Annotated in this window: 54 protein-coding genes, 1 pseudogene and 1 riboswitch (2 of these 56 cut by a window edge); of the genes and pseudogenes, 30 read left to right on the forward strand and 25 right to left on the reverse strand. The window is 63.0% G+C overall.

Annotation, left to right across the window (positions count from 1 at the left end):
- Positions 1-903 carry the 5' portion of an acyl-CoA dehydrogenase family protein gene (locus QMA15_RS01115; protein ID WP_020908816.1) on the reverse strand. It extends 276 nt beyond the left edge of the window, so the window shows 903 of its 1,179 coding nt (coding positions 1-903); the start codon lies at positions 901-903; its stop codon lies off the left edge, out of view.
- Between the two features lie 187 nt (positions 904-1,090).
- Here QMA15_RS01115 and QMA15_RS01120 point away from each other — a divergent pair, with 187 nt between their 5' ends.
- Positions 1,091-2,812, forward strand: coding sequence for an FUSC family protein (locus QMA15_RS01120; protein WP_029256036.1), 1,722 nt, complete (start codon positions 1,091-1,093; stop codon positions 2,810-2,812).
- On the opposite strand, the gene QMA15_RS01125 is transcribed toward QMA15_RS01120, so the two are convergent.
- Positions 2,788-3,750 (reverse strand): sigma-70 family RNA polymerase sigma factor, encoded by a 963-nt coding sequence (locus tag QMA15_RS01125; protein WP_290283564.1) that lies wholly within the window; start codon positions 3,748-3,750, stop codon positions 2,788-2,790. The genes QMA15_RS01120 and QMA15_RS01125 overlap by 25 nt on opposite strands.
- A 277-nt stretch (positions 3,751-4,027) precedes the next feature.
- On the opposite strand from QMA15_RS01125, the gene QMA15_RS01130 reads away from it, so the two are divergent.
- From QMA15_RS01130 to QMA15_RS01155, 6 genes are read left to right on the forward strand one after another with little or no spacing between them, the layout of a single operon-like run.
- Positions 4,028-5,107 carry an ABC transporter substrate-binding protein gene (locus tag QMA15_RS01130; protein ID WP_019744955.1) on the forward strand — a complete coding sequence of 360 codons (1,080 nt, stop codon included), beginning with the start codon at positions 4,028-4,030 and terminating at the stop codon, positions 5,105-5,107.
- The gene (locus QMA15_RS01135; RefSeq protein ID WP_003940477.1) at positions 5,104-5,925 is read left to right on the forward strand and encodes an ABC transporter ATP-binding protein; all 822 of its coding nucleotides are present in this window, start codon (positions 5,104-5,106) and stop codon (positions 5,923-5,925) included. Before QMA15_RS01130 ends, QMA15_RS01135 begins: the two co-directional genes overlap by 4 nt.
- Positions 5,918-6,790: an ABC transporter permease gene (locus QMA15_RS01140; protein ID WP_042952728.1), complete on the forward strand. Its 873-nt coding sequence runs from the start codon at positions 5,918-5,920 to the stop codon at positions 6,788-6,790. The genes QMA15_RS01135 and QMA15_RS01140 overlap by 8 nt, the downstream gene beginning before the upstream one ends.
- Positions 6,791-6,821: 31 nt before the next feature.
- The gene (locus tag QMA15_RS01145; protein WP_021332204.1) at positions 6,822-8,168 is read left to right on the forward strand and encodes an LLM class flavin-dependent oxidoreductase; all 1,347 of its coding nucleotides are present in this window, start codon (positions 6,822-6,824) and stop codon (positions 8,166-8,168) included.
- Positions 8,165-9,397, forward strand: a complete 1,233-nt coding sequence (locus QMA15_RS01150) for an MFS transporter (protein ID WP_021332205.1) — start codon at positions 8,165-8,167, stop codon at positions 9,395-9,397. The genes QMA15_RS01145 and QMA15_RS01150 overlap by 4 nt, the downstream gene beginning before the upstream one ends.
- Before the next feature lie 13 nt (positions 9,398-9,410).
- Positions 9,411-10,397, forward strand: coding sequence for an LLM class F420-dependent oxidoreductase (locus QMA15_RS01155; RefSeq protein ID WP_021345292.1), 987 nt, complete (start codon positions 9,411-9,413; stop codon positions 10,395-10,397).
- Positions 10,398-10,406: 9 nt separating this feature from the next.
- Here QMA15_RS01155 and QMA15_RS01160 read toward each other — a convergent pair whose 3' ends face one another.
- The 5 genes from QMA15_RS01160 to QMA15_RS01180 form a co-directional block, all read right to left on the reverse strand.
- Positions 10,407-11,069 (reverse strand): DUF3239 domain-containing protein, encoded by a 663-nt coding sequence (locus tag QMA15_RS01160; RefSeq protein WP_020970500.1) that lies wholly within the window; start codon positions 11,067-11,069, stop codon positions 10,407-10,409.
- Positions 11,070-11,143: 74 nt separating this feature from the next.
- Positions 11,144-13,222, reverse strand: a complete 2,079-nt coding sequence (locus tag QMA15_RS01165) for a hypothetical protein (RefSeq protein WP_060938149.1) — start codon at positions 13,220-13,222, stop codon at positions 11,144-11,146.
- Positions 13,223-13,324: 102 nt separating this feature from the next.
- Positions 13,325-14,983 carry a DNA repair helicase XPB gene (locus QMA15_RS01170; RefSeq protein WP_019744947.1) on the reverse strand — a complete coding sequence of 553 codons (1,659 nt, stop codon included), beginning with the start codon at positions 14,981-14,983 and terminating at the stop codon, positions 13,325-13,327.
- 180 nt (positions 14,984-15,163) lie between these two features.
- Positions 15,164-16,243: an alcohol dehydrogenase catalytic domain-containing protein gene (locus QMA15_RS01175; RefSeq protein ID WP_279163603.1), complete on the reverse strand. Its 1,080-nt coding sequence runs from the start codon at positions 16,241-16,243 to the stop codon at positions 15,164-15,166.
- Positions 16,240-17,433, reverse strand: coding sequence for an LLM class flavin-dependent oxidoreductase (locus QMA15_RS01180; protein ID WP_020908805.1), 1,194 nt, complete (start codon positions 17,431-17,433; stop codon positions 16,240-16,242). The genes QMA15_RS01175 and QMA15_RS01180 overlap by 4 nt, the downstream gene beginning before the upstream one ends.
- A gap of 216 nt (positions 17,434-17,649) precedes the next feature.
- Between QMA15_RS01180 and QMA15_RS01185 the strand changes: the two genes are divergently transcribed.
- Positions 17,650-17,961, forward strand: coding sequence for a hypothetical protein (locus tag QMA15_RS01185; protein ID WP_060938151.1), 312 nt, complete (start codon positions 17,650-17,652; stop codon positions 17,959-17,961).
- Between the two features lie 54 nt (positions 17,962-18,015).
- Complete coding sequence (locus QMA15_RS01190; protein WP_020908803.1) at positions 18,016-18,666, forward strand: TetR/AcrR family transcriptional regulator; 651 nt, start codon at positions 18,016-18,018, stop codon at positions 18,664-18,666.
- 425 nt (positions 18,667-19,091) lie between these two features.
- Here the strand turns inward: QMA15_RS01190 and QMA15_RS01195 are convergent, their stop codons facing one another.
- On the reverse strand, positions 19,092-19,217 hold the full coding sequence (locus tag QMA15_RS01195) for a hypothetical protein (RefSeq protein WP_019744941.1): 126 nt from the start codon (positions 19,215-19,217) through the stop codon (positions 19,092-19,094).
- Between the two features lie 87 nt (positions 19,218-19,304).
- Positions 19,305-21,629: a helicase-associated domain-containing protein gene (locus tag QMA15_RS01200; protein WP_020908802.1), complete on the reverse strand. Its 2,325-nt coding sequence runs from the start codon at positions 21,627-21,629 to the stop codon at positions 19,305-19,307.
- Positions 21,630-21,689: 60 nt separating this feature from the next.
- On the opposite strand from QMA15_RS01200, the gene QMA15_RS01205 reads away from it, so the two are divergent.
- Positions 21,690-21,878 (forward strand): hypothetical protein, encoded by a 189-nt coding sequence (locus tag QMA15_RS01205; protein ID WP_019744939.1) that lies wholly within the window; start codon positions 21,690-21,692, stop codon positions 21,876-21,878.
- 83 nt (positions 21,879-21,961) lie between these two features.
- On the opposite strand, the gene QMA15_RS01210 is transcribed toward QMA15_RS01205, so the two are convergent.
- Positions 21,962-22,525, reverse strand: a complete 564-nt coding sequence (locus tag QMA15_RS01210) for a transglycosylase family protein (protein ID WP_019744938.1) — start codon at positions 22,523-22,525, stop codon at positions 21,962-21,964.
- Between the two features lie 8 nt (positions 22,526-22,533).
- Positions 22,534-22,754: riboswitch (cyclic di-AMP (ydaO/yuaA leader) on the reverse strand.
- Positions 22,755-23,137: 383 nt separating this feature from the next.
- Between QMA15_RS01210 and QMA15_RS01215 the strand changes: the two genes are divergently transcribed.
- The gene (locus QMA15_RS01215; protein ID WP_279163604.1) at positions 23,138-24,535 is read left to right on the forward strand and encodes a YncE family protein; all 1,398 of its coding nucleotides are present in this window, start codon (positions 23,138-23,140) and stop codon (positions 24,533-24,535) included.
- A gap of 95 nt (positions 24,536-24,630) precedes the next feature.
- Here the strand turns inward: QMA15_RS01215 and QMA15_RS01220 are convergent, their stop codons facing one another.
- Together QMA15_RS01220 and QMA15_RS01225 are read right to left on the reverse strand one after the other, a co-directional pair.
- A complete protein-coding gene (locus tag QMA15_RS01220) occupies positions 24,631-25,020 on the reverse strand; it encodes a YccF domain-containing protein (protein WP_003939919.1) in 390 nt (129 codons plus the stop codon).
- Positions 25,021-25,053: 33 nt separating this feature from the next.
- Positions 25,054-25,281 carry a hypothetical protein gene (locus tag QMA15_RS01225; protein ID WP_003940194.1) on the reverse strand — a complete coding sequence of 76 codons (228 nt, stop codon included), beginning with the start codon at positions 25,279-25,281 and terminating at the stop codon, positions 25,054-25,056.
- Positions 25,282-25,496: 215 nt separating this feature from the next.
- Between QMA15_RS01225 and QMA15_RS01230 the strand changes: the two genes are divergently transcribed.
- Positions 25,497-25,910 (forward strand): cold-shock protein, encoded by a 414-nt coding sequence (locus QMA15_RS01230; RefSeq protein ID WP_007733502.1) that lies wholly within the window; start codon positions 25,497-25,499, stop codon positions 25,908-25,910.
- An 88-nt stretch (positions 25,911-25,998) separates the two neighbouring features.
- Here the strand turns inward: QMA15_RS01230 and QMA15_RS01235 are convergent, their stop codons facing one another.
- From QMA15_RS01235 to QMA15_RS01245, 3 genes are all read right to left on the reverse strand, one after another.
- Positions 25,999-26,466, reverse strand: a complete 468-nt coding sequence (locus tag QMA15_RS01235; RefSeq protein ID WP_225989529.1) for a DUF2771 domain-containing protein — start codon at positions 26,464-26,466, stop codon at positions 25,999-26,001.
- A gap of 26 nt (positions 26,467-26,492) precedes the next feature.
- Complete coding sequence (locus QMA15_RS01240) at positions 26,493-28,187, reverse strand: MFS transporter (protein WP_175470259.1); 1,695 nt, start codon at positions 28,185-28,187, stop codon at positions 26,493-26,495.
- Positions 28,188-28,256: 69 nt separating this feature from the next.
- The gene (locus QMA15_RS01245; RefSeq protein ID WP_279163605.1) at positions 28,257-29,087 is read right to left on the reverse strand and encodes a glutaminyl-peptide cyclotransferase; all 831 of its coding nucleotides are present in this window, start codon (positions 29,085-29,087) and stop codon (positions 28,257-28,259) included.
- Positions 29,088-29,125: 38 nt separating this feature from the next.
- Between QMA15_RS01245 and QMA15_RS01250 the strand changes: the two genes are divergently transcribed.
- The 3 genes from QMA15_RS01250 to QMA15_RS01260 all read left to right on the forward strand — a co-directional run bounded on the left by QMA15_RS01250 (position 29,126) and on the right by QMA15_RS01260 (position 33,246).
- Positions 29,126-29,947 carry a DUF3027 domain-containing protein gene (locus tag QMA15_RS01250; protein ID WP_019744932.1) on the forward strand — a complete coding sequence of 274 codons (822 nt, stop codon included), beginning with the start codon at positions 29,126-29,128 and terminating at the stop codon, positions 29,945-29,947.
- A gap of 68 nt (positions 29,948-30,015) precedes the next feature.
- Entirely contained in the window at positions 30,016-32,688 is a 2,673-nt protein-coding gene (locus QMA15_RS01255; RefSeq protein WP_133727950.1) for an ATP-binding protein, read from the forward strand.
- Positions 32,689-32,694: 6 nt separating this feature from the next.
- Positions 32,695-33,246, forward strand: a complete 552-nt coding sequence (locus tag QMA15_RS01260) for a phosphatase PAP2 family protein (protein ID WP_020908797.1) — start codon at positions 32,695-32,697, stop codon at positions 33,244-33,246.
- Here the strand turns inward: QMA15_RS01260 and QMA15_RS01265 are convergent.
- Together QMA15_RS01265 and QMA15_RS01270 are read right to left on the reverse strand one after the other, a co-directional pair.
- Positions 33,236-34,285, reverse strand: coding sequence for an iron-siderophore ABC transporter substrate-binding protein (locus QMA15_RS01265; RefSeq protein WP_279163606.1), 1,050 nt, complete (start codon positions 34,283-34,285; stop codon positions 33,236-33,238). The two genes, QMA15_RS01260 and QMA15_RS01265, sit on opposite strands and share 11 nt — an antisense overlap.
- Positions 34,286-34,375: 90 nt before the next feature.
- Positions 34,376-34,633, reverse strand: coding sequence for a DUF2530 domain-containing protein (locus QMA15_RS01270; protein ID WP_020908795.1), 258 nt, complete (start codon positions 34,631-34,633; stop codon positions 34,376-34,378).
- A 102-nt stretch (positions 34,634-34,735) separates the two neighbouring features.
- On the opposite strand from QMA15_RS01270, the gene QMA15_RS01275 reads away from it, so the two are divergent.
- The 3 genes from QMA15_RS01275 (at position 34,736) to QMA15_RS01285 (ending at position 38,124) form a co-directional block, all read left to right on the forward strand.
- A complete protein-coding gene (locus tag QMA15_RS01275) occupies positions 34,736-36,190 on the forward strand; it encodes an NCS2 family permease (RefSeq protein ID WP_020970489.1) in 1,455 nt (484 codons plus the stop codon).
- A 65-nt stretch (positions 36,191-36,255) separates the two neighbouring features.
- Positions 36,256-36,687, forward strand: a complete 432-nt coding sequence (locus QMA15_RS01280; protein ID WP_019744926.1) for a MarR family transcriptional regulator — start codon at positions 36,256-36,258, stop codon at positions 36,685-36,687.
- Between the two features lie 129 nt (positions 36,688-36,816).
- Positions 36,817-38,124 (forward strand): MFS transporter, encoded by a 1,308-nt coding sequence (locus QMA15_RS01285; protein WP_007733487.1) that lies wholly within the window; start codon positions 36,817-36,819, stop codon positions 38,122-38,124.
- Here the strand turns inward: QMA15_RS01285 and QMA15_RS01290 are convergent.
- Complete coding sequence (locus tag QMA15_RS01290; RefSeq protein WP_019744924.1) at positions 38,108-38,656, reverse strand: hypothetical protein; 549 nt, start codon at positions 38,654-38,656, stop codon at positions 38,108-38,110. The two genes, QMA15_RS01285 and QMA15_RS01290, sit on opposite strands and share 17 nt — an antisense overlap.
- 70 nt (positions 38,657-38,726) lie before the next feature.
- Here QMA15_RS01290 and QMA15_RS01295 point away from each other — a divergent pair, with 70 nt between their 5' ends.
- The 3 genes from QMA15_RS01295 to QMA15_RS01305 are packed head-to-tail and all read left to right on the forward strand — an operon-like array spanning position 38,727 to position 40,430.
- Entirely contained in the window at positions 38,727-39,317 is a 591-nt protein-coding gene (locus tag QMA15_RS01295) for a TetR family transcriptional regulator C-terminal domain-containing protein (protein ID WP_020908792.1), read from the forward strand.
- A 49-nt stretch (positions 39,318-39,366) separates the two neighbouring features.
- Positions 39,367-40,173, forward strand: coding sequence for an RNA methyltransferase (locus QMA15_RS01300; RefSeq protein ID WP_003939731.1), 807 nt, complete (start codon positions 39,367-39,369; stop codon positions 40,171-40,173).
- The gene (locus QMA15_RS01305) at positions 40,170-40,430 is read left to right on the forward strand and encodes a DUF2537 domain-containing protein (RefSeq protein WP_019744921.1); all 261 of its coding nucleotides are present in this window, start codon (positions 40,170-40,172) and stop codon (positions 40,428-40,430) included. Before QMA15_RS01300 ends, QMA15_RS01305 begins: the two co-directional genes overlap by 4 nt.
- Before the next feature lie 20 nt (positions 40,431-40,450).
- Here the strand turns inward: QMA15_RS01305 and QMA15_RS01310 are convergent, their stop codons facing one another.
- The 4 genes from QMA15_RS01310 to QMA15_RS01325 all read right to left on the reverse strand — a co-directional run bounded on the left by QMA15_RS01310 (position 40,451) and on the right by QMA15_RS01325 (position 44,743).
- The gene (locus tag QMA15_RS01310; protein ID WP_279163607.1) at positions 40,451-41,236 is read right to left on the reverse strand and encodes a hypothetical protein; all 786 of its coding nucleotides are present in this window, start codon (positions 41,234-41,236) and stop codon (positions 40,451-40,453) included.
- Positions 41,237-41,289: 53 nt separating this feature from the next.
- On the reverse strand, positions 41,290-42,231 hold the full coding sequence (sepH, locus tag QMA15_RS01315) for a septation protein SepH (protein WP_019744919.1): 942 nt from the start codon (positions 42,229-42,231) through the stop codon (positions 41,290-41,292).
- Between the two features lie 199 nt (positions 42,232-42,430).
- A complete protein-coding gene (gene serC, locus QMA15_RS01320) occupies positions 42,431-43,552 on the reverse strand; it encodes a phosphoserine transaminase (protein ID WP_279163692.1) in 1,122 nt (373 codons plus the stop codon).
- 63 nt (positions 43,553-43,615) lie between these two features.
- A complete protein-coding gene (locus tag QMA15_RS01325; RefSeq protein ID WP_003940025.1) occupies positions 43,616-44,743 on the reverse strand; it encodes a citrate synthase 2 in 1,128 nt (375 codons plus the stop codon).
- Between the two features lie 245 nt (positions 44,744-44,988).
- Between QMA15_RS01325 and pdxH the strand changes: the two genes are divergently transcribed.
- From pdxH to QMA15_RS01350, 5 genes are all read left to right on the forward strand, one after another.
- On the forward strand, positions 44,989-45,702 hold the full coding sequence (gene pdxH / locus QMA15_RS01330) for a pyridoxamine 5'-phosphate oxidase (RefSeq protein ID WP_279163608.1): 714 nt from the start codon (positions 44,989-44,991) through the stop codon (positions 45,700-45,702).
- Positions 45,699-46,964: an MFS transporter gene (locus tag QMA15_RS01335; protein WP_019744915.1), complete on the forward strand. Its 1,266-nt coding sequence runs from the start codon at positions 45,699-45,701 to the stop codon at positions 46,962-46,964. Before pdxH ends, QMA15_RS01335 begins: the two co-directional genes overlap by 4 nt.
- 41 nt (positions 46,965-47,005) lie before the next feature.
- Complete coding sequence (locus tag QMA15_RS01340) at positions 47,006-47,953, forward strand: aldose 1-epimerase family protein (RefSeq protein ID WP_020970482.1); 948 nt, start codon at positions 47,006-47,008, stop codon at positions 47,951-47,953.
- Positions 47,954-48,311: 358 nt separating this feature from the next.
- A complete protein-coding gene (locus QMA15_RS01345; protein ID WP_020908786.1) occupies positions 48,312-49,610 on the forward strand; it encodes a citrate synthase in 1,299 nt (432 codons plus the stop codon).
- A 37-nt stretch (positions 49,611-49,647) separates the two neighbouring features.
- Positions 49,648-50,010 (forward strand): FKBP-type peptidyl-prolyl cis-trans isomerase, encoded by a 363-nt coding sequence (locus tag QMA15_RS01350; RefSeq protein WP_019744913.1) that lies wholly within the window; start codon positions 49,648-49,650, stop codon positions 50,008-50,010.
- A 92-nt stretch (positions 50,011-50,102) separates the two neighbouring features.
- Here the strand turns inward: QMA15_RS01350 and QMA15_RS01355 are convergent, their stop codons facing one another.
- Together QMA15_RS01355 and QMA15_RS01360 are read right to left on the reverse strand one after the other, a co-directional pair.
- On the reverse strand, positions 50,103-50,864 hold the full coding sequence (locus QMA15_RS01355) for an ABC transporter permease (RefSeq protein WP_019744912.1): 762 nt from the start codon (positions 50,862-50,864) through the stop codon (positions 50,103-50,105).
- Positions 50,861-51,814, reverse strand: a complete 954-nt coding sequence (locus QMA15_RS01360; protein WP_070385573.1) for an ATP-binding cassette domain-containing protein — start codon at positions 51,812-51,814, stop codon at positions 50,861-50,863. The genes QMA15_RS01355 and QMA15_RS01360 overlap by 4 nt, the downstream gene beginning before the upstream one ends.
- 93 nt (positions 51,815-51,907) lie before the next feature.
- On the opposite strand from QMA15_RS01360, the gene QMA15_RS01365 reads away from it, so the two are divergent.
- Positions 51,908-52,711 carry a TetR/AcrR family transcriptional regulator gene (locus tag QMA15_RS01365; protein ID WP_019744910.1) on the forward strand — a complete coding sequence of 268 codons (804 nt, stop codon included), beginning with the start codon at positions 51,908-51,910 and terminating at the stop codon, positions 52,709-52,711.
- Here the strand turns inward: QMA15_RS01365 and QMA15_RS01370 are convergent.
- Positions 52,646-53,629 carry a sugar-binding domain-containing protein gene (locus QMA15_RS01370; RefSeq protein WP_007733475.1) on the reverse strand — a complete coding sequence of 328 codons (984 nt, stop codon included), beginning with the start codon at positions 53,627-53,629 and terminating at the stop codon, positions 52,646-52,648. The genes QMA15_RS01365 and QMA15_RS01370 overlap by 66 nt on opposite strands.
- Positions 53,630-53,868: 239 nt before the next feature.
- Here QMA15_RS01370 and QMA15_RS01375 point away from each other — a divergent pair.
- From QMA15_RS01375 to QMA15_RS01385, 3 genes and pseudogenes are all read left to right on the forward strand, one after another.
- Positions 53,869-54,698 (forward strand): annotated as a pseudogene (locus tag QMA15_RS01375) (MIP/aquaporin family protein).
- Between the two features lie 65 nt (positions 54,699-54,763).
- The gene (glpK, locus tag QMA15_RS01380; protein ID WP_020970480.1) at positions 54,764-56,272 is read left to right on the forward strand and encodes a glycerol kinase GlpK; all 1,509 of its coding nucleotides are present in this window, start codon (positions 54,764-54,766) and stop codon (positions 56,270-56,272) included.
- Between the two features lie 48 nt (positions 56,273-56,320).
- Positions 56,321-57,671 carry the 5' portion of a glycerol-3-phosphate dehydrogenase/oxidase gene (locus QMA15_RS01385; RefSeq protein ID WP_290283571.1) on the forward strand. 365 nt of this gene lie beyond the right edge of the window, so the window shows 1,351 of its 1,716 coding nt (coding positions 1-1,351); its start codon is at positions 56,321-56,323; its stop codon lies beyond the right edge, outside the window.

Consider the following 57,671-nt stretch of genomic DNA (forward strand, 5'->3'; position numbering starts at 1 on the left):
GGCAAGTTCGAAGCGGGTGTTCTGCAGGTCGAAGAGCGTTTGCCCGAACATGTTTCGGGATTTGGTGTACTCGACGGTGAGGGCGACGGCACGCTCCATTGCCGCAGTGGCTGCAACTCCGCAGATCAATCGTTCGGGCAGTAGCTGCTGCATCAGCTGGGCAAACCCTGTGCCTTCGCGGTCCCCGAGCAGGTTTGTTGCAGGCACCCGCAAGCGGTCGAAGAACAGCTCGGTGGTGTCCTGGCCCTTCTGTCCGACCTTCTCGAGTATTCGCCCGCGCTCGAAACCCGGTGTGTTGTCATCGACCTCGGCCACGATGAGCGACACTCCACGCGCTCCGAGGCCGGGATCGGTCTTGGCGGCAATGATCACCAGATCACAATTGCGACCGTTGGAGATGAATGTCTTTGCGCCGCTGATCAGGTAGTCGTCACCGTCGCGGACGGCGCGGGTGGTGATGTTCTGCAAGTCGGATCCGGTGCCGGGCTCGGTCATGGCGATTGCGCCCACCCACTCGCCACTCACCAGCTTCGGTAGCCAGCGCAGTTTGTGCTCGTGATCGGCGTAGGCATTGAGGTAGTGCGGCACGATTCCCGAGTGCACGCCGAGTTGGAGTGAATGATCACCCGCCATGACCTGCTCGTGGAACAGCACGGCGTCGTGCGCAAACGTTCCTCCTCCGCCGCCGTACTCGGTGGGGATCGACATGCCGGCGAGCCCGAGCGTCCCGAGTTCCCGATATGCGGATTTGTCGGGAAAACCCTGGGACGCGAAGCGTTTCTGATGCGGTGTGACGTGTTTGGCGAAGAAGTTCCTTGCCAGGTCGGCCACGGCCTCCAATTCGTCGTCCATCCACGGGGACCGGCGTTCGGTGGTTCGGGTTGCGGTAGATCCTTGCGTCATCGTGATTCTCCCGATCGATGAAGTGCGACCCGCGAGCGGATCCGACTCCACCTATCATCCACACTGTTGACAGAGTGTCAATAACGGGGTGGTCGAATCGACCTCCGGACCCGCCTCGAATTCCACGTCGGCCGCCCGCAAGAATGGGACGACACAGACACGAACAGGCCGGCGCGAAGGATGGGCAGTGGACCCCGAAGAAACATCAGCGGGTCACGAGTCCAACCTCCCGGCTCCGCGGCCGGCGCGCAGCGTCCTGTTCGGATTGCCACCGGTGGGAAACCGGTACCCCGGAGCAGTTCGCGTCGCCCTCGCCCTGGCGATTCCGGCGGCCATCGCCACACTGCTCGGATTCGGGTCTGCGTCGCTCCTGGTCGGCCTCGGCGCATTTGCATCGATCTACGGTGAGGGTCGTCCGTACCGGAGCAGGTGGAAGGCAGTCGGTATCGCCGCGACGGCGCTGACGATCCTGTCCTTCATCGGGGCATCAGTGGGTGAGCCCGTCCACCGAGCCATCGCCGAGGGAGCGCCGACGGTGCTGCTCGTCTTTGTCGTGCTGATCATGGCCGTCGTGGTGTCGACCTGCGCCTTCACCGTCGACGCGCTTCGATTGGGTCCACCGGGCGCGTTCTTTCTGTTGCTCACCACCGAGATCAGCTCCGTGATCGCCACTCCCGGCCAGCCGCCGGTCGAGGTCGCGATGTGGACGGCAATCGGTGGGATCAGCGCGGTGGTCGTCTCGATGACGGGAATCCTGTGGGCACCGAGAGCTGTCGAACGCAGCGCTGTACAGGCAGCCGTATCGGCCGTTGCGGAGTACACGGACGCTCAGGCGGCGTACGCCCCACCCGAACTCACGCGAGACAAACGCCACGCTGCAGCACTTCGGCTGCACGACGCGTGGCAGTGCCTTTACCGCGGCGCAATCGTCGGGAAAGACCATCCGTTGACCCGTGAACTCGAACGAGCGCAGATCTCGATGGCCAGAGCGATCTCCGACGACCACGATCCGGAGCTCATGGCGGACCCCGCGTTCGACGTCGACGAGGTCGGGGCTCACCCGCCTCTGCCCGATCCGACGATCCGATATCGGTTCCTCCGCGCCTGCAATCCGTCCAGCCGAGCGTCGGTCACGGCACTTCGGCTGTCCATTGCCTGCATGGCCGCGGGAACCCTCACCGTCCTGCTCGGCATCGATCGCCCAGACTGGGCGGTGATCGCCGCGGCGATGGTCCTTCATCAAGGACCGGATCGAATACTGGGCACCTATCGCGGAATTCACCGCATCGGCGGAACCGTCCTCGGGTTGATTCTGTTGGGTGCCATCTACGCCTGGAGTCCGACCGGTCTGTGGTTGGTGGCGGTACTTGCAGTCCTGATGGCCGGGATCGAGCTGTTCCTGGTGCGGAATTACGGGATAGCCGTCATCTTCATCACCGCCCTCGCGATTCTCCTCGGCGCGGCCGGTGGTGCGCACGGGACCGTCCAACATCTGATCCTCAGCCGCATGCTCGAGACTGCAATCGGCGTCGTCGTGGCGTTGGTGGTCCTGTGGACGGTGGGGCGCGGTGCGCATCGACGCACTCTGATCTGGGTCGACGAACGGGCGAGTAGCGTCCTGTTCAAGCTGCTGACCGAAATCCGCGCGAGGCACTATGCACCACAGGCGAATTGGTCGGAGCTTTCGGAGCTTCGACGGGACCTGGACTTCGAACTGCGAGGTAGCGCGATGGCCGGGATCGACGCCGCCCACAACGAACCCGAGTGGGCGTCGCAGCAGTGGAGGACGCACACCGAATTGCATCATCTGGGATCGGATGTACTGCACCGACTGTGGTTCGGAACGCAGGTGTCCAGATCACACCTCGAGGAATGGGAGTCTCGTTACTTGCGTTCGGGTTCGGTGTGATCGAGCATCGGCACAGCGCTGAACTTGGCTGGATTCGCAATATCGTAGGCTGCGCTCACAACTCCGTCGCGGACCGTGAAGCCGGCAACGCGAGCGGCGAACTGCGGGTACTGGTCATCCCCTGGTGAGCCGGCGAATACACCGCCGAGCCGTCCGTTGACGAGAACCGGTGACATCGAGAACACCGCTGCCGGTCCGTACTTGCGGGCCAATCCCAGGTAGAACCGCGCTACACGATCGCTGCCGCGCACAATGTTGACAGCCGTGCGGGTCGTTCCGCCTGCGTCACCGATCAGGACGGCATCGGGATCGAGTGCATCGATCACGGCGTTCAGATCTCCACTCGCGATAGCCGTCACCAATCGCTCGACGGCGGCAGCATGCTCCTCGCTACTGACCGGGACCGGCGCCGACGCTGCGGCTTTACGGGCCCGCGAGGCCAACTGACGGGCAGTGGCTACTTCGATGTCGAGGATGCGCGCAACCTCGGCGAAGGGCACGTCGAAGCCGTCATGCAGGACGAAGGCAACGCGCTGAGCGGGAGTAAGGGTGTCCAGGACGACGAGGGCCGCAAAACGATTCTGTTCCTGCGTCACGACGTACTCCAGCGGATCGGGTGTCGCTGAGGGTGTGCCCGCGGTGGCGTCGACGGGCGTGACGATCGGCTCCGGAAGCCACTGTCCGACATAGCTTTCTCTTCTGACTGCGGCCGATTTGAGATGATCGAGGCAGATCCGACCGACAACAGTGGTGAGCCATCCGCGCAGCTCCCGGATCTCGAGGTCGCTTCCTTGTCTCGATTGTGCGACTTGCAAGCGTATCCATGCCTCCTGCACCGCATCCTGAGCGTCGCTGAAACTTCCGGTGAGACGGTCGGCCACCGACGTCAGGTGGCCACGGTGTTGCTCGAAGTCCTGCGCAGTCGTCGGCGAAAGCATGCCCTCATGATACGGACCTCACACATTAAATCCGGCATGAATGTAACCGTTGACCCAGGTAGTGGGTGCCGACGTATGGTTTCGGCACTGCTAACGGCTCGATTCTGTCTTCACATTCATTGGAGTCTCACGTGTTTCGGTCTTTCCCGCTCATGTCGCTCAACTGTTGTCGTTGAACTGACATTCCCCACACCTGCCTGTGCCGAGCGCCGCATACGGCGCTCCGGACAGGTGTAGCCGAGAACTGAACCAATCATCTTCTACAGGAAGCAACTTCATGATTCGCCCTCGTTTCGCGCGCTCGGTAGCCGCGGCCGTCGCCTTTGTCACTCTGTCCAGCCTTGCCGTTGCCTGCTCGGGCTCCTCCGACGAAGTCGTCAAGACCGCCGACGGCAAGACCGTCCTGCGGTACGAGGGCAGCACCGGACAGGTCATCTACCCCGAACTGGCCGCTGACCTCGGTTACTTCAACGACGTGGAGCTCAACTGGATCGGCGATACGACCAGCGGCCCTCAGAGCATTCAGAACGCAGCGACTGGTCAAACCGAGTTCGGCGGAGCGTTCAACGGTGCGGTGGTGAAGTTGGCTTCCGCGGGTTCACCGATCACCTCGGTCATCGGGTACTACGGCTCCGACAAGGAGAGCTTCAACGGGTACTACGTACTCGACGACAGTCCGATCAAGTCGGCGAAGGACTTGATCGGCAAGAAGGTCGGGATGAACACCCTTGGTGCGCACCACGAGTTCGTCGTCCGTGAATGGCTTGCGCGGCAGGGACTTACGCCTGACGAGATCAAGCAGGTTGAATTGATCGTCGTTCCGCCGGTCAACACGGAACAGGCGCTGCGGCAGGGACAGATCGATGTCGCCACCCTCGGCTCGGTCTTCCGTGACTCAGCGCTCGAACGCGGTGGTCTTCGCGAGCTGTTCACCGACGAATCGCTGTTCGGCTCGTTCACCTACGGCACGTTGGTGTTCCGTGACGACTACATCGCGCAGAACAAGGAGGCGGTCGCCGATTTCGTACAGGGAACAGCACGGGCCATTCGCTGGACCCAGACGCACCCACGAGAAGAAGTGATCGCGAAGCTGACGTCGATCATCAACAGCCGCGGACGCAACGAGGACACCAAGCTCATCAGCTACTGGAAGAGCCCAGGAGTTGCCGGTCCCGGCGGAACCATCACCGATACCGAGATCAGCACGTGGATCGACTGGCTCACCCGTAACGGTGAACTCGAAGAAGGAAAGTTGAAGCCGTCGGACATCTACACCAACGAATTCAACCCGTACGCCAACGGAACGTATTCACCCGACAGCGGCGCTGACGGACAGGCACTGGAGGCAGCAAAATGAGCACAGAACCGAAACTACGGCTCGAGCACGTCACCAAACAGTTCGACATTCGTGGGACCGACGAAGTTTTCACCGCGGTCGAGGACATCAACATCGACGTGGCGCCGGGGGAGTTCCTGGTCCTCGTCGGGCCGAGTGGTTGCGGCAAGTCGACTCTGCTGGACCTCCTCGGAGGACTCAGTTCACCCACGTCCGGTCGAATCCTTCTGGACGGCAAGCAGATCACGGGCCCAGGCTTGGATCGGGGAATCGTCTTCCAGCAATACGCGCTACTTCCATGGCGAACTGCACGTCACAATATCGAGTTCGGACTCGAGGCGAAGGGCGTGAAGAAGAGCGAGCGACGCGAACTCGCCGAGCATTACCTCGAACTGGTCGGTCTGCAAGGTTTCGCGGATCGCTATCCGCACGAGTTGTCCGGTGGAATGAAGCAGCGAGTCGCGATCGCCCGCAGCTTGGCCTTCGATCCCGAAGTGTTGCTGATGGACGAACCATTTGCTGCGCTGGACGCACAGACGCGAGAGTCGCTGCAGGACGAGCTTCTGCGCATCTGGAAGGCCACCGGCAAGACCATCCTGTTCATCACCCACGGAATCGACGAGGCCATCTACCTCGGGCAACGTGTTGCAGTACTGACTTCGCGCCCGGGGCGCGTCAAGACGATCGTCGACATCGACATCGACCGGTCCGGCGACGACGTGCGATCAGGTGAGGAGTTCCGTGTGTTCCGGCACCGGATCTGGACGCTGCTGCACGGTGAAGTCGAGCGCGCTCGGGCCGGCGAACTCGATCCTGCCAAGGAGGTTGCACATGTCTAGCGCATTGGCGACGCCGGAGGTGGTCGTCGACCCGAAACCGTTGCCCGACAAAACACCTGATATTGCGCAGCGGAGCCAGGCCGGCGGCAAGGCGGCGCGCTACATTGGTTCCACCGCCTGGCGGATTGCCAAGCCGTCGATTGCGATCGCGATCTTCCTCGGGATCTGGGAAGCGGCACCTCGGCTCGGGCTGGTGGACAAGGTCTTCCTCCCGCCCTTCACCGAAGTTGTGTCCGCATTCTTCACTCTCGCCGAGAACGGACAATTGCAAGAGCATGTTTCGGCCAGTCTGACGCGTGCGCTGACCGGATTCTTCGTGGCCATTGCGATCGCGATTCCGTTGGGAATCGCGATCGCCTGGTACCGCCCGGTCTCCGACTTCCTCAACCCGATTCTCGAATTGTTCCGCAACACAGCAGCCTTGGCTCTGCTTCCCGTCTTCGTGCTGATTCTCGGAATCGGTGAGGAATCGAAGATCGCCCTGGTGATCTACGCCTGCACCTTCCCGATTCTGCTCAACACGATCTCCGGTGTGCGAACAGTGGACCCCCTGCTGATCAAGTCCGCTGCCTCGCTGGGGTTCTCCTCGATTCGGCTGTTCCAGAAGGTGGTTCTGCCCGCCGCGGTTCCCACGATCTTCACGGGTATCCGCATGGCCGCCGCGTCGTCGATTCTCGTGCTGATCGCCGCCGAAATGGTCGGGGCCAAAGCCGGTCTCGGGTATCTGATCACCGCTTCCCAACTCAACTTCCAGATCCCGAACATGTATGCGGGCATCGTCGCGATCTCGTTGTTGGGTCTGACAATCAACGCGATTCTGGTCCTGATCGAACGTCGGCTCTCGCGCTGGCGCGTCACCACCTGACCACACTTTCACGGAAAGATTCTGCGAACTCATGTCCGAACGACAATTTCATCTGAACGCCTTCCTGATGGGCGTCGGCCATCATGAGGCGGCGTGGCGCCACCCACGCACAAATGCGGCCAACCTTCTGGACGTCAAGCACTTCCAGGAACTGGGGAGAATCGCCGAGCGTGGCAAGCTGGACTCGGTGTTCTTCGCCGACGGTCTAGCAGTCGGCCCGCGGGTCAAATACAACACTCAGGCGATCTTCGAACCCGTCACCTTGCTGTCGGCGATCGCTGCGGCCACCGAGAAGGTGGGGTTGATTGCAACCGCGTCGACCAGTTACAGCGATCCGTACACTCTTGCAAGGAAGTTCGCTTCCCTCGATCACATCAGTGGCGGACGAGGCGGGTGGAACATCGTGACGTCGGCCGGCGCCGACGAGGCCGCGAACTTCGGCCTCGATGCGGTACCGACGCACAGCGGTCGTTACGAGCGCGCCGAGGAGTTTCTCGACGTGACGCTCGGACTCTGGGACAGCTGGGAAGAGGGGGCAGTTGTCCTGGACGAAGAGACCGGAATCTTCGCCGATCCTGATCGTGTCCATCGCATCGACCATGACGGTCAACGATTCACGGTGGCTGGCCCGCTCAATTCGCCGAGGTCTCCACAGGGACGTCCGCTGCTTGTACAGGCCGGTTCCTCCGAGAGCGGTAAGGATTTCGCGGCGAGGTATGCCGAAGCCGTGTTCACCGCTCAACGAACACTCGAGCAGGGGCAGGATTTCTACAACGATCTCAAAGCGCGGCTGATCAAGTACGGGCGTAGTCCCGACGAGATCAAGGTACTGCCGGGCATCGTGCCCTTCATCGCGGATACGGAAGAAGAAGCGAAGGCTCTGGAGCAGTCGTTCACGGACCTGATCTCTCCGGAGTATTCGCTGCGCCAACTCTCGAACATGGTGGGTGTCGATCTCACCGAGCATTCTCTGGATGCCCCGCTGCCACCGTTGCCGGACATCGATCGCATCCAAGGGAACAAGAGTCGATACCAACTCGTCAAAGATCTTGCAGAGAGCGAAAACCTCACCGTCCGTGAATTGATCGGCAAACTCGGCGGTGGCCGTGGGCATCGGACATTTGCAGGGACACCGGAGCAGGTCGCGGACGAGTTGACCGCATGGTTCGACAAGGGCGCAGCGGACGGCTTCAACATCATGCCGCCCTATCTGCCCGGAGGGCTCGAGGTGTTCGTCGACCGGGTCGTGCCGATTCTGCAGGCGCGTGGGCTCTTCCGAACCGAGTACACCGAATCGACCCTGCGGGGCCACTACGGCCTCGATCGTCCGGCGAACCGGTTCTCGCGGGCCGCTGACGCGGCAGAAGTGAGCGCGTGACGGAAACACTGCCCAAGGAACAGCCGGCGATTGCCGGACTCAAGCCACTGGTCACAACGGTTTTCGTGCCGGCGGCTATCTTCGGGATCGGGCAGGGTGCGGCTGCCCCCATCATGGCCGTCACCGCGCGCGACCTGGGCGCATCGGTCGCCGTCGCCGGCCTGATCGTTGCGCTCGGTGGCTTGGGTGCCGTACTCGGTGACCTCCCTGCCGGCCGGATAGTGTCGCGTTTCGGTGAGCGCAGGTCGATCATCGGCGGAAGTTCTTTGGGTGCAACAGGAGTGGTGATCTGTCTGCTTGCACAGACTCCGTGGATGCTCGGTATCGGCGCACTGTTGACCGGACTGGCGAATGCGGTGTGGGGCCTTGCGCGGCAGAGCTACCTCGCCGAGACCGTGCCACTCGGTCTTCGGGCCCGAGCAATGTCGTCGTTCGCCGCGATGTGGCGGTTGGGTTTCTTCCTGGGACCGCTCATCGGTGCCGGCGTGATTCTCCTGGTGGGAGCGCGCGGAGGATTCCTCGTCCAGTTGGTGGGCGTCGTGCTCGCCGGGGCGCTGATGGCCCGCGTTCCCGACCCGCCACGAAAGGTGCAGGCGGGCAACAGCGATCACGGGCACGTCACCCTCCCGGAGATCCTTCGCCGTCATCGTGCCGCTCTGTCGACGCTCGGGACAGGCTCCCTTCTGATGGGCGCCGCCCGCGCTTCGCGTGAGGCCGTTCTTCCATTGTGGGCATTGCACCTCGGGTTGGATGCAGCCCAGGTGAGTGTGATCTTCGGTATCGGTGCGGCCGTGGACCTGCTGTGCTCGTATCCGGCCGGACACATCATGGACCGATACGGCCGTAGGTTGGTCGCGGTGCCTTCGCTGACGGTGATCGGTGTGTCGTACCTGATGTTGCCGTTTTCGACGGGTGCAGTGGGATTGACCGTGGTCGCTGTCGTGATGGGGATCGGCAACGGACTGGGCAACGGCGTGATCATGACTCTCGGCGCTGATATCGCCCCGCCCGAAGAGCGCGCCGAGTTCCTCGCTGCATGGCGATTGACGCACGACACGGGCATGTTCGGTGGGCCGCTCGCGATCGGTCTTCTCGCCGCGGTGTTCCCGCTCGGGTGGGCATTTGCCGCACTGGGCGCGACTTCGTTCGCCGGCGCGGCGATGATGTTCCGCTTCATTCCGGTCTATTCTCCGCGGGTGTCACCCCGGTCGCGCGTCGGGAAACTGTAGGTAGGCTCGCTACATGCGATTCGGACTGTTCGTACCTCAAGGCTGGCGTCTGGACCTGGTCGGCATCGACCCCGCGAAGCAGTGGGAGGTGATGCGAGACTTCACGCTGCGCGCGGAGGCAGGGCCGTGGGAGTCGGTGTGGGTCTACGACCACTTTCACACCGTTCCCCAACCGACGGAAGAAGCGACTCACGAGGCGTGGACGTTGATGGCCGCACTCGGTGCGTCGACCTCGCGTATCCGACTGGGCCAGATGTGTACCGCCATGAGTTACCGAAACCCGGCGTACCTCGCCAAGGTCGCCGCGACCACCGACCTGATCACGGGTGGACGCGTCGAGATGGGCATCGGCGGCGGTTGGTACGAGCAGGAGTGGCGCGCGTACGGCTACGGTTTCCCCTCTGCCGGTGAGCGTCTGGGCCGCCTCGACGAAGGAATCCAGATCATGCAGCAGGCGTGGTCGACCGGCAGCTCGACGCTCGACGGCAAGTACTACCAGGTCGACGGAGCGCTGTGCCGTCCACTTCCGTTGCAAGAGGGCGGAATTCCCATCTGGGTTGCCGGTGGCGGCGAGAAGGTCACACTCAAGATCGCGGCCAAGTACGCGCAGTACACAAACTTCGACGGCACCCCGGCCGGCTTCGCGCACAAGTCCGAGATCCTGAAGAAGCACTGCGACACCGTCGGTACCGATTTCGACGCCATCGTCCGTTCGGCCAACTACAACGTGGCCATCGGCGCGACGGAATCCGAGGTGGCTCAGCGGTTGGAGACACTGAAGGACAGACTGACGCCGTTGGTCGGCGAAGCTGCCGCCGATGCGTCGCTCGATGCGTTCCGCGGAATGCCTGCCGTAGGTACACCCGAGCAGATCATCGAGAACCTGTCGGCGCTCAAGGCGCAGGGACTCGAGTACGGAATCTTCTACTTCCCCGAGGCCGCGTACGACACGTCGGGAATCGAGATGTTCGAGAAGGAAGTGCTGCCCGCGCTTGCGTAACCGTTAGGGCTAGCGCAGGGAGTCAGGAAGATCGGCCGGGTTGATCAGAACCCGGCGATCGGGGTGGGTGCGAACTTCTTCGGAGTCGGGGATCCGGCTCTGCAGGAAGTTCCACTCGCTCGCACTGACAGCTGCGATCGCGCGTGCCAGCACTGCCGAGTCCTTGGTTCCCCACTCGATCGGCATGGGGCTGACCATCTGCCACGTGTCAGCCTTGCTGCGGGTGGAACGATCCGAACGCAGTGCCACCGACGGAATGCGGTCGCCGACTCGCCACTTCGGATTGAGTCGAACATTGCGGCTGACGAGCGCGTACTTCGGTGCTCCGGCCGCCGGCTTCGCGATGTCGATCAGTGCCGTCAGGGTCGCCGCTCGAGGGTGAACCTCGGTGACGATCGCGGGAACCAGTGGGTTGTCCGCATACAGAGATTCGACGCTTCCCACCTTGCGAGGTGCCCACAAGGCGACCCACAGTGAACTGGCCGCACCGATGGCGAGGACCGCGCCGATGATGATGGACCACACCTCACCCATGCTGATCAGCCAGGCTCCGACCGCGGCGAGGACGATCGCGAAGATCACCGCAGAAATCTGCAGGCGGCGTACGTCGGCCAGTGTGTCGTTGACCGACTTGGCGTGGGCCTTGTCGACGGTGAACTGGAAGTCAGCCACGAAAAAATCCTTCGGGTGGTGCCGGACGATCTAGGACCGGCCCCCGATCTCCCGGGAGCCGTCCACCAGCGTAGCTAGTTTCGCGCGCGCTCCCACATCTGCAGGTAAGCCTCGGCGCCACGGCTCATGTCCTCGATGATCGTGTCACCGTCGGCGCCCGCAGCAATACGCATGTCCGCGATCCAGTCGGGAATCATCCCGTACTGGGCAACACCGTCGGTGTTCACGTCGAAAACCCTGGTGCCGGCGCGCTGCTGGTCCATGACGGTGCCGTCGAAGGCGGTGTACGGATATTGGAGCGGATTTTCGGCGGCGTCACCGCGCGGTGCGGCTTGCGGCCCGAAGCCGTTGGTGTCTGCGCCGTAGCCGAAACCGAAGTAGTAGTTCTCGCTTCGCATTGCCCGTGCGTCGCGCCACTGGTCGATGAACCCACGCTCCTCGGGCTTGTCGTCCGATGCGTCCAGTTGCCCGGCGTACAGGGCGACAAATCCGCCGAGCGCGTAGATCCGCTTGTAGAGGCTCGGGTCGCTCCAGCTGTGACTGGAAACAACACCGGAATAGTTCGCTGCTTCGAGAATGTCGAGGGCTGCTTCGGCGGTCTTGACGCTCATGTGATCGATGTCCACGATCATCCCTCGGTCCATCAAACCTCGGATCGTGTATGCGCCGAGGTCGGTCAGGCCGTGCGAATTGCATTGCGGACCAGAGGGGTACACCGGAAGCGTCACTCCGGGTGGGAGTACCGCGAGAAGATTCTGTGCGCCGTCGACCTTGGTGGGCAGCACATTGTCCTCGGCAACGCCGGTGCATGGTTCCGACTGCCAGAACTCCCCGGTGCCCAGGTAGTTGCCGATATTGACGGCCACTCCGGTGACGCCGCCGTCGAAACGGGCACCGCCGAGGGCGTTGTCGAACTTGTGCGTGACGATCATCTGCCGAACACCGAGGTCGTACAACTCGTCCAGGCCGCGGTCGATGTCGTCCTCGGTGCACTGCGGAATACCGTTGCGCACAGAGCAACCGAAGGGTTCGGACACCTCCACCCCGAGGGTGACGGCCAGCTTTCCGTCGGCGGCCACCTGCCTGGCCTGTTCAGGGGAGCTCACGATGCGGAACCAACCCCGGCCGGGACCGCCGTACTGGGCGTCGATGTAGTCCTGGAGTTCGCGTGTCTGCTGCGCCTGGATCCGGACGGTCTCCATCTCGTCACAGGGATTTCGCTTACTCGGATACAGCTCACACAGCACACGGTTGGCGACAAAGAGATTGGTGAAGATTCGCAGACCACCACGCCAGGCGCGCTCGACCCACTTGTAGTACGTCTGCTCGTGTGTCAGTGAATCGTGCGCCGGCCAGTCGGCGAAACTCGGCCAGCCGGTGGTGTCGTGAGTTTCGAAGGGATTGCCGTACGACAGAACGTTTTCGAGGAGCGCAGGTATCCCGTCGGGTTGATGGTCCGGGCAGTCGACGAGCGCTGCGGTGACGCCCTGAGGGTCGAAAGGTCGGCCGCAGTGCAGGTTTCCGCCCATGAACTCGGAAGCGTTCATGTGCACGTGTGTGTCGATGAATCCGGTGACTTCACCGTTCGGTCCGATTTCTCCTGGAACGCCGTTTGCGCCCACCTCCGCTTCGGGGAAGTCGGCGCAGCCGTCGCGCGGGATCAGCGTGAACGCAGATTCGGGAACGTCACCGGGATCGGACATCGTGAGCATCAAATCGCGCGAGATCAGTTGACGGCCGTTCGAGGTCGCGGTCAGAACGAACGATTCACCGGTGGACATCACGGTCCAGTCGGTGGAGGGAGTTGCTTCGGAAGTGGCGAGTACCGAGTCCGCGCCGTCGTGCGAGAGCATCGACCCGTCCGGGCCGTACAGCATGAAACGACCCAACTGGGCCGCATGTAGCCGGAACGGTTCGGCGTCTGCGGCTTTCGTTACGTCGGTGAGGTACGCCGACCCGTCACGACGGACGAAATCACCAGACTCGGTGCGCAGCGCGAAGCAACCGTTCGCAAGTGCGTACACCGAGTTCTGCGCGGTAGGAGCAGGACTCGGTGCCGCGGCGCTGACGCCGGTCGTGGCGACGACGACGGCGGCAGTCAGCAGCGAGATGGTTCCGGCGAGCCGACCCCGTAGACGTGGAACTGAGCGCATGGTGCTGGTGACCCCCGGCCGATGGACACGACTGTGACAGGGGACACTCTACAGATAACTGGACGTATGTCCATTTGATTCTGCAACGTGTTGCAGAAATGCTCAGCCGATTGCAGGTCCGAGCAGGTCATCGGCGTCGGTGATCCGGTAGGCGTAGCCCTGTTCGGCGAGGAATCGCTGACGATGTGCCGCATATTCCGCATCGAGAGTGTCGCGGGAAACCACCGAATAGAAGTGGGCCTGACCGCCGTCGTGCTTGGGGCGCAACAGTCGTCCGAGCCGCTGAGCTTCTTCCTGCCTCGATCCGAAGGTTCCCGAAACCTGCACGGCGACAGACGCCTCCGGAAGGTCGATCGAGAAGTTCGCGACCTTGCTCACCACCAGCGTCTGGATCTCACCGTTGCGGAACTGATCGAACAGGATCTCACGTTCCTTGTTCTTGGTGGATCCCTTGATCACCGGGGCGTTCAGGGCTTCGCCGAGTTCGTCGAGCTGATCGAGATACGCACCGATAACCAAGGTCGGTGAATCCGGGTGCTTGGCCAGAATCGACTTCACGACAGCAATTTTGGTGTGCGCCGTCGAGCACAGTTTGTAGCGCTCCTCCGGCTCGGCGACGGCATAGGACATGCGCTCGGCGTCCGTCATCGTCACTCGCACCTCGACGCAGTCAGCCGGCGCGATCCAGCCCTGCGCTTCGATGTCCTTCCACGGAGCGTCGTAGCGCTTGGGGCCGATGAGCGAGAAGACGTCGCCTTCGCGGCCGTCCTCACGAACCAGCGTTGCGGTCAGGCCGAGACGGCGGCGCGACTGCAGGTCTGCCGTCATCCGGAAGACGGGCGCGGGCAGCAAGTGGACCTCGTCGTAGATCACCAGTCCCCAGTCTCGGGAGTCGAAAAGTTCGAGGTGCTTGTACTCGCCCTTCGTACGACGCGTGATCACCTGGTAGGTCGCGATCGTGACCGGCCGAATCTCCTTGCGCTCGCCGGAGTATTCGCCGATTTCTTCCTCGGTCAACGACGTGCGGGCGATGAGCTCACGCTTCCACTGACGACCGGCGACGGTATTTGTGACGAGGATGAGTGTGGTGGCTTTGGCCTTTGCCATGGCTGCTGCGCCCACCATCGTCTTGCCGGCGCCACATGGCAGCACGACGACGCCCGAGCCGCCGGCCCAGAACGAATCCGCTGCCATCTGCTGGTAGTCGCGCAGTTCCCAGTGGCCCTCTTCGAAAGCGAGATCGATCGGGTGCGCTTCGCCGTCCACATAGCCGGCGAGGTCCTCGGCCGGCCAGCCCACCTTGAGCAACATCTGCTTGAGGCGGCCGCGTTCGCTCGGGTGGACAATCACGGTGTCGTCGTCGACCTTCTCACCGAGCATCGGTGAGATCTTCTTGTGTCGCATCACCTCGGTGAGGACTGCCCGGTCGAGGCTGACCAGGATGAGGCCGTGCACCGGGCTCTTGACCAGCTGCAAGCGTCCGTACCTGGCCATCGTGTCGACGATGTCGACCAGCAGCGGTTGCGGAACTGCGAATCGTGAGAACGAAACCAGAGCGTCGACAACCTGCTCGGCGTCGTGTCCGGCGGCGCGGGCATTCCACAAGGCCAGGGGAGTGATGCGATACGTGTGGACGTGCTCGGGGGCGCGTTCGAGTTCCGCGAAGGGGGCGATTGCCTGCCTGGCATCGCCGGCGCGCTCGTGGTCGACCTCCAACAGCAGCGTCTTGTCGGATTGGACGATCAACGGTCCGTCGGTCACGGAAGCCTCCTAGTGAAACAAACGCAGCAGCCACAGAGCGTTGCACCGCGTTGTCGGCTGACGCCAACCCTGCCATTGTCCTGGTATCGGAGCGCATACGCCAACAGGCGACGCTCGCACAGCCAGAAGTAGAGGTGCCCGAGTTCGGGCACCCCTACGTCAACAGAGCAGGACCAACCGCTATTCCGGACGACCTGCAGCGGGCAGGACGAGGATCTTCACGTGCTCGTCGGGTGCGCGAAGAGCCGCAAAAGCGTCCGAAACTCCGTCGAGCCCGACACGGCCGGTAATGATCGCTTCGGCGTCGATCTCGCCGGCGGCCAACCGAGCAAGGGTGATGTCGTACGCGTTCTCGTAGGGGCCATGACCGAAGTTGATCGAGATCCTTCGGAACTGCCCGATGACGGGAACGATGGTCTCGTCGCCGAACGGCGCAGCCAGGACCTGAATCCGCGAGTTGAACGGCAGGGTGCGCATCAGTTCGCCGATGACCCCCGCCCGGCCGCTGCATTCGTAGGCGATCAGGATGCCGTTCGCGGCCTGGCCCACGAGCGGGTTGCCTTCGGCGACCATCTGATTCCACAGTTCGATCGGATCCTGTGTGAAGGGGTCGACGACGATGTCCGCGCCCATCTTCTTGGCGAGCTCGCGGCGTTTGGGGGAGGGTTCGGACGCGATGACGATCTGTGCCCCTCTCGCTTTCGCCGCGACGATGGCACCCAGTCCGATCGTGCCGCAACCGACGACGAGCGCTGAATCGGCCGAGGTGAGGCCGGACTGCTGGAGATGCATCTCGCCGACGTGTAGAGGTTCGGCCAGTGTGGCGTGCTCGAGTGACAGATGGTCGGGAACCTTGCGGACCCAGAATGCGTCGACAACGATGTGATCGCCGAACGCACCGTGGTATTCGTTCGAGTAACCGATGATCGTCGGGATCCCGGTAGCCGTGTCGGTGGCCAAGCCGATGCCGGCCACCCGATCACCGATCATGAAATCGTCTACTGCAGAACCGGTCTCGGCGACGATGCCCGCGTATTCGTGACCCAGCACCACGGGTGCGTCTGGATCGAAGGTGGCGAGCGGGTAGCCACCGTCGTGTGCGACCTCGACGAATCGGCACGGGTCCTTCGACATGCTCAGGTCGCTGCCGCAGATTCCGCAGGCGACGACGTCGATGCGGATCTGATGGGGTGCCAACGGCGGCGCGTCGGCCATCTCGGCGACGGCGAATTCTCCCTGTTGGAATCGGACAGCCCTCATGCGCGCACGGCTCCCGTCTCGGCCGGTTGGCCGTAGTAGTCGGTATGGGCTTTGGTGATCGCTCCGACCAGCCCGCCGATCAGGTATTCGCGGTTGTCCTCGGCGAACTGCATGCTCGCCTGACGTCCGACATTCCGCTTCCGGAAGTGCGGGACCACCTCGGAGGCGAACAATTCGTAGCTGCGTTTGGTGTCCTCCCAGCTCGCCATGTCCACGTGAAGGATCAGGAACGTGCCGAACCCTCCTGTCTTCTCGATCAGACGCTCGATCTGAGCAATCGCATCTTCGGGCGTACCGATGATCGCCTGACCGAACTCGCCGAGCGTGTCGTTGCGCCACTGGTCGATGATTCCGGCAGGTGTATCTGCCCAGGCCGGGTTCTGGCCGGTCTGTCGATTCACGTAGGAGGCCATCGATCCGATCCGTCGGCTCACGGCGCGCTCGGCCTCGGCTCGGGTCTCGGCGATGAACATCGGATTGACCACACGCCACGTCGCCCGGTCGGCGTGGTGGCCGTGCTCGGCCGAGACCTTCTCGTACACATCCCAGTTGCGATCCAGTGCGTCGAATCCGCTGGGTGAACTCGCCGCGAGTGAGAGCAGGGAGAGCCCGTTCTTGCCGGCGAGCACCGAACCGTTGGGGGAAATCGTCGACGCTGTCACGGTCTCGATGCCGTCCGCACGGTATGTGGGCAGCTGTGCGCGTGCGTCACGCAACGTGAACCAGTCGGTTTCCATGTTGACGACCTCGCCGCGGAGCAACGCGAGAATGGCCTCGAGCGCTTCGCCCTGGCGACGACGCTGGTCCGACGGGTTGATGCCCATCATGTGTGCATCGAGGGGGATCTTGCCCGGGCCGGTGCCGAAGATGAGCCGTCCGCGGGTCTGCAGATCGAGCTGAGTGATGCGGTCGGCCGTGATCAGCGGGTGGTGATAGGGCAGCGACGTCACGCCTGTGCCGAACTGGATGCGCTCGGTTCGCTCTGCGGCGGCCGCGATGAACATGTCCGGGGCAGGCACGATCTCGGCGCCGGTCGAATGATGCTCACCCATCCACGCTTCTTCGAATCCGAGGTGGTCCAGGTGTGTCATGAGGTCGATGTCGCGTCTGAGTTGCAGGGCGGGATCGGCGTCGAGCGGATGGTACGGGGCGAGGAAGGCTCCGAAGCGGATGGACGATGCGGACCACACGATGACATCTCCTGTCGACAGGGGAGTGATTTGGATCACTCGCTCTGATGGAGATGTCTAACATGGATCAACTGATCCAATAAGTTGAGCCTCCCGCACAGTGGGAGGTTTGTAATCACTTGTAGCTCAACGCTATCTGGCGCAGTAATGTCGTCTAAGGTTGTTTCAAGTCGATCAACTGAACCAGGCATTTTGAGAAGGAGCGGTGAAGAGGTCATGCGACTGGACGTCACAATCACCCCCACCTCCTCGACTGTCGAACTGAACGGGGTCGACGACTTCACCAGTCTCTCGGTCGTCGTAGGCGGCGACGATCAATCCGCGACTCTGAGTCGGGCATTGGAACCGTGGGGGGAACTCGAGGACGATCATGTCTGGCTCGACATTGCTCACCTGGAACAAGCCGTCGCGGCCCAGGTCGGAAACGCGCAGTGGAAGCAGAAGTTCTCCGCGATGGTGGACTACGCGCGCGCCCACGGCTGGGTCGATCGCGACAACAGGGTGCGAGCACACCGTGAATCACTCTGACTCCGCGGTCAGCGCTTCGGAGAAGTTCGGCGAGCCCGTGCGAAGCTCGTTCGTATGACCGACTCCCGGCAGAACCGTCAAGGCGACGTGACACGTCTGCGTTTGCTCAAAACTGCTGAACGGCTTTTCGCGACAGAGGGATTGGATGCAGTTTCGCTGCGCGCGGTCAACGCGGCGGCCGGTCTCGGACCGTCGTCCGTCCACTACCATTTCGGCACCAAGGAGGATCTGGTCGCCGCGGTGCTGTTGGACATGGGAACGTCGGTGCGAGATCAGATCAGCGCGAACGTGGACGCCCTAGCCGCCGACAAGGAGCCGCCGACGGTCGAAGCGTTGGTGCGGGCCGTCACGGCGCCATACAAGACACTGCTTCTTCGCCATCGCACGCGGGGAATGCGATGGATCAGAATCGTCACGCAGATTTCGCAGCCGCAGATGTCACGACCGGGCCATCCAGCCCTCGAGGCGACCGAGATGCACCTTCGTGATCATCTTCTCGACCAGGTCCGTCGTACCTTTCCTGCTACCGATCCCGAAAGGCTCGAGACTCGCTGGGCGGTTGCCTTGATGGGCTTCCTCCAGGCGTTGAGCCGGGCGGACGATTGGAGCGGAAGCAGCAAGCCGCTCGCGCCGGAGCGACTTGCCGACTTCTACGAGGACCAGGTCGTCTTTCTGGTGGGTGGAGTGCGGCAGTTATTGGGATGAGCGCCTAATTGATGCGCCTCCTATTTCTGCGCGACCACTGACTTCCGCATTTCCATTACATGAGTAATAGCTTCGGAAATTCCGGATCTATAACCGATATTCTTTTCGGAATCACCCGGAGTGGAATCAAGCTCCGATTCGAGTCTCGTTTGAATACGGTCCAGGGTGTGGATTGTTCTTTTCACGATGGTTGATTCTCTTTCTGCGGTAAATCCGAAAGAAGTATTCCGGATTGCCGAGCGTGTTCGTCGAGGACACACAGTGATGCCAGGGTCATGCCCGCTGCGTAGCCGCGCGAGCGTGCATCAGTTCCTCGACTACGTGACTTGAACAGGTTGAATGTTTCGTGCAGGTGCACGAGGGTGTCGGTGGAGGCAGGCATTGGTCAGCTTCGCAGTCAGCTCGTCTTCCTCTGGACTGTGCTGTCAGCTCCGCTTCCGCTTACGAATGAACTCGGAAGACTCCGTAGTTTTCGCCCGCTTTTCCGCGCGGCGTTCCTTGATCGACTGAGCGGGTTTCTTCATGTTCTTTCCCGGCGCCTTGTCAGCCATTGTCGCTCCTCATTTTTCGAAGTGGCAATCACAAACTGACCTCGACCATACTTCATTTACAGAAAAAAGCCAGTTGCTTCTTTTCTGCTACTTTTTTCCGGAGTCGACGGGGCTGACGGAAGTAATGCGGTGCAACGTGAAACGGCGTACGGCACCACTTGCCGGGTCGAAGGCGTCCAGCTGTCCGCCACCCACGCTGACGGGGTCGACGATGCGATGAGTCGCTACCCCCTGAGCGTCGACATAGCCGATGTTGACGCTCGAATTGTCCCGGGCCGCTGTGGCCAGTAACGCGATGGTGGCGGCATTGTTCTCCCTCGAACCGTCCGTCCGGACACCACCACGGCCCGGGGCGGAAGCGCGGTCGCCTGCTCGCATCGTCCGTACCAACGACGCCAATTGATCCGCCGACGGGCTTGCGGGCATCCGCGACGCCGGTCGGCTGCGACGGTTCGGTACCCGCGCCCCACGTGGGCGGAGATCGACCAACGTGCCCGAGGAGTCCTCACCTGCCGGCGCGAATCCGGCTGCGCGCAGCTCGGCCAGGACCTCGCGCAGTGGGGCCTGCGAAATCGCGACTGTGGGAGCCAAGGCGCGCAATGCCAGGGGCTCCGCCACCGCCGAAGCGAGGACCTCCGCCAGCAGTGATGCGTCCTCACATCGAATGAACGACGCCGCCACTCCGGCACGCAGTCGCCCGTGTCGACGGGCGACATCGTCGATCAGATACGAAAGTGATTGGGGAACAGGCGTCTTCGATTTCGAGGCGAACATCGCATGCAGTTCGGTGGCCGTCAGACCGGCGTCGAGCGCACGACGCACGCTGTCCTCGCTGATGCGGTACATGGACGCCGATCCTGCCGACTCGATGTCCGCGACCAGGCTCACCTGCTCGAGCAGGTCCGGTACGAGCGGGCCGGGCGCAACCAGAGTCAGATCTGCCTGGACCAGGATGTAGTCGATGGGCTCGGGTAGGGCGGACTGCATTTCGGCTTCGGCGTCCCCGCCGTGCAGCAAAGCTCGTCCAGGTGACGACAACGCGCCGCGGGCCACCAACCCGAGGGCGGCGGCCTCGTCCAGAGTCCGCTCGATTGCGAACGTCCGTAGGCGCCCACTCCATCGCGGGCGTCGCCACGCCAGTAGTCGACTTACCTCGACGGCCGATGCAGTCTGGCCACTGTCGAGTTCGGAGAGCAGCCCCAGAATGGCCTGGCGATCGCGCGGAGCCGCCGGGGCCCGGCCTTCCTCGGACAGCGCCGCGATGGGCTTGTCGGTGGAATCCCTCAGCCCGATCATCCACGGAACTCGCGGTACGTCGACCCAGGCGGACGCCAGCACCTCCCACCGACGCGCTGTGGACGCGTTGAGCCAGCCGTCGACGGCGAGTGTGGGCGTCCAGTATTCGTCCGCGTTGTCCGAGACCGGCGCCGGATCGGGCGTTCCACTGGCGATGAGTCCGGCTGCCGAGAGCAATTCGACGAGCAGGCTCACTCGCGCTTCGTCGAGATCGGCCGTCTTGGCCACGCGTCGTAGTTCTCGAACACCGAGTCCACCGGCTCGCAGTGCTGGGGCTGGTGCTGCGCCCAGAACAGCGATCACGCTCTCGCATTGGCGTACCAACTCGAGTGCCTCGCCGGCCGCTGCGGCGTTCACGTCCGCGGGTTTGAGTTTGTCGCCCCCGATGACGGGTGCAGTCAGCGTCGTCGGATCGAAAACCGGCTCGCCGCGGATGACCTGACGAACCGTCGCCGGAAGCTCGACGGTCTGCTCGTCGAGCCACCGCAGCAGGCCGGCCGCCAGCAGTCGCTGAACCGGGCGCTCAGGCGGTGTTCCGGGGGCGGCGTCGCGGGTGCGACCGATCGGGCTGGAGTTGGCGAGAGTCTCGAGGAGATCCCGCTCGCGGGTGTCCAGAGCGTCGAGGGCTGCCGAGATCTCGGTCTCGGTCATCGCCTCGGCAGGTTCGAGGGCTCGCCCCACACGCCACGGAATCATCCCGATGACTGCCGGGACGACGCTGATGGGATCGACACCCCAGACGAGGGCGGACTCACGCATCTTCGACAGTGACTTGTCGACGGCCTTCTTGGTGACCTTGCCCTTGCCGGTCAGGGCGCGTTCGGCGATTGCACTGTTGAGCTCCGCCCGCGTCATCGGAGTTTCCTCGGCGCCGGCCAGTGCCAACAATTCGAGAAGACCGAAATCGAGGGTGTCGAGTTCGTCCGCCGCTCGGCTGACCGACGCGCGTTGCTGCGCCCGACCACTGAGAACCACCATCGTGCTCGGCGGCGGTACGGCCAGATCGGGGCGCAGACGCAGCAACTCCGTCAACTCGGCGTCACTGCGCGCCGAGAGCCAATCGGTCAGACTTTCGGCTGCGGAACTGCCCGCCGGGGTGCCACGTGTTTCGGTCATCAGGTATCAGATTAGAGACCTGGTCTGTACGGCGTAACGGCGTCCTGTCAAAATGACTTCGTGGCCAACAATTCGAAGCAACACTATGTAGATCCAGGATGGCCGGAAACTGCAGACGGAGATCACGCAGTGACCGAATTGTCATCGACCCGCGCAGGTGGACTTTCACCCTTCGGCGAGGACACCACCTTTCCGGTTCCGGTGGAGTCACTTCCTTACGTACACCCGCACACCGTCATCAACCGATAACAACTCGACATCAAGAAGGCCCGCACCGATTCGGTGCGGGCCTTCTTGATGTTCGAGCGTCCGAGCGGACAGTCTTACCGGTGTTACTTGAGGAACGTCTTCGCGGTGTCGGCGACTGCGAGGATCTGCGGGTCGACCGGGATGCCGTTGGCCTTGGCGAACGCGATTGCCTGATCGATGGCGTCAGCGACCGGGTGTGCAACGGTCTGAGCGACCTGCTGTGCCGGAGCCGGAGCTGCCTGAGGAGCTGTGGTGGCCGGAGCGGAACGCTCGGTGGCGCCGCTGCTCAGTCCGAGGCTGGAGGAGCAGGACGGCCATGCGCCCCAACCCTGGTTTGCGAGAACACGCTCGGCAACAACGATCTGCTGCTCGCGGGTGGCCTGGTTTGCGGTGGCTGCGTACTGTCCGCCGCCGTGTGCGTTCCACGTGCTGGGGGAGAACTGCAGTCCGCCCTGGTAACCGTTGCCGGTGTTGATGGCCCAGTTTCCGCCGGCCTCACACTGGGCGAGACGATCCCAGTCGGAGTCGGGGGCAGCGCTTGCGGTTCCGGTGGCTGCAATTCCTGCTACGCCCATGATGGCGCCGGTGACGGCGACCTTGGCGACAGTGCGACCGGTGGTGGTGGGCTTGCGATGGCGTCCGCTCATGATGGTCGAAATCCTCTCCACACGCGCCTGCGAGGTCAGCTGTCGGGTTCGGGCTGAGAGGTCGCCCGGCCTCGCCTTTCCTGGCTGGAAAGGGTCTGGCTTCACCCCAAGATTCGGTCTTGCGATCGAACCGGTGTCCACTGGAAAACTTTTCTGTTCTCACAGAGGACTTTGGGTCCCCCGTCCTCGTCCCTGGAATGCTCTGTCGGAAGTCCGGTACCCGCGGGACAAGGCTTGGCGCGGCGGGCCGGAGGTGGCCGAGTTTCCCGGCCGAAAACGACGGTAACGGCTCGAGTCTCTCGTGTCACCATTTGATAACGCGGCGTGGCGAAGGACGTACAACGCGTCACACAAAGCGCAGGAGACTCTTCCCAGGTAGGTGGGGGTGCCTGAGTGAATGTCCGGTTGTGTCCGTTCCGTTATCCATCCGTAATGTGAGCAAGGTCACACGTTATGTGGAAATGGAATTCCGGCCGAGTGAGAGGTGTGCCGATTCAGGTCGAAGATGTGTCCTGTGTCTCAACATCGAGATTGAAACTTAGGTTAGGTTTGCCTGACTTGCCCTGAATGGGCAGGGTTCGCAGAGTCTTCCAAAGAAGTAGGGCACCCCTCATGAAACTGCAATACCGTCGGCGTGCGGTCACCGCGTCACTCGCCGTCGCCGCTGCTGCTGTCGGCCTGGCCGTCACTGCTCCCGCTGCACACGCCTCACCCGAGGATCCGACACACGGTGTTGTCGGAAGCTATTTCGCAACCCAGCCCGGCGACATCGTCGTCGACTCGGCAACCCACCGCGGATACATCACGCAGTACGGCGGACCGACCAGCTCGTTGTCCGTCGTCGACACGAACACCGGCAAGTCCGTCGGCACCATCGACGGTGTCGTCGGTTACCCGTCGGCACTTGCCGTGGACTCGGACCTCGGACGCGCATACGTGTCCTCCTCCTACGGCGGCGCGATCTCGATTGTCGACACGAAGACCGGCAAGGTCGAAAAGACGGTCACGCTGAGCGAGAAGAACCCCGACGGCTCGCGGCCGCAGATCAACGATGTCGTCGTCGACCCCACAACACACCGCGCGTACTTCTCGGACTACAAGTCCGGCAACATCCGAGTCGTCGACCCCAACGCCGCCGACGCCGTGTCGAGCATTCTGGTCGACAAGTCGGCAACGCCGACCAAGCTCGCCTTCGACAGTGTCCGCGGCTTCCTCTACATCGCGGACACCAACTTCTTCGACGAGAATTACGGCCGCACGCTGTGGCAGGCGGACGTACGCAAGGGCGGAGCACTCAAGTCGATCGTGCGTGCCGACAACCTCTACCCGGTCGACGTCGATGTCGACACGAACACCGGCAACATCTACATGACCGACACCCGGGCAACCAACCTGTGGGCGATCACCCCGGCCGGCGCGGTTCTGTCGAAGACCACGCTGTCTCCGACCGCGATTCCCAACGGCGTGGTCGTCGACGCTGCTGCAGGCATTGCATATGTCGCGGACGTCATGAACGGACACCTGTGGTCGGTCGATCTGACGACCCGCGCCACCACCGCTCTGACCGATACCAAGGTTCCGGCACTGGAGAAGGTCAAAAACCTCGCGCTCGACACCTCGACCGGCGCCATCGCGTCGACGACCAACGGGGGCAAGGTGACCGTCGTTGCTGCGTACCCGCTACCCGCGACCGTCGAACTGCCTGCCGCTCAGGTCGGTAAGGCGTATTCGCAGAAGCTCACTGCCGCTGATACCCGGGCAGCCTTTGCGCTCACCAACGGCACTCTGCCCGGCGGACTGTCCCTCGCACAGGACGGCACCATCTCGGGAACCCCCACGGCCGTCGGCAGCGTCACCGTCGAGATCACTGCGAAGAGCGTGCTTTCGCGCGCTTCGAGTGTGACCATCGTGGTCTCCGAGGGTCCGGTCGGCCCCGTTGATCCGGGCAACCCGGGAACGGGTACCGGTTCGCTCGGTAACCTCCCCGGACTCGGTAGCCTCGGCCGCTGATCCGACCTGATACGAGAGAACCCGACCACAGCACCTGCTGTGGTCGGGTTCTTCTGTCTCCGGGCCCGCTTACGCGTAATTGACGCGGTCCACGGCTATGCGTAATTGACGCGGTCCACGTCGACGATCTCCTTGCCGAGCGGCATCAGCGAGATCGGAATCATCTTCAGGTTCGCGACCGCGAGCGGAATTCCGATGATCGTGATCGCCATCGCGACGGCGGTGACGATGTGTCCGATCGCCAACCAGATACCGGCGATGATCACCCAGATGACATTGCCGATCATCGAACCGACGCCAGCGGTCGGCTTGTCGACGACGGTCTTACCGAACGGCCACAGTGCGTAGATGCCGATGCGGAATGCCGCGATTCCGAAGGGAATCGTGATGATGAGGATGCAGCAGATGATGCCTGCGGCGAAGTAGCCCAACGCCAGCCAGAAGCCGCCGAACACCAGCCAGATCACGTTCAGGAGGATTCTCATGGTCAGTGACCTTTCGGTTGGAGGCGGGAGTGATCAGCGCACGCGTCGACCGGATCTGAGCGTGTAGACGATGGCCAGAAGGAAGCCGATCGGGCACGCGAGTGCCACCAGGTACAACGCCAGGCCGGGCGGGGTGTCGCTGAAGATGTGGACTGCGAAGATGGCCACGATCGCCAGGAATCCGACGATGAACAGTGCCATCGCCGTACGGAACAGACCGTTTCCGGTGCCGGAAGTGCGCGGGTTCGGTTGAGGGTCCACACCTACGAGGATAGTGCCTGTAAACCTGGGTGCCGACCCGGGTTCGTCACAGGTAGACTGTTAACAGACTGCGCGCCCCGCTGAAGCAAGTGTGGGGCGCGTTCTTTTGCATTCTTCCACCGGAAGCGATGCGAGCAAGGCCATGAGGCTCTTCCGAGAGCCTCCCGAGCACATTGGGGCAGATGCCCCAGTCGAGTGATGAGCAGGTGAACGCGGTGCCGACCGGCAAGGTGAAGTGGTACGACGTCGAAAAGGGTTTCGGCTTTCTGTCGCAGGAAGAGGGCGAGGACGTCTACGTCCGTGCTTCCGCTCTCCCCGAGGGCGTCGAAGGCTTGAAGGCCGGCCAGCGCGTCGAGTTCGGCATGGCTGCGGGCCGCCGCGGTCCGCAGGCGCTGAGCCTGAAGGTGCTGGAGCCGGCGCCGTCGTTGCGGGGCGCTACGGCGACGCGTCGTGAGCCCGTCGAGCGTAAGCACACCCCTGACCAGCTGCACGGCATGGTCGAGGACATGATCACGTTGCTCGAGGCGAAGGTCCAGCCGGATCTGCGCAACGGCAAGTACCCGGACCGCAAGACCGCTCAGCGGATCTCCGAGGTCGTCCGAGCCGTCGCTCGCGAGCTCGATACCTGATCGCTCGATTCGAGCTGCCGTACACGGCTTCGAAACAAAATGCCCTGCACACCAATCGGTGTGCAGGGCATTTTCGTTCTTCCGGGGATCAGGCGGTCTTGATCGACCAGATCAGTAGTCCCTGTTCGCTTCCCTCACCGACGGCGAGGTGGATTTCGACGCCGACGAGTTGCTTGACGGGATCGCTCGAAGATTCGACCGTCACTGCCAGGGCCTCGCCGGGCTCGAAGACTCGGGGTTCGCCGGTCTGGTTGCCGTCGGCATCCTCGTAGACCGCCAGCAGGGCCCACTGCGCATCGGAGACGTCCGTCGACAACGACAGCTGCAGCGGGTAGCCCGCGGGAACGTCGAGTGCGTAGATGTCGCCCACCTGGGCGCACTGGGACAGATCGATGGTGCAGAACCCGGCAGGGTTCGTCTCGATCGTCTTGCCGTGCGCGTATGCAGTGATGACCGGCAGCTTTTCGGGGTCGTCGTTGATGTTCTTGATGATCACGAAAAGAACGGAGACGTAAGCAACTAGTGCCACCACCATCAGGACACTGATCGCTGCCACGATCTTCTTTGTTCTCGAGCGCATCATCACTGCGGAGTACTTCCTTGTCCTCGGTTGGATTTACCGGTGTAAATCACTTCGGTCACTTCTTGTTCGGCCAGATCGGGTCGCTTCCCGCCGAGGCCGGGCAGGAGGCTGTTTCCTCGGTAGCTCAGGAAGGTCTGCAGAAGCCCGATCGTCAGGAACACCGATACAACAGTGAACCCGATCCAGTATTCGGTCGGAAGCAGAACCCCCAATGCGCCGCCGAGTACCCAGCTCAACTGCAGAACCGTCTCGGATCTGCCGAATCCGGACGCGATCGATTCCTCGGGCAGGTCGTGCTGGAGTGACGCGTCGAGTGAGACCTTGGCGAGTGCGCTGGCGGCGGAGGCTACGAGTGTGGCCAGCGCAGCGGTCATCAGGTTGTCCGTCAGCGCTGCGATCACCGCGATGATCCAGACCGACGCAGTGCACCGGAGCACGATCAGTGCGGGCCGGCCGAGCTTGAGGCGCGCACCCGTGGCATTTCCGGCGAAGTTTCCCAGACCGGCCGCTGCGCCGACCAGGCCGAGCATCATGGCTTGCTGGAGCGGCTCGTGATCGGTGCGTGATTTGGCGACGAACGCGATGTAGAGCGTCAGGAAGCCGGTGAGCACGCGAATGGTGCCGTTGCCCCAGAGTCCGATGATCACGGCGCGTCCGAGAGGCTGTCGGACCTTGGCCGGTTTCGCGTTCGGCTGTGGTGGGGCGCTGCCGGCGTGGTGCGCCTCGTCCGGGTGGTAGGTGATGGTCGCGGGAACCTCACCCTCGGTGACTTCGACCCACGACGGGATTCGCATGCTCAGATATGCGCCGAAGACGGTGACGGCGACGGCGAACCACAAGGCTCCGGTGGAACCGAAAGCGAGCGCGAGCGCACCCGCGACGGCGCCGGCGCCGATCGTTCCGCCGATCAACCCGAAGACCGTCAGACGCGAATTGACGCGCACCAGGTCTATTTCCGGTGGTAGGACGCGTGGTGTCACCGCACTCTTGAGTACCGAGAACGATTTACTGAGCACCATCATGCCGAGCGCGGCCGGATAGAGGATCCAACTGTCGAAGTTGAAGACCAGGATCACTGCGAGGAGCGTCCGGATTCCGAACGACGACGCGAGTGCGATGCGGCGGCCGCGCTGCAACCGGTCGAGCATCGGACCGATGAGCGGTGCGATGACCGCGAACGGTGCGATCGTGATCAGGAGATAGAGCGCGACCTTGGTCTTGTCCTCACCCGTCGCCGCCGAGAAGAACAGCGTGTTGGCCAGAGCGACGGAGATCGCGGCGTCGGTGGCGTTGTTCGTCATCACCGCGTAGGTGAGAGCGGTCAGACCGGACTTGTCCGCGCCGTCGGCCTTCGCTGCGCGCTGGAAGGTCGCGATGCCCTTGTTCGTCAGTTCGCGGCTGCGCATCGCTGCGACGCGGGTGACGGTGAGCTTGCGAGGCATCGGGGGAGCCTTGGGGGCGTCCGCACCCGGTGCCTTCGAACCGGACGCGGAATCCGAGTCTCCCCGTGATTCGGGGATCGGGTGCAGCGGCGGCAACGGCGTGCGACGCGCAGCGGGGCGAGCCGAAGGCGGGTAGTTGTCCGGGCGGGCCGCGGGTGGGTAATTGTCGTAACCGGGGTGCACCTGTTGCCCCTCCGGCTCGTCGTGGATTCGCCGAGTTTCGGGGTCGTAGGGTTCGCGCGGTCCGGTCACCACTCAATTCTGTCCTAGTGTCGGCGCGGCTACCACGCACACCCCTGCGAGTCCTGTGTCATGTCGGACTCAGTTAACAAAACGGACTTCGAACATCTGCGGCCAATACTTGCCGGTGAGCAGGAATCGATCGGTACCGGGAATCTGCGCGATGCCGTTGAGAACGTCGACGGTGCTGGTCGATCCATCCGTGACGAGTTCTTCGCGTAGCGCCGATGCGTCGTACACGTTCGTGACGGTGCCGTCCGACGGGTCGATTCGGACGACGGTGTCGGTGGTCCAGACATTGGCGTAGACGGAGCCGTCTTCGGCGCATTCCAATTCGTTCAGCTTGCCGACGGACTCCGAAGATCTGGTGACGTCGACTGTCGAGATCGGCGCAAAGGTTTCGGGATCGCGAAAGGTCAACGTGGCCGAACCGTCGCTGGAGACCAGCCGATCCCCGAGCGAACAGATTCCCCATCCCTCGGTGTCGAGTGGGGACCGCCCACGTTCGGTCAAGGTGTCCTTGTCACGGGCGATGGCGACGCCGTCTTTCCAGGTGAGTTGCCACAGTGTGTCTCCGGCGACCGTGATGCCCTCACCGAACAACGGCGGGTCGAGATCTGCACGCGCAACTTCCGGTCCCGAAGCGGGGGACTGCTCGTCGGAGATCTCGCTCGAGCGCACCCAGGACTGCCCGACGCGTCCGGTGCTTTCGTACAACCGGTTTCCGTCGATCTCGAGGCCCTGCGTGAACGCGTCGGGATCGTGCGCGGACACTCGAACGATCTCGACGGAGCCGGTTTCGGACGTGAGGTTGTCGGGAGCACCGGGGGAATCGGAGCACCCCGCCAGGGCCGACGCGATCACGGCGACCACTGCAAAAGTGCGCACGGAATTGGCGTGTGACCTACTCATCTGCCCAGCATGGCAGCCCAGTGCGTTGCGGACTTGCGGTGGTGCGGCAAACTGGAGGAGTGAGTGTTGCTACTTCTCCAGAGCGTGCAGTGCCGCGCCCAGTACTGGCCGATGCGGTCGAGCTTGCCCGAACGGCAGTCGTCGACCTGCATGAAGGCGGTGTGGGGGCATACCTCGGCGTGACGTCGGAGGACGAATTTGCCGCCACCCATCGATTTGCAGCAGACATTCCCGGATACCGCGGTTGGCAGTGGGCGGTTGTCGTCGCTGCCGGACCGGAGGACACCCGCGCAACTGTCAGTGAGTTGGCGCTGCTGCCGGGTCCCGACGCGTTGGTTGCGCCGGAATGGCTGCCATGGGATCAGCGGATTCGTCCCGGCGATCTCTCCGTCGGTGACCTACTCGCCCCGCCGGCCGAGGATCCTCGGCTCGTTCCCGGCTACGTCGCCACCGGTGACCCGGAAGTCGACGAGGTAGCTCTCGAAATCGGGCTCGGCCGCAAACAGGTCATGAGCCTCGAGGGCCGACTCGATGCCGCGCAGCGTTGGTTCGACGGTGACTTCGGCCCGGAGTCGGAGATGGCCAAGGCTGCCCCGTCGACGTGTGGGCTGTGTGGATTCTTCCTTCCACTCGCAGGTTCGCTGCACGCAGCGTTCGGCGTGTGCGGCAACGAACTCTCCGCAGACGGCCGGGTGGTCAGCGTGTCCTACGGCTGTGGCGCACATTCGGACACCAGCTTGCCGCTCGGTGCGGGCTCGCCGCAGTTCGACGCATTCGACGACGGAGCAGTCGAGCTGATTGCGGTGCCCGCTCGCCCGTCGAGCGTTGTTGCAGTTGAGGATTCGGTATCCACCGAGTAGAAGATCCGTTCGGCACGGACGCACTCCGCGAGGCGACGCTGCGCGCGTGGTCGGAATCTCCGACGCGATTGCGTGAAGACGCGGCTGCGGAATCCGACCTCGCGAAGGCCGGGTACCGCGACCGCCTGCTCACCGAACTGGCGCAGAACGCTGCCGATGCAGCTGCACGCGAGGGCGTCGAGGGCTCTTTGTGGGTGGACGTGGACGGTCGGACGCTGACCGTCGCGAACACCGGCCGTCCGCTGGACGAATCCGGCGTTCACGCACTCACGGCGCTGCGTGCGTCGAACAAGGTCGACGCCGACGAAGGCGTGACGGGACGGTTCGGAGTCGGATTCTCGGCAGTTCTCTCGGTCAGTGACGAGGTGGAACTGCGCTCGTCGACGGGATCGATTCGATTCTCTGCCTCGCAAACTCTGCGCGAGATCGAGTCTCGCGAACTCCCCGTGCCGGAAACCGGTGTCCCCGTACTTCGTTTGGTGTGGCCGTCTGGCGAATTGCCGAGCGACGGTGCCGATTCGGAAGTGGTGCTGACGCTTCGGCCGGACGTCGATGCCGCGGCGCTGCTTTCGCAGATGACACGTGAGGCAGTCGACCTGCTTCTCGAACTCCCGGCTCTCGGATATATTCGTCTGGGCGAGAAGATCTTTCAGCGATCGGAACGAGTGTTGGAATCCGGTCTCGTCGAGATAGCTATCGGAGATCGCACGTGGTGGCAGTACTCGGCGCCGAACGCACGGTGGTTGGTGCCGGTCCGCGACGGGGTCGTCGAGCCGGTCGCAGACGACGTGCTGCGGGCGCCGACCCGATCCGACGAGGAACTGTCGATCCCCGCGATCATCATTGCCGACATTGCAATGCAACCCGATCGGCGACGCCTCATGCCCGCTGCACCGATCGCTCCGCTTGCCGAGGGGTACGCGAAGTTCCTTGCTGCACTACCTCCTCGGCAGCGAACGGCACTCGTCCCGATCCCTGCCTTTGCCCGCAGCGAAACCGATTCGCTTCTGCGCGAAGCGCTTCTGAAGGAGCTGCAGGAAAACGAGTGGCTTCCGGTGGTCGGTGAACCCGACCGCGCGCCGCAGCGAGCATCCGTGGTGCCCGGGCTCAGTGATGACCTTGCCGAGTTGCTCACCGACATCATCGGCGGCCTGGTTGTCCCCGAGCTCTCCGGCCCCAAGCACGAGCGAGCACTCGCGGCGGTGTCGACGCACCGCATCGGGCTCGCGCGCATCGCCGAACTGCTCAGCGGCTTGGAACGTGAACCGAAGTGGTGGAATCGACTCTATTCGGCTCTCGAGCCCTTGGTGATCGACACTCTTGCGGTGGAAGAGCTTGGAACACTGCCGGTTCCGCTCTCCGATGGACGAACGGTGACCGGACCGCGGACCGTCGTCGTCGGCGTCGAACTGGGCGAAGACGCACCGTCTGTGCAGTGGACGAGGTTGGTTCATCCTGTCGCGGCGCACCCGTTGCTGTCTCGATTGGGAGCACAGACCGCGAGTGCCACCGACCTGCTGTCCGATCCGGCACTGCGAGCCTTGATCGAAGATGCTGCGGATCAGGATGATTCGGTAGCGACGGAGTTGGCGCAAGTGGTGCTCGGATTGGCGGCCCACGTGGCGCCAGGGGCGCTGCCGTCGTGGATCGGTGAAGTGCTGCTTCCTGATTCGGAGGGCGAATTGCGTTCCGCCGACCAACTTCTGCTTCCGGGCGCTCCCCTTGCAAGCGTCCTGGTCGAGGATTCTCCTTTCGGCATCGTCGACGCTGATTTTGTTCAGCGGGTGGGGGAGCAGGCGCTACGGGTAGTCGGTGTCGGGTGGGGTTTCACGGTGGTCCGTGAGGAATTGCCGTCCGGCCCCGATCACGATCTCGACGCCGAAGACGCATGGTGGGACACCCTCGACGAGGACCCCGAATACATCGAAGCCGTGCGCGATCTCGATCTCGTGGACGAAGACCGCTGGCCGCAGGCGCTGTCGCTGCTGGTCGAGTCGCCGGCGACGCGGGCGCTGCTCACCGACCGTCGTGGATACACGGCGTGGTGGTTGCGTTCGAATGCCGAACTCGGCGGTGAGGTGCTTGGCTTGCTGCGCGCTCCAGGCGATCGCACCTTCGAGGGATTGCTCGATGCTGCCGAACACCCCGACGCCGGATTCTTCGCCGGATTGTTGGCATCCGATACCGTCGACGATCCGGAACTGGCTCAGCTGCTGCTCGATCGGCTTGCCGACCCACTACGGATGCCGGCCTCCGCCGTCGTCGCGCGGACGCACCGACTGCTGGGTGAGGCAGCGCAGCGACGGGTTCTCGACCTGGAGGAACTGCACCTGCCGCCGTTCGTGCGAGGCCTTTCCGGCGATCTGGTCGATCCCGGCGACGCCCTTGTTCTCGACCGACCGTGGCTGGGAGCGGCACTGCCTGCACAACGAGTGGTGCTCGGTAGCTTCGAGACAGCTGACGCACTGGCAGATCTGCTCGACGTCGCTACGGCGTCCACATCCGTTCACGGACGAGTGAGCAGCACCGGCGTTGTGACGACGTGGGCGAACGAACCACAGGCAGTTCTCGGCTTCGCAGCCCTCGGCCGTGAGGTTCCCGGCGGCGAGGTAGTGATCCATCACGAACTGTCGGTGGAACTGACAGGAGCGGTGGAGGCGACAGTGACCGTGCCGTGGTGGGTGGACTCGGACGGCGTTCATCACGTGATGCGCACGTGGACTCTGCCGCAAGGGATGTGAGGGCAGATGTCTTTTGATCAGTGGGTACTCGACAGTGCAGTGAGCCAGCGGACGGCGTGGCTCGTGGACGTGGTCGACGTCATCACCGACAGCGGCGGAACTCTCGCGTCGTGGCTGATCGCGACGCTGCTCACGATCGTGCTTCTGGTTCGGGGGCTCCGAACGGAAGCTCTGCTGATCGCCGGATCGATGTTGACCGGTCTGCTCGTGATGAGCGGATTGAAGCGCATCTTCACGCGAACCCGTCCACCCCTGCCGGAGCGTTTGATCGAAATCGATTCGTATTCGTTCCCGTCGGGCCACGCGATGATGAGCGCGATACTCGCGACTTCGGTTGCCGCAGTGATTCTTCGGCTTGCTTTGCCGAGGCTCGCGAAGATGGCAATGCTCGCGAGCCTCGGCCTGTACACGATCGCTGTCGGATTCTCCCGCGTCTACCTGGCTGCCCATTGGATGACCGATGTGCTGGCAGGCTGGGCGTTCGGGATGGTGTGGGCCGGAGTGTGGATCTGGGGAACTGCGCAGATCAGGAAGCGCCGGGCGCTGGTTACTTCGTGAGTTCGGCGAGTAGTTGGCTTGTCGCCCACGGCAAGCTCAGTGCGGAACTCGCGGTCAGGGCCGCACCGACCTGCGGGGCCTGATCGTCGTTGACGTAGACGACGCGATTGTTCTTGACCACGTCGAGTTGCTGGAAGCCCGGATTGTTTCGGACCGCCTGGGCGGCATCGGGATTACCGATGACAACGAGACGGTCCACGTCGAGGAGATCTAGTCGCTCGGTGGAGATGGGCGCGTAGAACTCACCGTTCATCAATGCCTCGACCGCGGGAGCAGGTTTGAATCCGAGACTGCCGAGGACCCGTCCGCGGGCGTCCTCGGAGGAGAAGGCGTAGAACTCCGGGGTCGTGTCGACGCTGATGATCACCGCGGTCTGGTCTGCAAATTCCGGGTGAGCGCTTCTGGCGTCGGCGAACTGCTTGTCGATATCGGCGACCAACTTCTCGCCGTCGGCTTCGCGACCCACTGCCTTCGCTGCGGTCTTCGTCGTGATCTGCCACGGAGTTGCGTAGTCGCCGTAGGCCGGATCCTTCGCGACGGTCGGGGCGATCGCGGAAAGTGTGGTGTACAGGTCTTTGTCGATGCTCGAGTAGAGCGCGAGGATCAAGTCGGGCTCGAGCGCAGCGATCTTTTCGACGCTGATCGTGGTTTCGGGATTGCTGCCGACGACGGTCGGTTCGGTTCCGCCCCAAGGGCCGGTGACCCACGGCCACGTGCGGTTGACGTCCGGCTCGCCCGGGTACTGATTGACCATTCCGACGGGCTTGATGCCCAAGGCCAGCAGAGCCTGCTCGTCGTTGTAACCGACGGTGACGATCCGTTGTGGTTCGGAATCGATCGTGGTGCTGCCGAAAGCGTGATCGATCGTGACGGGGAAGGCGCCGCCACCGGAACTCGACGAACTACTTGCTGCGTCGTCGTCCGAACTGCAGGAGACGAGTGCTGTGCCGACCAGGGCGACCAGGGCGACCAGAGCAACGGATGTCAGTCTCGTCCAACGTCCTCGGCTTTTCCAACGATTTCGGTGGGAGATCTTCACGGTTACGTGGTTCCTTTCAGCATTGACAAGCTAAGACCGACACTAGAGTGCAGGGTAGGCTTACCATACTTAAAGGGTGAATCGACCTGCTCAGTCGACCAGACCGGCGCCCTGTTGTGCGCCCTTGTCACCGCGCACAGCTGCGCGTCGTTGAATGGAGAACAGAGCGAGGCCGAGGAAGCCGACTCCGATACCCGCGTAACAGATCGGGAGTGCATCCGACCAACGATCGCCGCTCACCGCGACCACGATCGTGGCGACCACCCACAACGCGGTGCCGATGATCAGTGCCGGCGCGGGTGCGGACAATTTGCCGATCACGCCTGTTGTGTTGCGAGTCTCCGTCACAAAATTAACGCTACCCGTACCCCGGTGGCCTACTCTCCCTAGTGCGACCGGCTTCATGTGCGCCGGCACACGGCGACCTACAGCGATGGGGAAAGAACAAACATGGCGGCACCCGGCAAGATCCTCGACACCTATTTCAAGATCAGCGAACGAGGGTCGACGATCTCGACCGAGGTTCGCGGCGGTGTCGTCACCTTCGTGGCGATGGCCTACATCGTGGTCCTCAACCCCCTGATCCTCGGCAGTTTCTCGGCTGACGACGCTGCAGCGAAGACCGACGTTCTCGGCAACATCCTTCCGGTCAACCAGGTGGCTGCGGTCACCGCTCTGGTTGCCGGCCTGATGAGCATCGTCTTCGGTCTCGTTGCCAACTATCCGTTTGCCATCGCCGCGGGTCTCGGCATCAACAGCCTGCTCGCCGTCACCATCGCACCTCAGGTCACCTGGCCCGAGGCGATGGGCCTGGTGGTCATCGACGGTGTGATCATCGTTCTGTTGGCACTCACCGGTTTCCGAACTGCGGTGTTCAATGCGATTCCCTCGGCATTGAAGTCCGCGATCGCGGCCGGTATCGGCATGTTCATCGCCTTCATCGGACTGGTCGACGCCGGATTCGTCCGCCGCATCCCCGATGCCGCCGGTACGACGGTTCCCGTCGGACTCGGAATCAACGGCTCGATCGCTTCGTGGCCGACCGTGGTGTTCATCTTCGGTGTCCTGCTCATGGGTGTTCTGGTCGTGCGCAAGGTTCGTGGTGGACTGCTGATCGGCATCGTTGTCACGACGATCCTCGCTGCGATCATCGAGGCAGTTGCCGACGTCGGACCCTCGCTCGGAACCAACCCCAAGGGCTGGAACCTCAGCATCCCCGCGATCCCGGAGATGCTCGGTGGTATGCCTGATCTGAGCCTGGTCGGCGACGTCAGCATCTTCGGCGCGTTCACCCGCATCGGTGTTCTGGCCGCCAGCCTGCTTGTCTTCACCCTCGTGCTCGCGAATTTCTTCGACGCCATGGGCACGATGACGGGTCTCGGTAAGGAAGCCGGCCTGACCGACAAGGACGGAAACCTCCCCAACGTCGGTCGCGCGCTTGTCGTCGAAGGCGCGGGCGCGATCGTGGGCGGTGGCGCTTCGGCGTCGTCGAACACCGTGTTCGTGGAATCCGCGTCGGGTATCGCCGAAGGCGCCCGCACGGGCCTGGCAAATGTCGTGACCGGACTGCTCTTCCTCGTCGCGATGTTCCTGACGCCGCTCTACTCCGTCGTGCCGATCGAGGCAGCTGCGCCTGCCCTCGTCGTCGTCGGTGCGCTGATGATCGGACAGGTCCGAGACATCGATTTCACCAAGTTCTCGGTGGCTCTCCCGGCGTTCCTGACCATGATCGTCATGCCGTTCACCTACTCGATCGCCAACGGCATCGGTGTCGGCTTCATTTCATGGGTGGTCCTGCACGCTGCCAGCGGTGGTATCAAGAAGATCCACCCGTTGCTCTGGATCGTGGCGGCACTTTTTGTGGCCTACTTCACTGTCGGACCCATTACCGACGCCCTTACGTGAAATCAGGGTTGACCGGTATTCGATTACGTGAGCTACCGGCCAGCTCTTGACGTATTGTCTGACGCGTGACCACCGAAACTCGTGCGCTGGCCAGCGATCTTTCCCTGGCTGTAGTGCGTCTCACCAGGCATCTGCGCGGCCGCAGAGTCGACGCTCAGGTATCGCTGACGCAACTGTCCGCTTTGGCGAGCCTGGATCAGTACGGCCCGATGACCCCTGGCGTACTCGCAGCACGTGAGAAAGTTCAGCCGCCGTCGATGACGCGCGTTGTTGCTTCTCTCGCCGAGCTCGGTCTGGTCGAGCGCTCGCCGCATCCCACGGACGGTCGTCAGATCATCGTGAATCTCTCCGACGCCGGGCAGGCGTTGCTCGCGGACGAGACCCATGCGCGTGAGGCGTGGATGAACGAGCAGCTGGCCGGGCTGGGTGGCGAAGAACTCGCGACGCTGCGCGGTGCCGTCGGGATCATCACGGAGATGGTCAACAAGACGGAGTAGTTCCGCGAGTTATGCGGTCGCGTAGCTCCGCTACGCAGAGGTCGCGTAGCTCCGCTACATAGAGGTCGTTGCCCAAACGAATTACTCGAGGGGCAAGATGGTGGGGTGCCCCGAGACCCCGATTCCGGCATGTTTGCCGCGCTCCACAACCGCAACTACCGCCTTTGGGCTTCCGGACAGATTGTTTCTCTGGTCGGCACGTGGATGCAACGTATTGCCCAGGACTGGCTGGTACTGACGCTCTCGGACGGCAACGCGTTGGCGGTGGGCATCGTCATGGCCTTGCAGTTCGGTCCGACGCTGTTTCTGTCGGTGTGGGGTGGGGTGCTGGCCGATCGGTACGACAAGCGTCGGATCCTGATCTTCACGCAGTGGGCGAGTGCGGTATGCGCACTGGTGTTGGGTCTGTTGGACGTCGGTGGGCTCGTCGCGTTGTGGCACGTCTTCCTGATCGCCTTTGCCCTCGGCTGTGTCTCGGCGCTCGACGCACCGGTGCGTCAGTCGTTCACTATCGAGATGGTGGGCAAGGAACACCTGTCCAATGCCATCGCGCTCAACTCGATGACGTTCAACACGGCCCGCATCGTCGGTCCGGCCATCTCGGGTGTTTTGATCAACCTGATCGGAACTGGATGGGTGTTCCTGCTCAACGTCGCGACGTTCGGTGGGGTCCTCATCGCGCTGTACCTGATGAACAAGAAGGAGCTGATCCCGTCCGAACCGGCGCCGCGTACCAAGGGGCAGGTGCGCGACGGGTTCCGATATGTGTGGGGTCGCAAGGACCTTCGGGTGATCATGGTGTCCGTCTTCATGGTCTCGACGTTCGGCCTGAACTTCGCGATCAGCCTGGCGGTGATGGCGCGCAACACGTTCGGTCTCGAGGCCGACGGTTACGGACTGCTGTCCACGACGCTTGCTGTGGGAACCCTTGCAGGCGCTGCGTATGCCGCAAGGCGCAAGGAAGCGCCGCGGTTGCGGACGTTCCTCGGTGCCGCAGTGGCTTTCGGCGTGTTCGAGGTCGCGGTGGGATTGATGCCTACCTACGCGTTGGTGGCGCTGATGTTGATTCCCACGGGCGCACTGACGTTGACGTTCACGACGTCCGCGATGAACATCCTGCAGATGTCGGTCCCCTCCGAGATGCGTGGGCGGGTGATGGGCATCTACATGCTCAGTTTCCTCGGTGGCACACCGCTGGGAAGCCCGCTGCTTGGTTGGCTCGCCGACTCCGTGGATCCCCGTGCGCCCCTGATCGTGGGCGGAGTGATCTCGCTCGTCTCGGGCACAGTGGCCGGGGTGTACCTGCTACGTAGCGAAGGGCTGAAACTTCGTCTTGCGAGGCCGGAAGACGGTGGAAGGTTGCCGGTGTTCGTCCTGCGTCCGGTGATCGTGTGCGACGCGACCGAACAGGCAGTCGAGGCTAGCCGCGCGCCGTGACCTTCTCGCGCTTGGGAAACACCGTGTAGCTCAGGGCGATTGCTCCCCAGATTCCCAGCACCACTGTCAGCTTGCTGATCCATCCGTCGAGGGCTCCCGTGCGGGCGGGGTCGTCGACGAGGAAGATGGCCGCGCCGAGAAGTCCGCACGCGATGGCCCAGGCGATCGCGGCTTTGCCGAACTCGCGCCATTCGCGCAGTGCTCGCGCACTCCCGTACTTGGGTGGCGCGACGGGAGCCGGGCCGCCGGCGAATCGGTAGGCGAACCTGGCGTCGGCCCAGGAGATGAGACTGTGCCCGAACGCAACGGAGAAGCCGATGTAGGCCGCAGCGAGCCCGTGGGTGAAGTTCGCCTCGCCGCCGCCCCGAAGATCGAGGGCTGTGGCGACGAGCAGGACGACGTCGACCAGGGGTGCGCAGATGAGCAGTGCGGCACCCAGCGTCTTGCGGCGCAGCAGATAGCGGGCGGCGAGACCGGCGGCGATGAACACCCAGAACATGATTTCGCACGCGATGATCAGATGGACGATCATGACATCAGCTCATTTCTAGTACGACTGTGTTAGTGATCGAAAACTAGCACAACTGTGTTAGCTTTGTGAAGTGGTGAAACGAAGCAGCCCCGATGAGCGACGGGAAGAGATCGCCGAGGCTGTCTGGCGTGTGATCCGTCGCGATGGTGTGGCGAGCGCGAGCGTCCGGGCCGTCGCAGACGAGGCGAAGATGTCGACGGGGTCGCTACGCCACTTCTTCGCGACGCAGTCCGAACTGTTGCTGTTCGCGATGACGCTCGTGACCGTCCGGGTGGAGAAGAGGATTGCCGGCATCGACTTCGATCCCGACATCCGCCGCGCGATCCGCCAGTTCACCGATCAGTTCGTTCCCCTCGACGAAGATCGGCGTGAAGAAATGCAGGTCTGGGAGGCGTTTGCTGCTGCCGCCCAGACCGATTCGACGTTGACCGCAGTGCGTGACGAGACGGACCGGACGCTGTTCGAGCACTATCGAACATTTGTCGAGGCCGTACATGATGCAGGATTCCTGCAGCCGGACGCTTCGGTCGACATCGAGGCGATGAGGTTGCATGCGCTCGCCGACGGGCTCGCGTCGCACGGCGTCGACAATCCCGAGCGAACCAATCCGCAGGTGATCGGCCGGGTGCTCGACGCGCATTTCGCTACGCTGCTGCGCTAGGTCGGGAGTAGTGGTGGGGGGCTCGCGGTGCGTACGGCACGATAGACCCGTGGTTCACGTCATCGACATCTCAGATCCCGCCGACCCCCGGTTGGATGACTTTCGCGATCTCAACTCCTCGGATCGGCGCCCCGACCTGCCGGAGGGCAAGGGACTGGTCATCGCCGAAGGAGTATTCGTCACTCAGCGGCTGCTGACGTCGCGGTTCGAGCCGATCAGTCTTCTCGGCGTTGAACGACGGCTCCTGGAGCTCGCTGACGATCTCGACGGTGTGGACGTGCCGTTCTACCGTACGAGCGCCGAAGTGATGGCCGAGGTCGTCGGATTCCACCTGAACCGTGGCGTCCTCGCTGCAGCAGCGCGCCCGGCACCACTCGCGGTCTCGGACGTGCTGAAGGACGCAAAGACCGTCGTGGTCCTCGAAGGCGTCAACGATCACGAGAACCTCGGCTCGATGTTCCGCAACGCTGCAGGGCTCGGCGTGGACGCCGTTCTGTTCGGGAAGGGTTGTGCTGACCCGCTCTACCGGCGGTCGGTCCGTGTGTCGATGGGGCACGTGCTGCGAGTGCCCTTCGCGCATGTGGCAAAGTGGCCACACGACTTGGATGAGCTGCGTGGCAACGGTTTTCAGCTCATATCCTTGACTCCGAATCCGGAAGCGGTCACTTTGGCCGAAGCGATGACCGGGGAGAAGGTGGCGCTACTGCTGGGCGCCGAGGGGCCAGGTCTGACCGAACATGCGATGCGGGCCACCGACATTCGTGCCAAGATACCGATGGCACCTGGTACCGATTCGCTCAACGTCGCAACCGCAGCGGCTATGGCCTTCTACGAACGTGTCAGGACCGGCCGGTGACTCTGGACCGCACGCCCTGGTTCACCGGAATCGCGGTGTCGGTATTCGCCGCGATGCTCTCGACCAGCGCTGTCGCGGCGTTCTGCGTCGCGCTGGGCAACGTGAACGTGCTCCTGGCAGTTGTCGTCAATATCATTGCGGTAGGCGGACTTGCGCCGACCGTCTGGCGCTGGCGAGCCGTCCCCGTGTGGCGATGGGTGGTCTACGGCGCGGTAGTCGGCGTTCCGCTCGGGTGGATCGCAGCGATAGCCGCGTGACCGTGTGAGGCTGCTCGGCGCTACTTGAACCCGAAGTACCGGGCGAGGCGGCCACGCGGCTTGGTCGCGGGTGCGTCGTGGATCGGCGGCATGTTTTCGGGCATGGGTATCTCTGTCGGCGCCTGCTCGGGTACCGGTACGGGAGCTGGGGGCGCAGGTTTGGGTGCCTCGCCGGGGCGGTGAATCTTGAAGCCCCACAGGAGAATCTGCGTTGTGTCGAGTTCGTGTTCTCGCGGCGCGCCGGTGTATCGGAATCCCAGCCACTCGAGGTTGGCAGACTCCGCGAACTGTTGCGGGTGGAACGGAAGTGACTGCGGATCGGGCAGGATCCCGGGCGGGTAACGCAGGGGATGGTTGCCGGCCCAGAATTCCAGTTCCCACGTCTGCGGGATCCCCAGATTTTCGACGATGTCGATCGGGATGGCACTGAACGAGCGTCGTAGCTCGCCGTTCTCCCACAGTGCAAACGAACCCTGCGCGGTTTCGGGGACGGAGCTGATCAACAGCGTCGAGCCACCCTCGGCCGAAAGGTGCCAGGAATCAGGCAGTTTCGAGGGGACAAATGTGCTGAGTTCGGAGCTGCAGACGACGCTCACTCGGCCGTACGCGCCGACGAAGACGTAGCCGGGGCTCACCGTCGCGGCCATCGACAGCGGCTGAGGACCGAGAGACTCGAACTCCTTGTCCGGGTACAGCGACATGGCGATTTTCAGCGCCTCGGTCTGATCCGGCTGTGGGTACTTGCTCAATTCGGTGCGAGCGTCTGCGCCGCCCAGAAACCAGATCGTCGATACCCGTGCAGCCACCGGCAGCCCTCTCTCCTCAGCCTCGCTCGAAAGAAGAATACTTTCCTTCGGGGTCAGCGACCGCTGCTGCGGACCCCGAGGAGTACGTCGTCCCACGAGGGAAGAGCAGGCCGTCCGCGCTTGTCCTTGGTCTGCGTCTGCTGCGGAGCGGTTTTCGGGGTCACGTCCGGTGCAGGCTCGGGAACCTCTTCGTCGACGACTGTTTCCGGCTCGACAGCAATCGGCTCGGGCGCCACGATTCGTTCCGCCACCACCGTTCGCTCGGAAGCTGCTGTCCGCTCGGAAACTGCTGTCCGCTCGGAAACTGCTGCGGGCTCCGGCTCGATCTCCGCCACCGGTTCGACGTCGAATCGGGACAGTTCAAGCTGCTGCGGCTCGTTCGAAACCACCGGTACCAGGCCGCGGAGCGGGCGACCGAAGTCGGGATCGATCAAGTCGAATGCCGCGTCGTCGAGTGCGACGATCGTTCCGCCGTGCGCGTCGGGCTGGTAGCGCCAGTGTGCGGCGTTGGTGGTGCGGCCGGCCTGCCACTGCAACTGCGCGACCCACTGATTGTCCTCGTCGCGCCAGGCATCCCAGGTGGCCTCGTCGATGCTGTGGCCGCGGGCGCGGAATGCGTGGGTCACGATTTCGGAGAGGGTGGGAACCGTCGGGCCGTTGTCGCGCACCGGGTGTCCGCCCTGCGCCATTTCCGCGGCGCGGGAACGCTCGAGCAGAACGGGGTACGCAAAGCGCTCGACCTTGCTGATGGGGATCTTCGCTTCTTCGGCGACCTGCTCTACGGAAGCACCGGAACGAATGCGCGCCTGAATTTCGCGGGGACGGAGTTGGCTTTCCATTTCGATCTCAATCTGGCCGAGTCGAGCCACGTCTCCGCGGGAAGCAGCACGAAGTTTGTCATCGGCGGGAAGCCGGAATTTCTGGCCGGTTTCAGCATCTGCGCACACCACATGCGATCCATCGGGTTCAAGTCCGATCACTCGAAGCTCTCGCACATTGACCTCCTTATCGCGCCGGCTCGCGACTTTGCGCCGCGCTCAACTGTAATTCATTCGTGACCATGGACTCGGCAGGACACGCAGGGCGAGATGACCTCGGATCCGACCACCGGTGTGGTAGCTCACAAGGCCTGGCGCAAACGACGCTCGGCCCCCGACATCATGTCGGGGGCCGAGCGGTGAAGCAGTATGAAAATCAGCCGAGCTGAGAAACGACCCAGTCGATGCTCTTGGTGAGAGCGGTGACGTCATCGGGGTCGATGGCCGGGAACATGCCGACGCGCAGCTGGTTGCGGCCGAGCTTGCGGTACGGCTCGGTATCGACGATTCCGTTGGCGCGCAGGATCTTTGCCACCTCGGCAGCGTCGACGTCGTCGTTGAAGTCGATGGTGCCGACAACCTGCGAGCGGTGTGCCGGATCAGCGACGAACGGTGTTGCGAACTCGCTGGCCTCGGCCCAGTTGTACAGGCGCGAGGACGAATCCGCGGTGCGAGCGGTGGTCCAGTCGAGGCCGCCGTTGCTGTTCATCCACTCGATCTGGTTGGCGAAGAGCAACAGGGTGGCCAGGGCCGGGGTGTTGTACGTCTGATCCTTGGAGCTGTTGTCCACGGCGATGGGCAGTGAGAGGAAGTCAGGCGTCCAGCGGCCCGAATCCTTGATCTCCGCGACGCGCTCGAGGGCGGCCGGGCTCATCAGCGCGATCCACAGTCCGCCGTCTGCGGCGAAGCACTTCTGCGGAGCGAAGTAGTAGACGTCGGAATCGGCGAAGTTGACCGGAAGTCCACCGGCGCCCGAGGTGGCGTCGATGGCGATCAGTGCGTTCTCCGAACCCGCGGGGCGCGAGACGGGGATCGACACACCGGTGGAGGTCTCGTTGTGCGCCCAGCCGATGAGATCGACGGACGGGTCGGAGACCGGCACCGGTGCGCTGCCCGGATCGGCGGAAACGACGATCGGGTCACCGATGAACGGGTTGGCCTTGGCGACCGAAGCGAACTTGGAGCTGAATTCGCCGTTGGTCAGGTGCAGCGACTTCTCGCGGATGAGGCCGAATGCGGCCGCATCCCAGAACGCAGTGGTTCCGCCGTTGCCGAGGACGACCTCGTAGCCCTCGGGCAGTGAGAACAGATCGGCGAGGCCGGAACGAATGCTGGCCACAACGTTCTTGACCGGCTTCTGGCGATGGCTGGTGCCGAACACCGAAGCGCCCACCTCGACCAGGGACTGCAGCTGCTCGGGGCGAACCTTGGAAGGACCGCAGCCGAAGCGTCCGTCGGCGGGCTTGAGGTCGGCGGGGATGATCGGTGTGGAGGTCATCGCTTCTTTCTGTTCCTTCACTTGTGTTCTGTACTACCGTGATTGGCGAATTCGAGCGGGGTACTACGCGTGGCTGATCTGGTCCCAGCCCTCGACCGACTCCGGAGTACGGGGCGCCGGGCCGGTGTAGATGGCGGCCGGGCGTACCAGCTTACCGAGACGCTTCTGCTCGAGGATGTGTGCACACCAGCCGGCGGTGCGGCCACAGGTGAACATGGCAGGCATCATGTGCGCGGGAACCTCGGCGAAGTCGAGGATGACGGCGGCCCAGAACTCGACGTTGGTCTCGATCGCGCGATCGGGACGACGCTCACGCAGTTCTGCCAGTGCAGCCTGCTCGAGAGCTGCGGCAGCTTCGTAGCGGGGAGCGTTGAGGCGCTTCGCGGTAGCGCGAAGCACGCGAGCACGGGGATCTTCGGCGCGGTAGACGCGGTGTCCGAAGCCCATGAGCTTTTCCTTGCGGTCGAGGATTCCCTTGACCAGTGCGCGGGCGTCGCCGGTCTTCTCGGTCTCTTCGATCATCGGAAGAACGCGGGCCGGTGCGCCGCCGTGCAGCGGGCCGGACATCGCGCCGATGGCGCCGGAAAGCGAGGCAGCGACGTCGGCGCCGGTGGAGGCGATGACGCGGGCCGTGAAGGTGGAGGCGTTCATGCCGTGCTCGGCTGCCGAGACCCAGTACGCGTCGATTGCCTCGACGTGTGCCGGATCAGGCTCACCCTTCCAGCGAACCATGAAGCGCTCGGTGACCGTCTTGGCCTCGTCGATGCGGCTCTGTGGGACTGCAGGCTGGTAGATGCCGCGAGCGGACTGCGCGACGTACGACAGTGCCATGACGGATGCGCGGGCGAGCTGGTCGCGGGCGGTCTCGTCATCGATGTCGAGGAGCGGCTGGTATCCCCAGATTGGAGCCAGCATCGCCAGTCCGGCCTGGACGTCGACACGGACGTCGCCGGTGTGAATGGGGAGGGGGAAGGGCTCGGCCGGCGGGAGGCCGGGGCCGAAGCGGCCGTCGACGAGAAGGGCCCATACGTTGCCGAAGGTGACCCTCTGGCCGACCAGGTCTTCGATGTCGACTCCGCGGTAGCGCAGTGCGCCGCCGTCCTTGTCGGGTTCTGCGATATCGCTGGTGAAGGCGACGACGCCTTCGAGTCCGCTCACAAAATCGTCCGGTATTGCTGCGCTCGCTGCCATTCTCGTGGACTCTCCTCGTTCGAGTGCGCCAGGTCTACAGTCGCACTGCCTCAGCTTCAGTGACTGCGCCTCGGTGCTCGCAGGGATGAGCACGCACCGTGTTTTGTACTGCGCAATCGTCTCGTCCCGATTCGGTTGCTGTCGCTGGTGCGGCTCGCGGTCCGGGTCGGGTCTAGCCACGGCAAACTTTAGCGCGTGCCGCGTAGCCGTTGGCCAGTGAGTACCCGGGAGTAGCGTTCTCGGCTGTGTCGAATGAACGTCAGGACCCGCAGGCGGTGGACAACGAACTCGCGGCCATGCGTGTGGGCTATCCGCAAGCAGGCAGCGAATCGGAGTCCGTCGAGGACCGCATGAGTGCGGAATTGGATACCTCGGTCGTCGAGACCGGTTGGCTGCCCCTCATGCGTCAATGGCTTGTGGACGCCGTCGAAGCTGACGCGCCGGAGCCCAACGCCATGACTCTGTCGACGGTGGACGACGGTGGCCGTCCGGCGTCGCGGACCGTGCTCTGCAAAGGGCTCAGCGAAGACGGTGTCCTCTTCTTCACCAACTACGGATCCGACAAGGCTCGTCACCTCGACGCCCACCCGTACGCGTCGGCCAACTTCACGTGGCTGACCCTTGCCAGGCAGGTGACCGTCCGCGGCACCACCGAGCGCGTGAGTGCTCAACTGACGCAGGAGTATTGGCGAACCAGGCCTCGTGGATCGCAGCTCGGCGCGTGGGCGTCGTCGCAGTCTCGTCCGATCGACTCGCGTGCCGATCTCGACGAGCAACTGCGTGAGGTCGCCGCCCGATTCGGCGTGGACGGTGAGATTCCGGTGCCACCGAACTGGGGCGGGATTCTGATTCGGCCCGAGTCCGTCGAGTTCTGGCAAGGACGCGCGAACCGCATGCACAATCGAGTTCGCACGAGTCTGGTCGACGGACAGTGGTCCGCCGTCCGTCTCCAGCCGTGAGCCGGTTACTCGCGGACACGACTCCGCTCGAGAATCGCGACTATCGACGGCTGTGGACGGCCGGCATCGTCACCGTCATCGGCGCTCAGCTCAGTGTGGTCGCCGTACCGCAACAGGTGTACGAGATCACCCGAAGCTCGGCCTACGTCGGTCTGACGGGAATCTTCGGTCTGGTCCCGCTGGTCGTTTTCGGTCTGTGGGGCGGCGCACTGGCCGACGTCATGGATCGACGACGGCTGTTGATGATCACCTCGATCGGACTCGGTGTCACGTCGGTGCTGTTCTGGATCCAGGCTGCTCTGAACGTGAACAACGTGTGGTTGGTGCTCGGATTGTTCTCGGTTCAACAGGCGTTCTTCGCGGTGAACCAACCGACGCGAGCGGCGATCATCCCTCGGTTGATTCCGGGCAGGCAGTTACCTGCCGCGAACTCGCTGAACATGACTGTCGTGCAGTTCGGTGCAATAGCCGGCCCGCTACTGGCGGGTGTCCTCATACCGTCGGCCGGTCTGCAACTGCTGTACCTGCTCGACTCGATCTTTCTGATCGCCACGTTGTGGGCAGTATGGAAGCTCCCGGCGATTCCGCCGACCGGCACGTCTCGGCGGGCCGGGCTGAGCGAGGTCCTCGGCGGTTTCACGTATCTCGCGACGCAGAAGGTTCTGCTCGCGTCGTTCGTGGTGGACATCATCGCGATGGTGTTCGGGATGTCGCGAGCGCTGTTCCCGGAAATCGCACACGAATCCTTCGGTGACCCCGCCAGCGGCGGTTTTGCGCTCGGACTGCTGTTCGCAGCGATGTCGGTGGGAGCCGTTCTGGGCGGAGTGTTCTCGGGTTGGTTGCCACGGGTTCAGTACCAGGGGCGGGCCGTGCTGGTCTGCATCGCGCTGTGGGGGCTGTCCATGGTCGGCTTCGGCGTAGCGGTGTACTTCGCGAGTCCCGGTTCCAGTGTGATTCTGCTCTGGGTGGCGGTTGCATTCCTGGCATTCGGCGGCGCCGTCGACATGGTCTCGGCCGCATTCCGCAGCACGATGCTTCAGCAAGTGGCAACCGATGACATGCGCGGACGACTGCAGGGCGTGTTCATCGTGGTCGTGGCAGGTGGTCCGCGCATCGGTGACGTCCTGCACGGCGGTGCGGCGTTCCTGTTCGGGACCGGTGTCGCGGCAGCGGGCGGCGGCTTCCTGGTGATTGTCGGTGTTGTCCTTTCTGCCCTCGCATTTCCGGCGTTCGTTCGCTACAAGGTGGGACGCGCCGTCTGACGTCCTGGTTAACCGGTCGCTCGTGGTGGAAACTGGTACGTATGACTGCGCCGCACAGCACGGGTAGGGGAGGGTTCGAGATCCGTGGTGGCGGCTATCGAGCCGAGATCGCCGCGGCCGGTGCCGGGTTGCGGCTTCTCGACCACGAAGGTCCGAACGGTCAGCGCGCGCTGACCGAGACCTGGGCGCTCGGATCGAAGCCACCGCTGTCGGCCGGATTGGTTCTCGCGCCGTGGCCCAACCGAATTCGCGACGGGCACTTCATGTTCGACGGCATCGAGCATCAACTCGAGATCACCGAACCTGCGCTGGGGAACGCGAGCCACGGGTTCGTCCGTCGTCGCAATTGGAGCCTCGTGGACCACACCTACGAGCGCGTCGAACTGTCGGTGGACGTCGGACTGCACAAGGGTTGGCCGTATCCGTTGCAGCTGACGATTGCCTATGAGGTCGGTGCCGACGGGTTGACCGTCACCCATACGGCCACGAACAAGGGTGCGACCTCGTCTCCGTTCGGGCTCGGAATGCACACTTTCATTCGCGCCGGCGACTTTCCGCTCGACGAATGTGCGCTGCATCTGGCCGCAGGCACGCGGTTGCCGATCGATCCGGCGAGGATGCTGCCGAACGCGTATTCGCAGGCAGTCGCCGGTACGGATTACGACTTCCGGACACCGAGACTGCTCGACGGGGTTCAGTTGGACACGCCGTACAGCGCATTGGACGTCGTCGACGGCAGTGGTCGGACGCAACACGAGCTGCTGGCTCCGGATGGAACGGGCACTGCCCTGTGGACCAACCGCGAGTTCCCGTGGATTCAGGCCTTCATCGCAGATCCCGCCAACGACAAGGGGTATCCCGATCGCGGCCGCGCATTGGCTTTGGAACCGATGACCTGCCCGCCTGACGCCTTCAATTCGGGCATCGACCTCCTGGTGCTGCACCCGGGTCAGACGTGGTCGGGTAGCTGGGGCATCAAGGCTCTGTGATCCGGCTCTCATACCGTGGGATCGTGTAACGCCGAGTAGGCATCAGCCGATAACGATCGGTTTTCGGTACCTCGTGTCAGTGCTCCGGACGGTCCGACATTGGTCCCATTCTCGGATTGCTGCCGAGATTTGCAGATCAATGTGGGTAAATGCGCGATTCCGTAGACTGGAGTACCGGTCATGCGAGTGGGAAAACCCAGCCTGGAACGTGTTTCAGTTTCGGTGGGTATGTCGGGTTCGTGAGTACCCGAAAAATAGCCGTGGAGCGACCCTCCTTCGGCACGATCTCTCCCGTGCGACTAGTTTCTAGTTGATCGCATGTAGTTACTCGTTGGTTCGAGCTTGAGAGGGATCCTTCGTGCCCGCTGACAATGACACAAAGCCCACGCTTACTTACCCCGGTGGTGAGTACACGATGTCCATTGCCAGGGCAACAGAGGGCAATGACGGCATCGAGCTGGGAAAGCTGCTGGCCACAACGGGGTACACCACCCTTGACCCCGGTTTTGTGAACACTGCATCCACCAGTTCTGCAATCACCTACATCGACGGTGAGAAGGGAATCCTGCGTTACCGCGGATATCCCATCGAGCAGTTGGCAGGTAAGTCGACGTTCATCGAGGTCAGCTACCTGCTGATCTACGGCGAACTGCCGACCGACGCCCAGCTCGAGTCCTTCACGGACCGCATTCGTCGACACACCTTGCTTCACGAGGACCTCAAGCGGTTCTTCGACGGATTCCCGCGCAACGCTCACCCGATGCCGGTTCTCTCGTCCGCAGTGAACGCACTGTCGGCGTACTACCAGGATTCGCTCGATCCCGAGGATCCGGAGCAGGTGGAACTGTCCACCATCCGTCTTCTTGCGAAGCTGCCGACCATCGCTGCGTACGCGTACAAGAAGTCCGTCGGACAGCCGTTCCTGTACCCGGACAACTCGTTGAACCTGGTCGAGAACTTCATGCGTATGACATTCGGCTTCCCGGCCGAGCCGTACCAGGGTGATCCCGAGGTCGCCAAGGCACTCGACATGCTGCTGATCCTGCACGCAGACCACGAGCAGAACTGCTCCACGTCGACCGTGCGCATGGTCGGCTCGTCGGACGCCAACCTGTTCACCTCCGTCTCTGCCGGCATCAACGCACTGTGGGGCCCGCTGCACGGTGGCGCGAACCAGGCAGTGCTCGAGATGCTCGACGAGATCAAGGCCAGCGGCAGCACCGCAGCCGAGTTCGTCCGCAAGGTCAAGAACAAGGAAGACGGCGTGAAGCTCATGGGCTTCGGGCACCGCGTCTACCGCAACTACGATCCGCGCGCTGCGCTGGTCCGCGAAACCGCGCACACCATCCTCGCCAAGCTCGGCGGCGACGACGAACTGCTCAACATCGCAATGCAACTCGAAGAGGCCGCCCTCACGGACGACTACTTCATCGAGCGCAAGCTCTACCCGAACGTCGACTTCTACACCGGCCTCATCTACCGCGCGATGGGCTTCCCGCCGCGCATGTTCACGGTGCTGTTCGCCATGGGCCGTCTGCCCGGCTGGATTGCGCACTGGCGTGAAATGCACGAGGATCCGGCTACGAAGATCGGCCGCCCGCGCCAGATCTACACCGGCTACACCGAGCGTGACTATCGGGATATCACCACCCGCTAGCCCCTGCCCACAATTTTCGCCTCAACGAGGAGGACCCATGAGTAGCAAGCCCGTAATCGAGTTCCAGGAAGGCCCCGCGCCGACCGATCTGGTCATCAAGGATCTGGTTGTCGGAGAAGGCGCCGAAGCCGTTCCCGGTGGCACCGTCGACGTTCACTACGTCGGTGTCGAGTTCGAGTCCGGTGAAGAGTTCGACTCTTCCTGGAGCCGTGGCGAGTCCATTCAGTTCCCGCTTCGTGGCCTGATCAAGGGTTGGCAGGACGGCATCCCGGGCATGAAGGTCGGCGGACGTCGCCAGCTCACCATTCCGCCGGAGTTGGCATACGGCCCCGCCGGTGCAGGGCACCAGCTTTCCGGCAAGACCTTGGTCTTCGTGATCGACCTGCTGGAAGCCAAGTAATTCACTGTGCGCCTTTATTAACCCCCCGCGGTTAATAAAGGCGCACAGCACAAGCAGCCCCGCACCGTCAGGTGTGGGGCTTTCTTGTGTGGTCAGCTCGCGGTCTTTCGTCGGTAGAGCCAGTTCGACCACACGAATCCCGCGGCGGCGATGCCCAGACACCACGCGAGGGCGATGGCCGCGCTGTTCCCGATCGGCGTGCCCATCAGGAGTCCGCGCACCGTCTCGATGATCGGGGTTACCGGTTGGTGCCGGGCAAATCCCTGCAGCCATGACGGCATGGTCTCAGCCGGTACGAAAGCAGTGCTGACGTAGGGCAGGAACATGATGGCGAAGGTGAATCCGCTTGCAGCCTCCGGGTTCTTGGCCAAGAGCCCCAAAGCTGTCGAGAGGTACGACATGGCAAAGACGAAGGCGACGATCACAGCGGCGACGCCGAGCCAGCGCAACGGATCGCTGGTCGGGCGAAATCCCATGATCAGCGCAACGACGACCACGATCGCCGTAGTCAGGACGTTGCGGACGACGCTGGCCAGTACATGACCGGTCAGGACCGACGACGGAGAGATCGCCAGGGTCCGAAAACGGTCGATGATCCCGTCCTTCATGTCGCTCGAGACGCTGACCGCGGTGGTCGAGGCGCCGAATCCGGCGCACAGAAGGATGATTCCTGGCACGACGTAGTCGATGTACTCGCTACCGGTGTTGATGGCGCCGCCGAAGACGTAGACGAACAGCAGCATGAGCATGACCGGAAGAGCTATCGCGGTGATCATCGAATCCGGACTGCGCAGAACGTGTTTGAGATTCCGGCGGAGCATCACCGCGGAATCGATTGCAATGGTGGAGGTCATCGAACGCTCGCAATCTCGGGTTGGCCTGATCCGGTGAGCGCGAAGAACACGTCGTCCAGATCCGGAGTGTGAACGGAGAACTTCTCGACGGTGATCGACGGATCGTCGATCGAGTCAAGGATGGCTTTGATCGACGGAACCGCCCCGTCGGAAGGGATGTGCAGGGTCAAGGTCTCGGCATTCGAATGCGCCTGCGGCAGTGATGCCGCGGCGAGTTCGAGTTGAGCCAGGTTCTCGAATTGCAGAGCGACATGGCCGCCGGGAACAAGGTGTTTGAGTTCGTCCGGTGTTCCCTCGGCGACGAGGCGACCGCCGCTCAGCACGCCGACTGTATCGGCCAATTCGTCTGCCTCGTCGAGGTATTGGGTGGTGAGGAAGATGGTGACGCCTGACGCTGTGAGTCCTCGAACGATCGACCACATTTCGTGGCGGCTCCGCGGGTCCAGGCCGGTGGTGGGTTCGTCGAGAAAGACGACGTCCGGTCGGGCGACGAGGCTCATTGCGATGTCGAGTCGTCTGAGCATGCCGCCCGAGTAGTCGCCGGCGCGTTTGTCGCCGAAGTCCGTCAAATCGAACTGGTCGAGCAATTCCTCGGCACGGCGACGGGAGTTCTTCCGGCCCAGGTGATTCAGTTCGCCCAGTAGGGTCAGGTTCTCGAATCCGGTCAGCAAGGTGTCGACGGCTGCGTACTGCCCCGTCACGCTGATGCGCCGCCGAACGTTCTGTGGATCTCCGGGCAGTGAATGCCCCGCGACCGTGACCTCGCCTCCGTCGAAGGGGATGAGGGTGGTGAGAATTCTTACGGCCGTGGTCTTTCCGGCGCCGTTCGCGCCGAGGAGTGCGTACACCGATCCGGCCGGGACCGACAGGTCGAGTCCACCCAGTACTTGTTGATCGCCGTAGCGCTTACGGAGTCCGCGGACCGAGATTGCTGGGATCGTTCCTGACATCGAGACCTCCAAGTAAGAACTGTGTATGTTATAAACTCGTGTTTATAGCGTACACAGTTCTAGGATGATGGCAAGAGTGAAGAGTGGGAGCTTATGGATCGCGGAGCGCTACCGAGAGCAGTTGAACTGGCCTGGGGACTGGACCAGCCGGGAACGCGGGGTCCCAAGAAGGGGCTCAGTCTCGAGCAAATTCTCGACACCGCGATCGAGTTGGCCGACGCGGAAGGTGTCACGGCTCTGTCGATGGGCCGCGTGGCCAAAGCGCTCGGGTTCACGACCATGTCGCTCTACCGCTACGTGGCAAGCAAAGACGAACTGATCGAACTGATTTCGGATCGGGTGATCGGGCCACCGCCGGTGATTCCCGACGGCGTGACCTGGCGCGTCAAGCTCGAGGCGTGGGCGAATCAGGAGTATGCCACGATGCTGAGTCGACCGTGGTGGCTCAAGCTGCCCATCACGGCTCCACCGACCGGGCCCAACAACATGGCGTGGCTCGACGCGGGTCTGAGCGCCCTCGACGGTGTCGCTCTGAGTGCCGCGTCGAAGTTCCAGGTGGTGACCAACGTGTCGTTGTTCGTCATCGGCCGCGCCCGATTCTCGGCTGACCTGGCTACTCGTTCAGCGCAGTCGGAAGATGACGACGTCGCATACGGTGCTCTCATTGCTCGTGTCATCAATCGGGAGGAATTCCCCCACCTGAGTGCCGCAATCGAGGAGGGCGGCTTCGAGGACGGCAGCCCGGAGGGTGAGGCCGCCGGCGACGATGCCTTCGATTTCAGTTTCTCGCTTGGCTTACTGCTCGACGGAATCGAGAAGCTGGTGCAGCGGTCAGGACACCAGCGCGGTGGCACTGACGTCGTCGATGATCAGGTCGGTGATCAGCCCGCCCCGTAGTGCGCCCTCCAGTGCGGGCAGTTTTGCTGTTCCGGCGACGATGCACACGCGCCTGGCGACCTTCTCGAAAAGGTCCAGTCGTGGGCCGCTCGCGCGCTCGTTGAGTTCGATTCCGCGGTAGCTCCCGTCTGACCGGAAGAACACGGTTGCGATGTCGCCGACTACTCCGTCGCGTCGAAGTGCTTCTGCTTCATCGGGTTCGAGGTATCCGGCGGTGTAGACGTGACTCGGCACGTTGCCGCCCGGTACGCCGATGCTGAAGACTGCCAGGTCCATTCGCTTTTGCATGTCCAGTACGCGTTTGATACTTCGTTCGCGCCACAACTGCTCCCGGGTCTCCGGGTAGTCGAAGAATGCGGGGACCGGAAATCCTTGGGGGAGAGCGCCGTAGGCGTCGGCGATGGTTCTGATGATGTCGCTGGCGTACGAGATTCCGGTGGTGCGAGTGTTCGCTGCGCCGTTGAGTTGCACGACGTACGAGTTGTACGTGCGTTTGGGGGCAAGGTGCTTGCTGACTTCACTGAGAGTGGTTCCCCAGGCGATCCCCATCACCATGTCGCTGTCGAAGAACGACGCGAGCAGGCGACCGGCAAAGGTTGCGACCTTCTCGAGTCGCTCGAGATCGCCCACCAGTTCCGGCACCGTCACCACGTGGGCACGCACTCCGTACCGTTCCGAGAACTCGCGTTCGATGCGAGGAGCCTGGCCGTGCGGGGTGCTGATCTTGATCTCGACGAGGCCTGAGGTGCGCGCGTAGGTGATCAATCGGGAGACGGTGGATCGGGACACCCCCATGTCGCGGCCGATGGCAGCCATGGTCTGGTCCTGGAAGTAATAGAGGCGTGCGGCCTGAACGGCGTCGGCGATGCGAGGGTCCGCCGGATCGGAGGTAGCGGAGTCGGAAGTGGGAGTTTCCATGGGTTCGTCCTGTCTGCACGTACGTGCAAGAGCACTGAACCGAATCTTATCCGAGTAGAACCAGGTTGAGCCGCTCGATCGCGCAAAGTCCCAGAAGTGTGTCTGTTACCCGCGTTACGGTGCGCAAATGACGCATTTGCACATATGTGCACGAGCTATGCGTGAATGTGCAATGGGCTTTACGCTACGGGTGCAGCAATCCAAACTATGACATGCATCACAACGAAGTGAGGGTGGGGATGGAGAAAGCCAAGCGATTGGGGCTTCCAGGCGAGTTGGCAGCCGAGTTCGCCGGAACGATGATCTTGATCTTGTTCGGCGTCGGAGTTGTGGCGCAGGTTGTGTCCGGCGGGAGCGGTGGGGGTCTCGGCGGACACGACAGTATTGCGTGGGCCTGGGGACTCGGCGTCATGTTCGGCATCTATGTCGCAGGCCGGGTGACGGGTGCTCATCTGAACCCCGCAGTGACCTTCGCCTTCGCGATCTTCCGGGGTTCTCCTGGCGCAAGGTGCTGCCGTACACCCTGGCGCAGACCGCTGGAGCCTTTGTCGCGGCGTTGATCGTCCGGTGGAATTACAACGACATGCTCAATGCGATCGATCCCGGACACACAACCGCCACCCAGACGATCTTCTCGACGATGCCCGGAAACGGAACGCTTCCGGTCAGTCTCGGCTCGGCTCTGATCGATCAGATCATCGGCACCGCCATCTTGTTGTTCCTCATCGTTGCAGTCACCGATTCTCGTGGAACTCCGCCGCTCGCGAATCTCGCGCCGTTTGTCGTCGGATTGATCGTGGTGGGAATCGGATTCGCCTGGGCGACCAACGCGGGGTACGCCATCAACCCGGCGCGCGACTTCGGGCCACGACTGGCGTCCTTCATCACCGGCTACGGCAGCGCCTGGCGAGATCAGTACGGGAGCTTGTACTTCTGGGTGCCCATCGTGGGACCCCTGATCGGCGCTCCGATCGGAGTGTTCCTCTACGACAAGCTGGTTGGAAGATTCCTGCCTGACGAGGAGTCGGCGGAGGAAGCGACCGAAGAGCCGGCGTCGATACCGGCGTGACCGCGAAACATTATCTCTGACAGTCAATCTCTCGTACTTTCTTTCGATACCAAAGGGGTAGCACGATGACGCAGTTCGTAGCCGCGATAGACCAGGGAACCACCTCCACACGTTGCATGATCTTCGATCACAGTGGGCACGTAGTCGCTGTCGAACAGCACGAGCACACTCAGATCTTTCCGCAGGCAGGCTGGGTCGAACACGATCCGATCGAAATTTGGGACAACGTCCGCAACGTCACCGCGGGCGCTTTGGCAAACGCAGACCTGACCGCGGCCGATATCGCGTCCGTCGGCATCACCAATCAGCGTGAGACAGCGGTGGTGTGGGAACGCGCCACCGGAAAACCCGTCTACAACGCAATCGTCTGGCAGGACACACGCACCGATCGAATCTGTACTGCACTCGCCGGCGAAGACGGGCCGAAGAAGTACACCGAAGTCACCGGATTGCCTTTGGCCACGTACTTCTCGGGTCCCAAGGTCAAGTGGATTCTCGACAACGTCGAGGGGGCGCGTGAGAAGGCCGACGCAGGAGAGTTGTGCTTCGGCACGATGGACACCTGGGTGCTGTGGAACATGACCGGCGGCGTCGACGGCGGAGTGCACGCAACCGACCCCACCAATGCGTCGCGCACCCTGTTGATGGATCTCGACACTCTCGCTTGGGATTCGGCGATCTGCGCCGACATGGGCATCCCCGAATCGATGCTCCCCGAGATTCGCAGCTCGTCCGAAACTTTCGGATTCGTGCGCGAACGCGGAACGTTGTCCGGCGTGCCGATCGCCGGAATCCTCGGCGATCAGCAAGCAGCGACTTTCGGTCAGGCCTGCCTCTCACCCGGAGAAGCGAAGAACACCTACGGAACCGGCAACTTCGTGCTCCTCAACACCGGCACCGAAAAGGTGATGAGCAAGAACGGTTTGTTGACTACGGTCTGCTACAAGATCGGTGAGCAGCCAACGGTTTACGCGCTGGAAGGATCGATCGCCGTGACCGGTTCGCTGGTCCAGTGGCTTCGGGACAACCTCGGCATGATCGACAACGCGGCCGACATCGAGGTCAACGCGCGCTCTGTGGACGACAACGGTGGCGCGTACTTCGTGCCTGCGTTCTCGGGTCTGTTCGCACCGCACTGGCGCGCGGATGCCCGCGGTGCCATCGTCGGTCTGACCCGGTTCGTGAACAAGGGGCACCTTGCCCGGGCGGTACTCGAAGCGACTGCGTACCAGAGCCGTGAGGTGATCGAGGCGATGAACCTCGACTCGGGTGTCGACTTGAAGGTACTCAAGGTCGACGGCGGAATGGTCGCGAACGAACTCCTCATGCAATTCCAGGCCGATCTGCTCGACGTCGAGGTGATCCGCCCTGTCGTTGCGGAGACCACGGCATTGGGCGCTGCGTACGCCGCTGGTCTCGCGGTCGGGTACTGGGAGAGCGAGGACGACATTCGCAGCAACTGGGCGAAGGACAAGAGTTGGACGCCGTCGATGGATTCGGCCGAGCGTGAGCGGCTGTACGCAGGCTGGCAGAAAGCCGTCACTCGGACACTCGACTGGGTCGACGCAGACTGATAGCGGCGCCCGAATTTCTACCTATTTTCAAGTGAAGGAACCCTTTTCATGAGCACAGCACAAGCATTGAGTCCGTCCTCGCGGGCGGAGTCGCTGAAGAAGTTGGAAGAAACCGAACTCGACGTCCTGGTCATCGGCGGTGGCGTGGTCGGCGCGGGTAGCGCGCTCGATGCCGCAACTCGTGGTCTGAAGGTGGGCTTGGTGGAGGCTCGTGACTTCGCGTCCGGAACCTCGAGCAGGTCCAGCAAGTTGTTCCACGGCGGACTGCGTTACCTGGAGCAGTTCAATTTTGCGCTCGTGTTCGAGGCACTGCGTGAGCGTTCGCTGGTTCTGAACTCGCTGTGCCCGCATCTCGCGAAGCCGGTGCCGTTCATCTACCCGCTCGAGAAGCTGATCGACCGGCCGTACGTCGGTCTGGGCATCGGCGTCTACGACGTGATGGGCGCAGGCCGCGGGGTTCCCTCACACCACAAGCATGTGGGAAAGAAGAAGACTCTCGAGTCGTTCCCTTCCGGAAAGCGCTCTGCTATCAGGGGTTCGGTCAAGTTCTACGAGGGCCAGGTAGATGACGCCCGCCACACGATGATGCTGACGCGCACAGCAGCCGAATACGGCGCACTGTGCGTGAACAGCACCCGCGTAATCGGTTTTCTCCGTGAGGAGGACCGCGTTGTCGGAGTGAAGGCAGTGGATCTGGAAACGGGTCGCGCGTTCGAGATCCGTGCTCGTCAGGTCATCAACGCCGCCGGGGTCTGGACCGACGAGATCCAGGAAATGGTCGGTGGGCGAGGGCAATTCCAGGTTCGCGCTTCGAAAGGTGTGCACCTGGTCGTCCCGCGAAACCGCATCAACTCCTCTACCGGAATCATCACGCGGACCGAGAAGAGTCTGCTGTTCGTGATCCCGTGGGGAAGCCACTGGATCATCGGTACGACGGACACCGACTGGAACCTCGACCTCGCGCATCCGGCAGCGAGTCGAAGCGATATCGACTACATCCTCGGACATGTCAACAAGCTGCTCCAGGACGAGTTGACGCACGAGGACGTTGTCGGTGTGTACGCGGGACTGCGTCCGTTGTTGTTCGGCGAATCGGACTCGACCAGCACTCTCTCGCGTGAGCACGCGGTGTCGAGTCCGGTTCGAGGGTTGACGGTGGTCGCCGGTGGCAAGTATACGACCTACCGCGTGATGGCCAAGGACGCAGTCGATTCCGCGGTACACGGACTCGAACAGAAGGTGCCGAAGTCCTGCACCGAGCGTATCCAGCTGGTGGGTGCCGACGGTTATTTTGCCGCACACAACAATCGGCATCTCACCGCTGAGCGCACCGGGCTCCACGTTTCGACCATCGAGCACCTACTCGGGCGGTACGGCACTTTGGCTGACGAGTTGTTCG

This window comes from Rhodococcus sp. APC 3903, from assembly GCF_030407755.1.
In the GTDB taxonomy this organism is placed as follows: Bacteria; Actinomycetota; Actinomycetes; order Mycobacteriales; family Mycobacteriaceae; genus Rhodococcus_F; species Rhodococcus_F erythropolis.

Coding starts and splice junctions, on each gene's coding strand:
- QMA15_RS01350 (WP_019744913.1), top strand. CDS start 49,648: ATGAGTAGCAAGCCCGTAATCGAGTTCCAGGAAGGCCCCGCGCCGACC.
- glpK (WP_020970480.1), top strand. CDS start 54,764: ATGACGCAGTTCGTAGCCGCGATAGACCAGGGAACCACCTCCACACGT.
- QMA15_RS01355 (WP_019744912.1), bottom strand. CDS start 50,864: ATGACCTCCACCATTGCAATCGATTCCGCGGTGATGCTCCGCCGGAAT.
- QMA15_RS01215 (WP_279163604.1), top strand. CDS start 23,138: ATGAAACTGCAATACCGTCGGCGTGCGGTCACCGCGTCACTCGCCGTC.
- QMA15_RS01185 (WP_060938151.1), top strand. CDS start 17,650: ATGCGACTGGACGTCACAATCACCCCCACCTCCTCGACTGTCGAACTG.
- QMA15_RS01140 (WP_042952728.1), top strand. CDS start 5,918: ATGTCTAGCGCATTGGCGACGCCGGAGGTGGTCGTCGACCCGAAACCG.
- QMA15_RS01165 (WP_060938149.1), bottom strand. CDS start 13,222: ATGCGCTCAGTTCCACGTCTACGGGGTCGGCTCGCCGGAACCATCTCG.
- QMA15_RS01125 (WP_290283564.1), bottom strand. CDS start 3,750: ATGCTTTCGCCGACGACTGCGCAGGACTTCGAGCAACACCGTGGCCAC.
- QMA15_RS01340 (WP_020970482.1), top strand. CDS start 47,006: ATGACTGCGCCGCACAGCACGGGTAGGGGAGGGTTCGAGATCCGTGGT.
- QMA15_RS01290 (WP_019744924.1), bottom strand. CDS start 38,656: ATGATCGTCCATCTGATCATCGCGTGCGAAATCATGTTCTGGGTGTTC.
- QMA15_RS01245 (WP_279163605.1), bottom strand. CDS start 29,087: ATGAGTAGGTCACACGCCAATTCCGTGCGCACTTTTGCAGTGGTCGCC.
- QMA15_RS01220 (WP_003939919.1), bottom strand. CDS start 25,020: ATGAGAATCCTCCTGAACGTGATCTGGCTGGTGTTCGGCGGCTTCTGG.
- QMA15_RS01275 (WP_020970489.1), top strand. CDS start 34,736: ATGGCGGCACCCGGCAAGATCCTCGACACCTATTTCAAGATCAGCGAA.
- QMA15_RS01135 (WP_003940477.1), top strand. CDS start 5,104: ATGAGCACAGAACCGAAACTACGGCTCGAGCACGTCACCAAACAGTTC.
- QMA15_RS01195 (WP_019744941.1), bottom strand. CDS start 19,217: ATGGCTGACAAGGCGCCGGGAAAGAACATGAAGAAACCCGCTCAGTCG.
- QMA15_RS01155 (WP_021345292.1), top strand. CDS start 9,411: ATGCGATTCGGACTGTTCGTACCTCAAGGCTGGCGTCTGGACCTGGTC.
- QMA15_RS01145 (WP_021332204.1), top strand. CDS start 6,822: ATGTCCGAACGACAATTTCATCTGAACGCCTTCCTGATGGGCGTCGGC.
- QMA15_RS01200 (WP_020908802.1), bottom strand. CDS start 21,629: ATGACCGAAACACGTGGCACCCCGGCGGGCAGTTCCGCAGCCGAAAGT.
- QMA15_RS01360 (WP_070385573.1), bottom strand. CDS start 51,814: ATGTCAGGAACGATCCCAGCAATCTCGGTCCGCGGACTCCGTAAGCGC.
- serC (WP_279163692.1), bottom strand. CDS start 43,552: ATGACCTCCACACCGATCATCCCCGCCGACCTCAAGCCCGCCGACGGA.
- QMA15_RS01325 (WP_003940025.1), bottom strand. CDS start 44,743: ATGGCAGCGAGCGCAGCAATACCGGACGATTTTGTGAGCGGACTCGAA.
- QMA15_RS01130 (WP_019744955.1), top strand. CDS start 4,028: ATGATTCGCCCTCGTTTCGCGCGCTCGGTAGCCGCGGCCGTCGCCTTT.
- QMA15_RS01260 (WP_020908797.1), top strand. CDS start 32,695: ATGTCTTTTGATCAGTGGGTACTCGACAGTGCAGTGAGCCAGCGGACG.
- QMA15_RS01285 (WP_007733487.1), top strand. CDS start 36,817: ATGTTTGCCGCGCTCCACAACCGCAACTACCGCCTTTGGGCTTCCGGA.
- QMA15_RS01190 (WP_020908803.1), top strand. CDS start 18,016: ATGACCGACTCCCGGCAGAACCGTCAAGGCGACGTGACACGTCTGCGT.
- QMA15_RS01210 (WP_019744938.1), bottom strand. CDS start 22,525: ATGAGCGGACGCCATCGCAAGCCCACCACCACCGGTCGCACTGTCGCC.
- QMA15_RS01365 (WP_019744910.1), top strand. CDS start 51,908: ATGGATCGCGGAGCGCTACCGAGAGCAGTTGAACTGGCCTGGGGACTG.
- QMA15_RS01175 (WP_279163603.1), bottom strand. CDS start 16,243: ATGAGGGCTGTCCGATTCCAACAGGGAGAATTCGCCGTCGCCGAGATG.
- QMA15_RS01370 (WP_007733475.1), bottom strand. CDS start 53,629: ATGGAAACTCCCACTTCCGACTCCGCTACCTCCGATCCGGCGGACCCT.